Origin of the sequence: Caballeronia sp. SEWSISQ10-4 2 (assembly GCF_030464885.1) — a bacterium.
GTDB lineage: Bacteria > Pseudomonadota > Gammaproteobacteria > Burkholderiales > Burkholderiaceae > Caballeronia.
The window spans coordinates 1-41,160 of record NZ_JALPRJ010000073.1 but is presented as its reverse complement, the minus strand read 5'-3'; the positions used below and the strand labels follow the sequence as shown (position 1 = coordinate 41,160).

The window sequence follows — 41,160 nt, the reverse complement described above, 5'->3', positions numbered from 1 at the left end:
TGGAAAAAGAAATGAAGTGCCGCCACGCACAGTGGCTAATAGTGATAAATAGAATGACCACAGGCCTGAGCAGCACCACCCGGCGCCCCCCCGACCACCAACCCCATTCACCGGCGCGCAGCAGCCGCCCCACCGGCTATTGTTGTCACGCCGATGATCAACGCCCCGTAGATGATCGCGCGCACGCCCGCGCCAGTGCCGCTCGCGTTCAGCAGCGCGTTGATCAGAAACAGGAAACAGGCTGCGCCCCACACGCCGGTCGGACTCGCGCGGCCGCCTGACACCTGGGTTCCGCCTATCACCACCACCGCCACCGACAGCAGCATGTAGTCCGCCCCCATATCGAGCGTCGCCCCACCCGAAAATGCGGCCAGGAGCAATGCGCACAACGCCACAAGAACGGAGCAGGCGACATACGTTGCACAACGGACCCACTCGACCCGCACACCTGCGAGATTCGCTGCGCGCGCGTTCTGGCCGACTGCCGACAGGCTGCGTCCCTGTACCAGCCTGAACAGGACGCCCCCCGTCAGTATCGTGATCAGCAGCGCGACAAATGCAAGACTCGACACCCCTTCGAGACGGCTTAACGCAAAGTTCTCCAGCGCAGGCGGAGGCGCGGCCCCACCCCGGCCGAGGCTGATGGCGATCGACTGCAAAACGAAGCTGGAAGACAACGTGGCGATGATAGGAGGAATCCGCAGCAGCCGGATCAGCAGGTAGTTGAACAGGCCAATGGCAATACCCATCGCCACGACCGTAGCAATGCCAAGCACGATTGCACTGTCATGGGTGGCCATCACGCGCATCGCGACACTGCCGGACAGTGCGATGGTCGCAGGAATCGAAAGATCAATATTGCCAGGGCCGCTCGTGACCACCAGCATCTGCCCTAACCCGACCAGCACCGTAAACACCACAAACGCGGATGCAGCGGAAAACATATTGGCCGCCGTGCTCAAACCAAGCCCGGCACTGGTCACCACGCCCACCAAAAGCGCACCGGCAACCGACCAGAGCCACGGGGTATCGCGAATCGCAAGCGTGGTCCTCATCGCCGTGCTCCCCTGCCACGAAATACCAAACGCAACGAAAGCACTGCGATCAGGATCATGCCCTGAAGACCAATTTGCCATTCCGGTGCGATTTGCAGAAACGAAAGAAATGAAGAAGCCAGCGTCAGCGTAATCGCACCGAGAACGGCGCCTAGCGCAGAAACGCGACCACCGACAAACTCGCCTCCGCCCAGGATCACGCCGGCCACCGACAGCAGCGTATAGCGCAGCGCGATATTGGCATCGGCTGAAGTCGCGAGACCCAGCAAGGTTAGGCCGGAACATACGCCGAGCAAGCCCGAGCATCCGAACAGAATGGCCTTCGACCGAATTACCGACCAGCCGAACCGCCGCATCGCGCCCGGGTTGCCACCCACCCCGCGCAGCCCCACGCCGACAGACGAGCGCATCAGCAGGAAGTGGCCGCCAATCCCGATCGCGGCAGTCCAGAGCAAGGGCGCGGGAATGACCGGCGACTGAAAGCCCATCAACGTCGAGAGCCACCCCGGACTCGTACCGCCCGGAGAGGGCAACAGCAACACCGCGAGCCCATTCCACACAAATGACAGGCCGAGCGTGACCACCACCGACGATATACGCCGGTATTCGATCAGCGCACCGACCAGCGCATACAGAACGACGCAGCCAGCGAGGGCGGCCCAGCCAAGCCACGGCGAACGCACCAGCAAGGTGGCGCCGATGCATGCGACGAGACTCACGAATGGCCCGATCGAGAGATCGAGCTCGTTGGCGGTAATCACGGCGAGTTGCGCAAGCGTTGCAAACACGATCGGCACGCCAAGGTTCAGCAACATCACCGCACCGAAATAGCTGAACGTATTCGGCTGCACAGCAACCATCGGGAGCAGCACCGCGAACAGCGACGCCACCGGCAGAACTGAACGCAGATCGAGTCGGCGCGCACGCTGCCTGACCGCTTGAATCATGATGTCACCTCCTCGAAACTCGCTGCAAGCAAGGCTTCTTCCGTATATTCGCTACGATCCAGCACGCGCGTAACCTTGCCAGCGCGGAACACGTAGGTTCGATCGCAGTAGGCGAACTCGTCGTTTTCAGTCGTGTACCAGATGAAGGTGCGGCCCTTTGCGGCTTCGGCCTGCAGCAACGCATAGATTTCAAGCTTGGTGCCGATGTCGACACCGCGCATGGGATCGTCCATCAACACGAGATCCGCGTCGGACGCAAGTGCGCGAGCGAACAGCACCTTCTGCTGGTTGCCCCCGCTTAAAGACAGGATATTTTCCGTGGGCGCCGCGCCGCGAATGTTGATCTTCCTGGCCCAGGTGTCGAACAGATCGCGCAGCGCGCCGCTATCGATCCAGGTTGGACTGTCACGGTTGTATAGCCGGCGGATATCGAAATTCTGCGCAATGGTCCAGTCGATGAATACACCGTCTGCACGGCGGTCTCCCGCGACGAACGCCACGGCCTGTTGCGAGCGGCGTTTGCGCACCTCCGCATAAATCTCGTGAAGCAGCGCAGTCTGTCCCTGTCCCGCCAGTCCGGCGAAACCAACAATGGTGCCCCGCACCGCGTCAATGCTCGTGCGCTTGCCCAGACCCACCTTCCACCGCAAGGTTGCAGCGGCACCGTCTGTCTTGGCCGCTCGCTGGACAGGCGTCACGCCTCCTTCGACAAACTGGCCCATCGCCCGGATGATCTGCTCCTTGTCGAGGTTCGCAGCGGCAAGTGTCGACACCACCTTGCCGTCGCGCATCACCATGACCCGGTCAGCGCTGCGCAGCATTTCCTCCAGCATGTGTGTGATAAGGATGCAGGTCACACCGTCTGCCGCACTCTGCCGGATGTAGGCAAGCAGTTGTTCGGACGTGTATTTGTCGAGGCTCGAGGTGGGTTCATCCAGAATCACGAGACGCACGGGCGTGTCGACACGCGCAAAACCGCGGGCGATTTCCACCATCTGCTGCTGGGTCAGCGACAGATCGCCGACCACGTCTGTTCCGCGAAGCCCGTGTCCGGGAAAAATCGCATCGAGCTGTGCTTCGATAATCGCACCAGCGCGCTTGCGCCATCCGAAGTGTTTCAGTTGCGGATGAACCACCCGCATGTTTTCTTCGATCGTGAGATTCGGACACAACGACAGTTCCTGAAACACGCATCGAATCCCTAGCGCGCGCGCCTGGTTGGCATCGAATCCGCACTCGAAGCTCGCACCGTCGATCTGTACCGACCCGGCATTCGCGCGGCGTGCACCGGCCAACACCGACATCAGCGTCGACTTGCCCGCACCGTTGTGTCCCGCAATGGCCACACATTCGCCTTCGACGAAGTCAAAGTCGACCCCTTGCAAAGCGCATACGTTGCCGAACTTCACATCCACGCCCCGTAATGACAATAGTCGTTCCGGTATCGCTTCGACGCACGGCGCACCGAGCACTGTGCTTTCAGAATGGTTCATGGGGCCAACCATACAAGGATGAGTGTTCAACCGGTGAGCGCCGGCGCGTTTGACGGCACCGGCGGCGGCAACGCTATTTCTTCGACGATTCAACCGCGCCGACCACCTGCTCACGCGTGAACACGTTGCTTGCAACGGTGCCGGGCGCTGTCGTCGACAACACCGTCGAGAGCGAGGCGGGCGTGACGGTCAGTGTCGGAAGCGACATGTCGTGCGGCAGTTTGTTACCCGCCAGGATCTGCTGCGCGGCCCAGAACGCGAACGTCGACGAGCCCGGATCGGCCGCGATCGACATCGTCTGGTACGCATCGACACCCTGCGATTTCCACCACGCCAGCTCCTCCTGACGGTTACCGAGGATGATGGTCGGAGTGCTGCGGCCGGCCGCACGGAAAGCCTGCGCGACACCGTACCCATCGCCGCCCTGGGTGACAACCCCGTCGACTTGCGGCAAGGATGGCAGGATGCCTGCAACTTCCTTCTGCGCGACTGTCTGCGTCCAGGCGCCATAGACTGAGCCGACAATCTTCATGCCCGGATATTTCTTGACCTCGTCGACGATGCCCTGATGAATCTCGTCGTCGACGGATACCCCGGCCAGGCCCCGCACTTCGAGCAGGTTGCCCTTGCCGCCGAGCTTTTTCGCGAGGAAGTCGACCTGCACCGCGCCCATCTTGTGAAAGTCCGCAGCGATCCGGTAGGCGCACGGTTCGGTGACGATTCCGTCGAACGATACGACGACGACGCCCGCAGCACATGCCTGCTTGACGGCACCGTTCAGTGCGGTCGGCGATGCAGCATTGATGACGATCGCCTTGTATCCCTGCAGAACCAGGTTCTGGATCTGTTGCGCCTGTTCGGTCGCCTGATTTTCGGCCGTGGTGAACGCAGGTGCTTCTGCGATGATCCCCGCCTTCTTCGCACCCTCCGCGGTCTGTGCCCAGCTTTTGAGTTGCTGCTGACGGAAGGTGTTGCCGGCATAACTGTTCGACAACGCAATCTTGTCTTTCGATGTGTCGCCCGTCGCCACCGCCGCACTCGCGGCGCCGCTCACCGCCAGCAGCATCACACTGGCGATTCCCGATACAAACGTCCTGTTGAGTTGCACTATTGTCTCCTGAACTTGAGGTTGAACGTGCGCCGGGCACGCCGTGCGGTATGGCCGGGATCGGCTACCGGTTTTTATTGGGATGGGTGAATGGTAGAATACGCCCTACTACCATACAAGTAGGTATTTTCCATGTGGAGAGTGCGATGACGGCTACTACTCTGGTTTTCGTGGGCTGCCTGAACCAGGCTGTGCCTCACTTTGCGGCGGCTAACGGCAAAGGCATCTCGGTGTTCGCATTCGACGAAACTACTGGCAAGCTAAGCTGGCTCGCCGATACTGTCGACACACCCAACCCGACGTATCTCGCGGTGCTTCCGGAGCCCGGCATGCTGTATGCGACGAGCGAGGTATTCGGCTGGCGGGAGGGATTGATCAGCGCCTACCGGATCGACAAGGCCAGCGGTTCGCTGACTCTGGTGGGTGCCAGACAGACCACGCGGGGCAGCCTGACCGCACATTGCAATACCGATCACCAAGGCACATGCGTGTTCGTCGCGAATTATTCACACGAAACACCCGGTGAAGTGCCGGGTCGACACGTTGCGAGCTTTTCGATCATGGCTGACGGAAGCCTGACGCCTGCGATCAGCGAGTTTTCGCACCACGACGCAGGCCCGCGGGCGGACCGGCAAGCGGTGCCCCATGCGCATTGCGTCGTGCCTGGCCCGGACAATCGCTTCGTGGTTGTGCCGGATCTGGGGGGCGATCAGTTGATTACTTACGAGCTCGATGCCACAAGCGGGCGTCTCGCGCAAACGGATATCGCGCCACTGCGGATGGCGCCGGGCTCAGGTCCGCGGCATCTTGTGTTTCATCCGGATGGCGCGATCGCGTATGTCATCAACGAGCTCAGCAACACCCTATGCCGGCTCGCCTATGAAAGCGAGACCGGCACGCTGCAACTGCTTCAGTCAGTCGACGGACTTCCTCCGGATGCAGCCCCGAGCTTCGCCGCGGACCTGTGTGTATCTGCAAACGGCCGCTTCCTGTATGCGACATACCGAGGTGACAACAGCGTTCTCACCTATGCGCTCGATGAGAAAGACGGCACGATCCTCACTGGTGTCAGGCAGGATAGCGGCGGCAAAACCCCACGCAGCTTCACCCTTTCGCCCTCGGGAAAATTCATGCTGGTGTCTAATCAGGATAGTGATGTACTTGTGTCTTTGCGCCTTGATCCGGACAGTGGCAAACCGTTGGAGCAGGTTGATGCCGTGTCGATCGGTACGCCAATGTGCGTCAAGGCGGCAAGATTTGCATGACCTTCACATCCGTGCCTGCGGCTAACGTGACCAGCCTTTGATGATGGCTGGTTTCCAGGCGATCAATGCGCAGCGTTGCCTGCGGCCAACCCTTCTTCCCCGACGCCACTGTCACGGGCTGCCCCCGCCGCTTCATCGGCGAGATCCTTCGGCATCCAGCGCGAGGTATTGAAGACACTGATTGCGATGACGATCAGCGCGCCGCCGGCAATGAACGAGGCCATGCCAAACTTGAGTCCCATCGACGGCGTCACCAACGCGATTACATACGGAGCTATGACACTGATGGAGGTCATCGCATAGCTGATCCCAATCCCGGTCGCCCGCCCTTCCACAGGGAAACGACGCGCCTGGTATAAAGGCAGGATACCGAACAACCCATTCGCGAACATGCCCATGCAGAAGGCGCCCACACCCATCAGGAAGTGATTTGATACCAGCGTATAGAGCGCTGTAGTGGGCACGACGATCGTCAGGAAGATAACAATCGTACTGCGCTCTCCGATCCTGCTGGCGGCGTATCCGGACAAAGGTTTGCCAATCACCGAGCCGATCGAGTAGGCAATGATGAAAGGAAAAATAGTGCCTGAATCCAGGTGATGAACGGTCAGCAGGAACGTGGGATACAACACCTGCACAGCCCACAGCATAAAGTTCAACCCTGCCGAGAAAGCCCAGGCCTGCGCGACGGCTGGATTGAAGACGAAGGTTTTAAAGCCATGCCCTTCTTGTTTGCGCAACTGCTGTTCCTTCCAGTCCGCCGACTCCTTGACGTTGCGCCGCAGGAACAACGTCAGCAAGGCCGGCGCAATGCCGAGGAAAAACATCCAGCGCCAACCCATTACCGGAAACAGGAAGTGGAAAGCGAGCGCGGCCAGCATGTAGCCGAACTCATAACCCGCCACCATGATGCCGGATGCGAGTGGCCGGATTTTCTCCGGCACGGTTTCCATCAGTAGAGAGACAGAAGCGGTCCACTCGCCGCCGAAACCCATTCCGAACAGGATGCGCATCACCATGAACGAGGCATAACTCCACGCCAGGCCGCTCAGTCCCGACGCGCAGGAGAACCACAATACGGCAGCCATGAAGGCAAGCTTGCGGCCGTACCGGTCGGCGGCAAATCCCCAGCCGATAGTTCCGGCGATCTTCGCGAAGCCGGTGGCTGTCACGACCAGCGCCATCTGTGGCAAACCGACATTGAACACCTTGCCGAGATGCGGGATCAGGAACAGCAGGATGGTGAAATCGAATGCATCGAGCGCCCATCCCGCGGTTGCCGCGAAGATGATATGCCAATGCTTCCTGAGCAAGCTGGCGTGATCGTTCATCGTATGTCTCCTTCAACGGGTACGTACGACACGGCGTGGCGATCCTGTTTCGGCATGGCGTCGTCTCCGCTTTTCTTGTGGCGAGATTTCGAAATCGAATCGAAATTGACGGGTGCCGCTCGTCGGCTAGGTGCCTCTGCCAAAGTCCGCGGCGAGCTTGCGTGCACCATTGGCGAGAATCAGGATGTCGATGCCGGTCGCAACAAACGTGCAGCCCAGCTCGAGGTAATGCCGCGCCAGCGCCGGATCGGAAGTCAGCGTCCCGGCCGCTTTACCCGACGCGACTATTTTCTTGATCGCACCGTCGATAGCGGCCTGCACTTCAGGGTGACCCGCTTTACCGCGATAGCCCATCGAGGCGGCCAGGTCAGCCGGCCCGATAAAGACGCCATCAATGCCGTCCACCGCGCAAATCGCATCCAGGCTCGACAAGGCGGTGACGGTTTCCGCCTGCACCAGCAGGCAGATTTCTTCATCGGCGACATCGAGGTAATCCTTCCGGCTACTCCAGCGCGACGCCCGGCCGACCGCGCTCCCGACGCCGCGAATCCCGTGCGGCGGATATCGAACGGCGGACACCATCGAGCGAGCCTGCTCCTCGGTATCGACCATCGGCACCAGCAGGTTGCGTACGCCGATATCAAGCAGGCGCTTGATCAATGCCACATCGCCATTGACCGGCCGCACCACGGCTTCGCCACGGTACGGAGCGACGGCCTGCAGTTGCGACAAGGTCGTCCGTACGTCATTGGGCGCATGCTCGTTGTCGATCAGCAGCCAGTCGAAGCCGGCGGTCGCGCTGACTTCGGCCAGGTAGGGATCGGCCATCGACAACCAGAAACCAATCTGTGCTTCCTTGTTCGCGAGCGCCGCCTTGAAACGGTTAGGCGCGGGCGTTTGCGTTGTTCCGCTCATGATTCTCCAACTCCATGGGAGGGGGTTCAAATTCGATGGGGTCGACTTTACCCAGCAGGAAAAGATAGTTGATGATGGCGAGAACGATCAGCGCCGACGAGAACACCAGTGCCGCGACGAAGGATCCCGTCGCACCGACGATCGCACCGGTCACGATCGGGCCGACAACGCCCCCCATGTTCGATACCGAGTTCTGCACGCCGGCCACCATCGACACCATGTTCTTGGGCGCCACGTCTGCGGGCAAGGCCCAGACTTGCGAGGCCGCGACAGTCATGCCGGATTTGGCGATGCACAGCAGCACGACTGCCATCACGGCCGATTGCGCGAAGGCGGCAAGACCGATACTCGATGCCATCGTGAGCCCGACAATCAGGAACAGCTTGCGGGTGGCCGTCAACGACAACCTGCCCGAACCGTAGACACGGTCCGAGGCCCAGCCCGCGAGCACCTCGGTGAACATCGATATCAGCAAAGGCAGGGAGGCCATCACGCCCATTTCCATCAAACCCATGCCCCGCTCCTTGACCAGGTAGGTGGGCAACCAGGTGATGAAAAAATACGAGTTGTAGTTGATCATGAAAAAGCCGATGCACATCGCCCAGATATTGCGATGCGCGAACAGCTTGCGCCACGGTACGGTATTGCGTTTTTCTCCAACGGCACTGGGCGCGAGTCCGTCGCGGATATGCTCAAGTTCAGCAGCATTGACCCGCGGGTGTTGGCTTGGCGAATCCCTGAATATGAACTGCCAGACAAGGCACCATACGATGCCCAACGCACCCGTGATCGCAAACGTCACTTTCCAGTCGAACACGGCAAGCATGACCGCAATCAAAGGAAGCGCAACGGCGCCGCCGAGTTTCGAGCCGCTGTCGAAGATGCCGGCCACCGTCGCCCTTTCGTTACGGGGAAACCAGCGTGACGCAATACCGGCGTTGCTCGGATAGGCGCCCGCTTCGCCAATACCCAGCATCACCCGCAGGGCGACCAGCGACTTGAAGCCCGTCGCGAAGCCGGTGACGGCGGTAGCGAGCGACCACCAGAGGACCGCAAGACCTAATACCTTCTTCTGCCCGAAGCGGTCCGCGAGTATGCCGGCCGGCAGTTGCAGCAGCGCATACGACCAGAAAAAGGCGGACATCACTACCCCCATCTGCACGGCGCTCAGGTGAAAGTCCGACTGGATCCGGGGCGCGGCAGCGGACAGCACGGCTCGATCGATATAGTTGATTGCGATCGCCGCCCACATCATGCCGGCCACGATCCAGCGCACACGTGAGCGTACCTGTTCTTGCGGCGCGAGAGTCATCTCTTGTCTCCGTTATTGTTATCTGGATGCCTAACTAACAATGCCCATGTGCCAGGGCACGAACTCGTGGTCGCCAAGACCCAGCAATTCGCTTTTCGTGCGCTGCCCGGAGGCGGCTTGCAGGATATGGTCGAAGATGTCCTGCCCCATCTCCTGCACGGTGCGCTCGCCATCGATCACCAGGCCGCAATTGATATCCATGTCCTCCTGCAGACGCGTGAACATCGGCGTGTTGCTGGCGAGCTTGATCGTGGGAGCAGGTTTCGAGCCGAACATCGAGCCACGGCCCGTCGTGAAACAAATCATGTTCGCGCCGCTGGCGATCTGACCGGTGACCGCGACCGGATCATAGCCAGGCGAATCCATGAAGACGAAGCCCGACTGGTCGATTGGTTCGGCATATTCATAGACTGCTTGCAAAGGAGTAGTGCCGCCTTTCATCGCCGAGCCAAGGGACTTCTCGAAGATATTCGCCAGTCCTCCCTGCTGGTTGCCGGGCCCGACCACACCGTTAAACTGGCCGTTGTGCCCGTGTGTGTAGCGCTCCCACCAGGCGAGCCGATCGAGCAATTTCTGACCGACTTCAGGCGTCACCGCGCGGCGCGTCAGCATGTATTCGACACCGTGGATTTCCGGCGTCTCGGACAGGATCGCCGTGCCGCCATGGCGCACCAGAATATCCATCGCCGCGCCAAGCGCGGGATTGGCGCTGATGCCCGAAAACCCGTCGGACCCACCGCACTCCAGGCCGATCTTCAAATGACTGGCGCTGACCGGCTGCCGTTCAATACGGTTCGCCGCCGGCAGCATGCTCTGGATCGCCGCAATCCCGGCCTCGATCGTCGCGCGCGTACCGCCGCTGTCCTGCATCACCAGCGTGCGCATCGACGCGTCCGTCTCGAGACCTTGTGAATTCATCAAGTCGGAAACCTGGTTGCGTTCACAGCCGAGTCCCACGATCAGGACGCCTGCGAGATTGGGGTGACGCGCATAACCCGCGATAGTCCGGCGCAGTACGTCGAAATGCTCGCTGGGCGAGGACATCCCGCACCCGCTGGTCTGCGCGAAGGCGACCACGCCATCGACGTTCGGATAGTCGGCGAGCCGCTCAGGCGTGAACCACCCGGCGATATTCTTGATGACAGTAGACGAGCAGTTGACCGACGCGAGGATGCCGATGAAATTTCGGGTAGCGACTCTTCCGTCGGGACGTACGATACCCATGAAGCTTGCGCGTTCGGCTTGCGGCACATAGTCGACCGGACGGACATCGAGGCCAAAACCCGGGTCGCGCTCGAAATCGATCAGTTCAATGTTATGCGTATGCACATGGTCGCCTGCCTCGATATCCCGCGCGGCGCGGCCAATCACGGTGTCATACTTGCGGATTGCTTCGCCACGCGCGATCGCCCTGGCGGCAATCTTGTGGCCCGCCTGGACCTGCGCCCGGACGCGCACGTCGGTGTCGCCCAGCTGGACCTGCCGGCCCAGCGACAAGGCCTCGCGGGCAATCAGCACGTTGTCCGAGCCGTGCAGGCGAATCAAGGGGGCTATGGCGGCGTCGGTGGCCTGCGGCATGAGCAATTCTCCTGCAATCACGTTTTGTCTCGTGGATACTATGTTACCGGTTTATGTAACCGGTAACATTGGACGCATAGTAATATGCTTCTTGTTGCCTGAATGTTCGCGTTTTCCCTAATCAACGTTTATTCAACCTCTCATATCGTTGTCGATGATCAAACCGAAAACGGATAGCGCCACAGGGATAGCCGGAACTGTCGAAGACGCGGCCCTACCTCCCGCAATGGAGCGCTCCACCGCACGTCGCGCGCGAAAAAATACCGGGCGCGTGACGTTGAGCGATCTGGCGGCCCTGATCGGTGTCACTAAAGTCACCGTATCGCGCGCATTGAACACCCCTGAACTCGTGTCGGTGAATACGCTGGAGCGTGTGCGCGCAGCCGTGCAACAAACCGGCTATACGCCTGACCTGATCGCCGGCTCGCTGGCGTCGAACCGGAGCCGCCTGATCGTCGCGCTGATCCCTGCCATGGCGGGAACTGTTTTTCAGGAAACGGTCGAGGCGCTGACTACAGAGCTTGCCGAGGCTGGCTATCAGTTGCTGATTGGTCAAAGCGGCTACGACGAGTCTCGTGAGGACGCGTTGATCGATGCCATCCTCGGACGGCGGCCAGCGGGCATTGTGCTGACTGGCGTCGTGCACTCCCAGCACGCGCGGCAAAAACTGCGTGAGTCCGGGATTCCGGTGGTGGAGACCTGGGATATCACTCGCGAACCGATCGACATGCTGGTCGGTTTTTCGCACGAAAAGGTGGGGAAAGCGGCCGCGCAACACTTGCTCGCGCAAGGTGTAAAGCGGGCTGCGGTGATTGCGCCGGGCGACCGCCGCTCCCAGGTGCGAACACAGGCCTTCCTCAAGGCGTTCGCCAAGGGCGCCGCAACGGACCCGGCCGTCGCGATTCCCGTTGTTACGATACCGTCGCCCGCCAATATGGGTGACGGCCGCCGCGGGCTGGCGAGCCTGCTGGACGAACATGCGGATATAGAAGGGGTATTCTGCGGCGCGGATATCCTGGCGCTAGGCGCGTTGATTGAAGCACGCGCGCGCGGCATGGACATTCCCCGGGAGTTGCGGGTAGTCGGTTATGGCGATTTGAATTTCGCGAAAGACACGGACCCGCCGTTGACGACGATCCGGATTGACGGAACCCGGATTGGAAAACTGGCCGCCTCGCTGTTAGTCGACCGGATCCAGGATGGCGAAGTCGACCGGCGCGTGGTCGACGTGGGATTCAAACTGATCGAGCGCGAAACAAGTTAAGGCGGCGCGCACCAGCAAGGTGGCCGCGAATGCATTGATCGACTTGCATTACAGCGCAACCGTATAGTCGTTATCTAACGCGCTTGCGCCTGCGCCAACCGCCTATCATGCGCAGCAGCAGCAAGACCAGGACTGCGATACCGGTGCCGCCAGTAGCCGGAATGAGCATCGCGAAAAGGGGGTCGTATTTGCTGGAGACCGTTCCTAAATAGTATTTCTCGATCAACACCTCCAGCGTCGCCCCCAAAGAGAGCAGGAACAGCATGGTTGCCAGCAGAAGCAACCCCGCAAGCACTGCGCTGATAACACCGCGCGGGGCGACTACGTCGCGCCCGGATGTCGGTGATTGCCCGTTAAGCGGAATTTGAGTGGTCATGACGATTCCGATCTGTTCGTTCGTGCGGTAAGGCGTGGCAGAAGTGTACTTTCCCCGGGAAAGGCCAAAGGTGCAAAAGCCTTCTGGCAGCGGCCCGAATCACGAAAAATAGCGCTGCGCCATCGGCAGACTAACCGGAATAATAGTCGAACTCCATTCCGACCTCTTACTGCAGGAAGTTTTCGATGCAGGCCCTCGCCTTTTAGTCAGGCTCGGTTGGCCGAATTGTCTGCAGTAAAGAGACGCACGCGGCACGCTCGCCCGCGTTGGCACCCACCTTCATCAAACGCGCTCTCGGGAACGAGACAGGCGCCAGGACCGCGCCGCATCGCGGGGTTCTCGCAGTCAACGAGCGTGGTGTCGCGAAACGAAAATGACTATTTGATCGCATACAATACGTATACCGTGCACCTGAAGCGAGCGAAACAACGTGACAGCATCTCCCCTTACTACAACCCCGGAAAAACTAGGCGAACTGGCGTACCAGACTCTGCGGCGAATGATCCTCCACAAGGCATTACGCAGCGGCGGCCCCGTCGTCGAAGGGCGGCTTGCCGAGGAACTCAACATCTCCCGCACGCCCATGCGCGAAGCATTGTTGCGGCTTGAGGGCGAGGGTCTGCTGGCGCGCGCGGGCGCCCGCTCTTATTCGGTGCGCTTCGTTGGCGCGCAGGAATATTTTCAGGCAATGAAGGTGCGCGAGCTGCTTGAGGCGGAGGCTATCGGCCTGGCCATCGGCAAGATTGACAAGAAGCAGATCCAGCAACTGATCAAGAAGATCAAGGCTTTGCGCAGCGGCCAGCAAGAGCAGGAGCACTGGCAGGTCGACGACCAGGTCCACACCATGATGGCGCGTGCCAGCGGCAATGACGTGCTCGCGCGGATGATCGAAGTGGTGCGTACGAACAGCCGGCTGTTCGAACTCTCCACGCCATTCAACCGCATAGAAGAAGATCGCGCGGAGCACCTTGCGATCCTCGAAGCATACGCAGCCGACGACGCTGATGCCGCACGCAACGCCGTTCGCACGCATCTGCAAAACCTGCGCCGTTTCGTGGTCGACCGCCTGAGTGAAGGCAGCGGTGTCTGAACCGGATCTGTCCGATCAGGCTCGCGCCAGCAGATCCGCAAGTGCGAGCGCGATCGTCTTGGTGGCAAGACGCAGATCGTCCAGCGCCACGCGTTCGTCGGCTCGATGACCGTTCGCTTCCAGCAGCGTGCGAGGCCCCGCGCCATAGATGACGGTTGGAACGCCTGCTTCGCAGTACAGCCGGGCGTCGGTGTAAAGCGGCACACCTTCGGTCGGGATATCCTGCCGCAGCGTCGTCTTCGCGGCGCGTTGCAATGCCGCCGACAAGCGCTCTGCCCCGTCGATGGAACGCAGCGGCGAGGTCACCAGCACCTCACGCACCTCCACGAGAATGCCCGGCAAACCGGCCACCGCTTCTTCTATCAAGGTCTTTAGCTGCGACACCACGGCTTGCGGATTCTCTTCCGGCACCACGCGCCGGTCCAGGCGCAAGCGGACCTTGTCCGGCACCACGTTCGTATTGATCCCGCCTTCGATCAAGCCAACCACAAGCGTCGGATGATCGATGCCGGGTGTGCTCGATCGAATGGTCTTCAACACCTCGCGATGTCCATAAAGCGCGTTGAGCACCGCGGTCGAAGCTTCCAAAGCATCGTGTCCGGTGTCGGGCCGTGCTGCGTGGGCGGACTTGCCGCGCACGATCACTTCGAGGTGAATCGCGCCGTTGTGCGCGGTGGTGATCGAATAGGAGAAGCCGGCGCAGATCGCGTAGTCGGGCTTGACGATACCCTCCTTCAGCAACCACGCCGGACCGATCAGGCCACCGCTTTCCTCGTCGTAGGTCAGGTGCAACTCGACGGTCCCATGAAGTTCCGCCCGGCTTTCGATCAACGCCTTCAACGCGAACGCATAGGTCGCGAAGTCCGACTTCGATACCGCCACGCCCCGCCCGAACATCCAGCCATCGCGGATTTCGGCGCCATAGGGGTCGGTGGACCAGCCGTCGCCTGGCGGAACGACATCGCCGTGCGCATTCAGCGCGATGACCGGTCCATCGCCGAAACGATGCCGCACGACCAGATTCGTTGCGCTGATCATGCCGGCACGCGTGACATCGGCGTGTGGGACCGGATGGCGTTCGACCGTGAAGCCAAACGATTCAAGCGCAAGCGCGGTCATCTCTGCATGGCTCGCGCAGTCGCCGGGTGGATTGTCCGAGGGCTTGCGCACGAGCGCTGCCAGAAAGTCGACTTCGGTAGCGAAGTGGCGATCGACCGTTTCCAGCAGGGTCAATGTAAGCAGATCTTCATTCATGGTGACTTGGAAAACTTGAAAAGGATTAACGCAACGCTGATGGCAATGACGGCGATCGCATTCATCAGTGACGCAGGATCTTGCCGACGAATTCGCGCGTGCGAACTTCCTGCGGGGCATCGAAGAGTTGCTGCGGCGAGCCGGTCTCGATCACATGACCGCCTGCCATGAACACCACTTTCGACGAGACCTCGCGCACGAAGCTCATCTCATGCGACACGATGAACATCGTGATTCCCTCCGACGCCAGCGCGCGAACGGTATCGAGTACTTCGGTGACAAGTTCGGGGTCGAGAGCCGCCGTGACTTCATCGAGGAACAGCACGTTCGGCTTCAACGCAAGCGCGCGGGCGATTGCAACGCGTTGTTGCTGACCACCCGACAACTCGTCTGGATACGCTTTCAGCCGATGCCCAAGGCCCACGCGAGTAAGCAAGCTGATGGCGTGCTCTTGCACCTGCTCGCGTGGCCAGCCCTTGATCCTGGTGGGCGTGATCATCACGTTTTCCAGCGCCGTCATGTTCTGGAACAGGTTGTATTGCTGGAAGACGATCGCAATCTCCGAGCGCAATGCACGCACGGCCGCCTTGTCCGCATAATTCACAAGCTTGCCGTTCAATCGGACGGTGCCATGTTCGGGCGGCAACAGTCCCGTCAGAACGCGCAGCAGCGTGCTCTTGCCCGACCCGGAAGGTCCTATCAGGCTGACGATCTCGCCCTTCTCCACCGAGAGGTTGATGCGCTCAAGGACCGTGTGCGGCCCATACGATGCCCTCAGATCAACGATTTCGAGTTGCGGCAAGTTTTTTCTCCAGGCGCTTACCCAAGCGCGACAACGGGTACGACAACACGAAATAAAGCATCAAGACCGTTCCGTACACGAGCCATGAAGAAAAGCCCTTGTTGGTCAGCACCTTGCCGGCGGACGTCAATTCCATCACGCCAATCTGCGAGGCCAGCGCGGTGTCCTTGATGAACATGACGAAAAAGCCGAATGTAGGCGGCACGACCACGCGCCACGCCTGCGGCACGATCACGAAGCGCAATGTCTCGAAGGTCGAGAAATTCATCGTCTGCGCGGCTTCCCACTGGTTTCCATGCACCGATTCAAGTCCGCTTCGAATGATCTCGCCAAGGTAGGCCGACGCGATCAGGCAAACGCTCAGCGACGCAACGGCGAACGTCGAGAGATTCGCTTTCGACGACTGGCTCGCGAAGAATACGAGCATCAGCGTCACTAGGAACGGGATGCGGCGAAACAGGAAGCAATAGGCGAATGCGAGCGCACGCAGGGGCGCCATCGCACGGGAGCGCGTAACGCGGACAATAGCCACGACGAAACCCGCCAGGAATCCCGCGAAGCAGCCGAGCGCCGACAGCACGAAGGTTGCAGCGAGTCCATCCAACAGTAGCGTCAGGTTGTAAAAGGAAAATAGCTGCGCGATCTCGGCCTGTGAGGAAGCGAACATCAGAACACCTTGATTTTGGCGCGGCAGACATGACGCCCGATGATCGCCAGTGCGAAGGTCGCGATCAACGTGACCGCGATATACAGGACCGCGGCCACGCTGAACGCCTCGACGGAGAGATACGTTTGGGAACTAAGGTTGTACGTACGGCCCGTCAGTTCCTCGACGCCGAAGATCGACGCCATCGACGTGCCGAGCGTCATGACAATGAACTGGTTTGACAGCGGCGGGAACATCACTTTCAGCACGTGCGGCAGGATCACGTGCCGCACGATCTGCGGCGTGGAAAAGCCGAGCACTTCGGCGGCTTCGATTTCCAGCAGCCGGACCGAATTGAAACCGGCGCGCTGGATCTCGCACAGATACGCGCCCGCGTTGAACGTCGCCCCGATGAGCACCGCCGTGAACGGCGACAGCGTTACGCCGATCTCGGGCAGCGCAAAGAACAGGAAGAAGATCTGCACGAGTTGCGGCGTGTTGGTCGCGAAGATCACATAAGCCGTTACCGCCCTGCGCAAAAACACCGGCCCGTAGCGCAACACAGAAGCGCATACGAGGCCGATGACCATGCCGAACGCAAACGCGAGCACGGCAATTTGCAGGCTGAGCCATGCACCGCCAAGCAGATAAGGCCACTGCTGGAGAATGGGCTCGAAATGTAGGGTCATCGAATAGTGGCTCCCGCCGGATGCGCAGCGCTCGTCCGTTCGTCACGACCGCAGCGCTGCCGTCGGTTTCGCTTACTGTGCAGGGGCAGCGGTAGGATCATGCAGCATCGCACTGCCGAACCATTTCTTCCAGCTCGCGGCGACAAAGCCGCTCTTGTGCAACGCATTAACTTCCTTGTTCAAGCGCTGCGTCAACGCCGTATTGCCCTTCTGCACGCCGATACAGTCGTAGTCCACTTCGATCGGTGCGTCAACCACGCGCCATTTCGTCGGGTAGTTCTTCGTATAGCTCAGCATGAAATCGAGCACGTCGATCAATGCATCGGCGCGGCCCTGGGCAATCGCGCGCACGGCGTCCGGGTAGTTGTCGAGGATCAGGAGTTGCGCCTTGGGCAGCTTTTCCTGGATCAGCGGGATAGGCGTCGTGCCACGTACCTGAACGAGACGCACCGCCGGATCGTTCAACTGCATCCAGTCCGTGAAGGGCTTCGCCTGCGTCGTCAGGACACCGAGCACTTCCGTATTCACCGGGTCGGTGAAATCGATCACCTTCAGGCGGTCCGCGTTGCGCGTCATGCCGCCCATCACCGCGTCGATCTTGTCAGTCATCAGGAATGGCACGCGATCATTGGACCCCACCGGAACAATTTCAAGCTTGACGCCGAGCGAGTCCGCAATCTTCTTCGCGATGCTGACATCGAAACCGTCGATGTTGTTCTTCGCGTCATAGGTGCCGAGCGGCGGCAGGTTCGGGTTAATGCCGAACACGATTTTCTTCGATGCAATGATTTCGTCGAGCGTGCGGGCGCTGGCGTCGAACGAGCCGAGCAACGAGCAAGCGGCAAGACCTACGGCGAGCAGGCGGCTCATGAGAATCAGGGATTTCATGCGGTAACTCCGTAAAGGGTTCGGGAAGATGGCTCACAGTTCTGGCGTGCGGTTCGGGTACTCCCGGACTCTCTTAATTTTGACCAATTTACGTATACGAACCGTATACGATAATATAAAAACATCGACGAAATTAGTTGTCAAGGGAGGCTGTCCCATGCTGAATGCCGAGACCATGCGCATCAATAAAACAGGCCACGCCGCTACTGTCTGGTTTTTCTTCGACGGCCAGCCGGCGTCGGCCCGCGTCGGCGAAAGTGTGGCGGCCGCCCTGTTCGCGTCGGGGACGAAGACCTTGCGTACGAGTCCGCGTGAATGTGCGCCGCGCGGGATGTTTTGCCTGATGGGGTCTTGCCAGGAATGCCTGGTCATGGTCGATGGCTGCCGCGTGCTTGCGTGCCGGACCGCGGTCGCTGATGGAATGCACGTTGAGAAGGTACCGGAGGCCGGCAGCGATGCCTGACTTCGACGTCCTCGTGCTCGGCGGCGGACCGGCTGGTGTGAATGCAGCGCTGGCGGCGTCGGCGGCGGGTCTCAAGGTTGCGCTGTTCGACGAGAACGCGGCGGCCGGCGGCCAGGTCTATCGCGCGCCGGTCAGCGCCGTGGCGCCGTTGAGCGCGGACCAGCAAGCGGAGCAACCCGGCGACACCCTGCGGCGCGAACTGGCTCAAAGTGCAGTCGCTACATACTTCAATCACGTGGTATGGGCCGTCACAGCGGATTACCGCGTCGATGCCGCCGGTCCAGCCTGTCCCATGCATTGCACTGGGCGCGCGCTGATTGTCGCCACGGGAACCACGGAACGTATCGTGCCCTTCGACGGGTGGACCACACCCGGTGTTATCGGACTCGCCGCCGCGACAATCCTCCTTAAATCGCAGGGCATCCTGCCGGGCCGCTCGACGCTAGTTGCCGGCTGCGGGCCGTTGCTCGCGGCCGTCGCGGCGAAGACCATAGAAGGCGGCGGCAAGGTCGAGGCGATTGCGGATATGGCAGGCCTTGGCGACTGGGGACGCACACTGCCCGCCATGATGTCGCGCCCTGACCTGATGCGCGAAGGGTTTCACTGGTGGCAAGATATCAGCCGCGCGGGCGCGCCCATTCTTTCGCACCACACCATCGTCAAAGTCGAGCAAGCCCATGACGGGCTGCGCGCGACCCTTGCGCCCTGCGACGCGGCGGGGCGCCCCGTCTCCGGAAAACGCCGCAGCGTGGTCGCCGACTGCATCGCTGTCGGTCACGGCTTGACCCCGTCAACCGAGATCACGCGCCTCCTGCGGGCCGAACACCGGTACTCGCGGCAAGCGGGCGGCTGGATCGCCGTCGCCGACCAGGACGGCCGCACGTCACGCCCGCGGCTCTACGTGGCGGGCGACGGTGCAGGCATTGCCGGCGCGGCTGCAGCAAGCCACCACGGCACGCTCGCAGGGCTCGCGTGCGCCATCGACCTTGACGCCACTGACACCGACCAGCTCTGGTCGCATGTACTGGCCGCACGCCAGGCACATGCAAAGGCTGCGCGCTTCGGCCGTTCGATGGCGCAATTAATGGCGCTGCGGCCCGGCCACATCGACAGCATTGGGCCGCAAACGATTGTCTGCCGATGCGAGGACGTGACCCGTGCCGAGATCGACGCCGCCTGCGATGCCGGCGCACACGACGTGAATCAGCTCAAGGCCTGGACCCGATGCGGCATGGGACCGTGCCAGGGCCGCACGTGCGGAGACGTTGCGGCGGAACTGCTTGCTGCACGCGCTCACGGCGGCTCACGCGAACGCGCGGGCTGCTTTTCGGCTCGCACGCCGTTGCGGCCAATGACGGTGGAAGCGCTCACTGGCAACTTCAGCTATGACGACATTCCCATCCCGAAGGCGGCGCCCCTATGAAACGGGCAACAACAACCGCATTCGATGTCGCCGTACTCGGCGGTGGTGTGATGGGATGCACGACCGCACTATTCCTCGCGCGTGCCGGCATGCGTGTGGCGGTGATCGAACGCGATGCGCTGTGCCGTGGCGCGTCGGGCGTGAACGCCGGCACGTTGACGCTGCACATGACGCGCGCCGCCCTCGTCCCCTACGCTATCCGGGCATGGGACATGTGGATGAACACAGGCGCGTGGCTCGGCCACGGCGTGCTCGCCACCGCTGCGCCCGGCCTTTCGCTCGCCTTCACGGAGCACGAGAAGACGCTGCTACAGCAACGCGCGGCGGCAAGATGCAAGTACGGCGCGCAGATCGATCTGCTCGACCGGGATGCCGCGCTCGGCGTGGAACCCGGCCTGAATCCAGTGGTACTGCAAGCCGCGTACTGCGCAACGGACGGCTTCGCAAGCGCCTATCTCACCGGCCGCGCCTACCATGCGGCATTGCGCGAAGCGGGTGTGCATGTGTTCGAGCAGACGCCGGCAACGCGCATCGACCGGGTCGCCGGGATGTATCGCGTGAGCGGTCCCGAGGACGCAATCCGTATCGACGCGACGCGTCTCGTGATGGCGGGCGGCGTATGGCTGGAACCTCTCCTCGCCATGCTCGATATCAACATCCCCGTCAAGACGCTCGTCAACCAGTTGATCGTCACCGAGCGCATGCCGCCCGTGATGCGCTCAGTGCTTGGCATTGCAAACGGCTTGCTGTCGATGAAGCAGTTCGCCAACGGCAGCGTGCTGATAGGCGGCGGCTGGCAAGGCATTGGCAATCGCGTGCGCGGCGGCGTGGAGACTGTGCCGGACAATCTGATCGGCAATCTCCGGCTTGCGCAGCATGTGATCCCCGCGCTCGCGAAGGCACGCGTGGCCCGCATCTGGCTTGGCCTCGAATCCGAAACCGCCGACGCCATGCCAATGATCGGCGCGCTTCCCGGTCTTCCGGACGCCTGGGTAATCGGTTGCGTGCACTCCGGTTACACCAGCGGTCCCTACATGGGCAAGCTGCTATCCCAAGCCATGCTCGGTGAAGAACCCGAGCTACCCCTGTTCGATCCGGCGCGGCTCGTCGTTCCTGTCGAGGCGCCTGCTCAACCTCATCGAGAAAAGACAGAATGATTCCCACGCATGCCGATCCATTCAACGGCGTTTATGCCGCCACGCTGTGCCCTCTCGACGCGGACGGCCGACACCTAGACGAAGCCGTGCTCGCGCGGCATATCGAGACGGTGGCGAACGTCGACGGCATTGCCGGCCTGTTGGTGAATGGCCACGCCGGCGAAAACTTTGCTCTCTCGGCAGCGGACAAACGGCGGGTAGTGGAAATTGCGCATGCCGTCTGCGGCAATCGCCTGATCATCGTAGCGGGCGTGAATTCCGAGGACAGTTACGAAGCGCAAGCCCACACAAACGATGCAAAGCAGGCAGGCGCCGACGCCATGCTGCTGTTTCCGCCGTTCTCGTGGGCGCTGTCGACCGATATCGACACTGTCCTCACGCATCACCGGATCGCCAACGCCGAGGCTCGCCTGCCCATGATGCTGTATCAGGCCGGTGTCGCCACGGGCGGCATGGCCTACACGCCGCAGATGCTCACCGCGCTCGTCGGCTTGCCCGAGGTCGTGGCCATCAAGGAAGGCAGTTGGGAAACCGCCGCGTACGAAGCAAACCGCCGGCTCATCAAGTCGATCGCGCCGCATGTGGCCGTGATGGCTTCCGGCGACGAACACCTGTTCACCTGTTTCGCGCTCGGCACCGAAGGCACCCTCGTCAGCCTGGCCGCCGTCGTGCCTGAACTGATCGTAGCGCTGTATCGTGCTGTCGAACGCGGCAATCTCGCCGAGGCGCAGCAGCTTCATGCGCGCGTCTATCCGCTTGCGAAGGCCATCTATGGAACTGCGCCCGGCTCGCACGCCAACGCGCGCCTGAAAGCCTGCCTGCACTTGCTCGGACAGTTCCCGCATCCGTCGATGCGCCCGCCCATCCCGCCGCTCTCCCACGCAGAAATGGCGCGTCTTGATGACGCGCTCGCCATCGCCACCAGCGCTCAACGGAGTGACTCATGACGCCCACCCTAACCCTCATCAAGGGCGGCCGCATCATTACGGCCGTCGACGACTATGTCGCCGACATCCTCGTGCGAGGCGAGCGCATTGTCAGCATCGGGCTGGACCTCGATGCGGGTCCGGATGCCCGCGTGATCGACGCAGCCGGACTGCTCGTGTTTCCGGGCGGCGTCGATTGCCATACGCATATGGAGAACACCTTCGGGCCGTCGGTGACGGCTGACAACTTTGCGTCAGGCACGCGCTCGGCAGCCTTTGGCGGTACCACGACGATTATCGACTTCGCGCTGCAGACAACCGGCACGAGTCCGCTCGATGCAATCTCGCGGGCGCAGTCGAAGGCAGCGTCGGTGGCGAGCATCGACTATGGCTTTCACGTGATCGTGACGCAGGTGGACGAGCGCGTGCTCGGCGACATGCAATATGCGATCCGTCACGAAGGCGTATCGAGCTTCAAGATGTTCATGGCGTATCCGGGCACGGTCATGTCGGACGACGCCGCCATTTTCCAGGCGATGCGCATGGTCGGCCAGCACGGCGGGATGATCGCGTTGCATGCAGAGAACGGCACGATCATCGACCTGTTGATACGCGAGGCGCTCGCGCAAGGTCACACGTCGCCGCGTTATCACGCGTTGACGCGGCCCGCGATCATGGAAGGCGAAGCGACACATCGCGGCATCAAGCTCGCCGAACTCGCCGAAGCGCCGGTCTACTTCGTTCACCTCTCGGCAAAAGAGGCGTTGAAGCATGTGATCGAGGCGCGCGATCTCGGCATTCCCGTGTTCGCGGAGACCTGTCCGCACTATCTCTTCTTCGACGAATCTGCGTACTCCGACGACAGCTTCGATCTCGCGCGTTACGTGATGAGTCCGCCACTGCGATCGAAGGAGGCGCAGAAGGCGCTCTGGACCGCGCTCAAGACCGACGATCTGCAACTGATCTCGACGGATCACTGTCCGTATTGCATGAAGGAAGGCCATCGTGGCAACGTCAACCAGAAGCCGTTAGGACGTGACGATTTTTCGAAGATCCCGAACGGCGTTCCTGGCGTCGAAACGCGCATGACGGTGGTCTATGACGGCGGCGTACGGAGCGGCCGCATCACGCTTAATCGCTTTGTCGAGTTGATGTCGACTGCGCCGGCCAAGCTCTTCGGCCTGTTCCCGAAGAAGGGAACGATTGCAGTTGGCAGCGACGCCGATATCGTCCTGTTCGATCCGAACGAGTCGCACACGATCAGCGCAGACACGCAACACAGCGATTGCGACTTTACGTTGTTCGAAGGTCGCGAGGTCACGGGCCGGGTGAAGAAGGTGCTGCTACGGGGAGAATTGCTGATCGACGACGGCGACTGGGTCGGACGGACCGGCCAGGGAGAGTTCGTCGCGCGCGGCGAACTCGGCGGCCACTGGTAGAGCGAGAACGTCATGCCGATCTACGAGCATGCCTGCGATAGCTGCGGAGCGTTCGAATCCATGCGCCCGGTTTCCAGGCGCGATGAGCAGGTGCCCTGCCCGGAGTGCGGTGCGTTGTCGCCGCGCGTCGCCAGCGGCTCGACGGTGCGGCTGGCGACGCGCGGCGGGAAAGTGGCTACGGAAGAAGGCGCCTATGGTTACAGGCATCAAGGCGGTTGCCGTTGCTGCCGTTAGACATTCAGCTCGAACGATAGCAACAATGCTCTTGCATACGCTGCCAATACGAGCCACCTTCATCGCGCCGATCGCGTATTGGCCGTCGGCACGCTCGGAGGAGCAATGGAATCGGACACCGCGCCGGCAGGCTCGCAGATGACCCGGTTGCGGCCACCGCCTTTGGCCTCATAGAGCGCGGCATCGGCCGCATTGATGAAGGCCCGCAGTGTCGCAAAGCGCGGCTCTGACGTGCATGCGACACCGATACTGACCGTAACGATGTGATAAGGGCTGGCCACGTGACGGCGGTCAAGCTCCTGCACCGCCGCACGCATGATTTCCGCGACCCGAACTGCGCCCGCCTGCCCGGTATCGGGCAGCAGCACGGCGAATTCTTCCCCGCCATAACGTGCGGCGGTATCGCCCGGACGCCGGATATTATCGCCAATGCATTGAGCGACCGCCACGAGCGCATCGTCGCCGGCCGAGTGGCCGTACAGATCGTTGAAACCCTTGAAATGATCGATGTCGATCATCAGCAGCGACAGCGGCAGGCCGCTGCGCTGCGCACGACGCCATTCCAACTCGGCCATTTCGTCAAACGCCCGGCGGTTGCAGAGCCCCGTCAGCCCGTCGGTTCTCGCGAGCGATCGAAGCTCGGTTTCCATGGCGATACGGCGCCTGAGTTGCTGCGCGAACAACACAGCCAGCGTGAGGATGACAACGTCGACAGCACCGACCAGCGACCAGATGATCCACGCGCGACGATGCCACTCCGCATAGATGTCCCGGCTAGCCATGGCGACATCGAGAATCAACGGAAAATTTCCGATGTGCCGGAACGCATACCAGCGCTCCACGCCATCGATCGCAGCAATGCCGAAGAACTCGCCACTCGGCGCCTGGGCAAAGCGCGTGTAGTTGGCCGTGCCCATGAGGCTCCGGCCAATGATCTTCGGGTCATAGGGCCGGCGCATCAGCATGGTGCCGTCCGCCAGCATCAGCGCCATCGAGCCGCCCTCGCCCAGGTTCATGCCGGCAAACAGGTTGCGGAAATAGTTCAGGCGCATGGTTCCCACCACCACCCCGGCAAAGCTGCCGTCCGGATGTGACAGCCGCCGGCTCATGGCGATGCTGGTGCCGGTGGTCATTCGCGGTTCGAACGGATGACTAACGTACAGTCCAACGTTTGCCGCGTCGTGGTGGACCTTGAAATAGTCGCGATCGGACAAGTTGACGCGGCGCGGCGGATCGACCTTCGAGTCGATGATGATGTTGCCGCTCTCGTCGAGAACCAGCAACGAACCCATGTCCTTGGCGGTCGTGGAGCGGTCGAACAGCACCATCCGGCGAAGGGCGGGCGGCAGGTTGCGCACGGCGGGGTCCTCGAGGCCCTCAATGACCCCCTGCAGCGACAGGTCATAGAGTTCAAGGTTGCGCGCCGTGTCGCGTTCCACCAGCAGTGACACGTTGATCGCTGCTTCCTGTGCCCGTCTGAGCGCATCGTGCCGCATCTCGGTCAGCACCCAGGCAGCAATCCCGAGAATCGCGCACGCGATGAGCACGCTGACGCCGATCACCGCATTCGGCCGCCGGGTCATGTCTTTACTGCCAATGCTACGGAATCTTCAAAAACCATTGCGCCGTCCGATCGTGGCTTTCGCGAACCTTACTGCGAATTGATTTGAGACGGCGAATCGCCGCACTTTCGGGAGAATGAGTGAAGCGTATCAGGTATTAATTCCAGTTCATTGCGTGAAAACCGTCGATTTTCCTGCTTAATCCATTTTTTTGTCCGCTTCCATGGACATGGCGGGAATGCGTGATCTGCGGCACTGCATTCTTAAGTATCGAAATACAGATAAAACTCCCATGGATGCGGCCGCAGTTTAATCGTGTCGAGCTCGCGTATGCGCTTGTATTCGATCCACGTCTGGATGACGTCGTCGGTGAATACATCGCCTTTGCGCAGGAAGGCGTTGTCGGATTCGAGCGCCAACAGCGCGTCTCCGAGAGAGCCCGGCACCTGCCGTATATTCCCGGCTTCTTCAGGCGAAAGGTCGTAGATATTGCGGTCAAGCGGATCGCCGGGATCGGTCTTGTTTTCGATGCCATCGAGGCCAGCCATCAGCATCGCCGCGAAAGCGAGGTACGCATTGGCCGAAGGATCGGGGCAACGGAACTCGACCCGCCGAGCATTCGGCGAACTTGAATACATGGGAATACGCGCCGCGGCCGAACGGTTGCGCTGCGACATGGCGAGATTGACGGGCGCCTCATACCCCGGCACAAGACGCTTGTAGGAGTTCGTCGTTGGCGCGCAGAAGGCCATCAGCGCGGGCGCGTGTTGCAGTAATCCGCCGATATACCACCGGCATATCTCTGAAGTCAGCGCCCACCCATCGGCGTCGTAGAAAAGATTTTCGCCGTCTCTCCACAGGCTCTGGTGACAATGCATGCCGCTCGCGTTGTCGGCAAACAGCGGCTTCGGCATGAAGGTTGCCACTTTGCCGTGCCGGCGCGCTACGTTCTTGCAGACGTATTTGTAGATCATCACGTTGTCGGCCATGCGCGTCAGTGTCTGGAAACGCATGTCGATCTCGTTCTGTCCGGCGGTCGCCACCTCGTGGTGATGCACTTCTATCTGCACGCCCGCCTGCTGCAGCGTCAGCGCAATCTCCGAGCGAATTTCCTGCAACGTGTCGCTCGGCGGGACCGGGAAATAGCCTTCCTTGTAGCGCTGCTTGTAGCCGAGATTTCCGCCGCCGTACGCCCCTTCGTCGCGGCCAGTGTTCCAGTCGCCCTCGGCGGATTCTACGTAGTAGTAGCCGCAGTGCTGGTCCTGCCCGAAGCGGATCGAGTCGAAGATGAAGAACTCCAGTTCCGGTCCGAAATAACAGGTCGTCGCGATCCCCGTCTGACGCAGATAGTTCTCCGCTTTTTTAGCGACGTAGCGCGGATCGCGCGAGTACGGTTGCTGCAGCACGGGATCGACGACGTCGCAGATGATGGACAGTGTCGGTGTGCTGCAAACCGGATCGATAAAAGCAGTCGCCGAGTCCGGCCTCAACAGCATGTCGGACTCGTGGATCTCCTGGAAACCGCGAATCGACGAACCGTCAAAACCGATCCCCGCGCTGAACAGGTCTGGGTGGACTTCAGGGAGTGTGATCGAGAAATGCTGCCAGAGTCCGGGTAAGTCGGTGAACTTCAAATCGACGATCTGGATATTGTGTTTCTGTAGAAGGTCGATCACCTCGCTCGCACTTCCCGGTCGCGTGACGCGATAGCTGCCCGGTTCGACGGACACCCCGAAAGGCGATCCGGACACTCCTGGCGTAGTGGACATGAACGTTCTCCTGTTCCAGCCCTTCGTCTATGGACCAACCTGACTGTCCGCGTGCGAAAGCAAGGTCGCCCGGGCGCGGCTAGCGGTCTTCCTCCAGTGCTTTCAAATGGGCGTCGCCGGCGTCTTTGGCAGCAGCGCGTGTTGAGTAGGTCTCGTCTGAAACCAGCGCACGTTTGACGTTTTGTGCCGTGAAGTCGACCAGCGTGATGACCCAGACATACTCGCCAGCCTGCTCGGCCGTTTGCACGAAGGCGCGTACGGTGTCTCTGTTGCCTGCATTCATCGTGAACTCCTGAGGAAAGATCGCGCAAAGAAAACGGCTTGTGTACCCGCTGGCCGGGTTACGTCAGCCTGGCGATAATCGGGCTGAACTCGCTCTTCGTGAAAGCACGCAACGTCTGTGTGCGGACATTGCCGGCGGACCCGAGCGCGACACCGAATGCGGCGAGGCTTTCGTCATCCGGCGCCTCGATGATCGTAACAATGTCGTAGTTGCCCAGCGTCCAGTAAATTTCCTTCATCTCGCAGCCAAAGCCTTTCGCCATTTCCGCCGCCTGACCGGCCCGTTGCGGGCTGTTTTTGATGGAGCGGATCCCTTGATCTGTAAATTGTGCAAGAACCACATAAGTCGCCATGACGATTCCCCTTACGATTAAAACATGTCGGGATTCAAACGCGCTAGCGATGTCACGAACGCCACTGCACGGGTACGGTGAGAACCGTTTTGCGCGTAGCTTAATCTTAGGCAATGGAATGGAATGCGATGTGCCGTTTTCCGGCCTTCGGCAAAGTGTCCGCCGTAAGCGCTTAGTCCGCGAGAGCGTCCAGTTCGGATTCGACGCGGTTACGCCCTGCCCGTTTTGCCCTATAGAGGAACCGGTCGGCACGTTTGAGCAGTTCGTCTACCGTAGTGCGGCTTGAAGGATCCGAGGGAACCGCGACGCCAAAGCTCGCGGTCATCGTAATGTCGAGCCCGTCAGCGTTGACCGCCGTTCCTGCTATGCGCCGCCGAAGCCGATTCGCGATCTCGACCGCGCTGCGGACGTCGTTCACGTAGGTGAACAAAGCAAATTCCTCGCCTCCAATTCGCGCAAAGATATCCGCTGGCCTGCAGAGCTCCCGGCATGCTTTGGCAAGTACCTGCAGCGCGTGATCGCCGGCTGCGTGGCCATACGTATCGTTGATCTCCTTGAAGTGATCGATATCGAACATGATCAAGGCAGGGGTCGCGCCGCCGACGCGTGCCTCTCTCAACGCCAGGTGCGCCTTGCGAAGGAATGCGCGTCGATTCAGCATGCGCGTCAACGAGTCCGTATCAGCCATGATCTCAAGATCGCGAATCAAAAGGTCACGCTCCCGCTCAAGGCTCATCTTTGCGATGCTGTTCGCCTTGAGCACCGCGATGGCGCTAAAGAGCCCCAGTATTTCGTCTCGATTGCTGGCCTGCGGAACGGGTGTCGCAAACTTGCCCTCGGCGATCTCCTTGATCACGGTAGTCGCTTCGACGAACGGCTGGACGAAACGCCGCCGAAACACGGTGCCGGCCGCTAGCAATGCGCCAGTGAGAAGCATCGCCGCGAGCACCGCAACGCCCAGCAGCAAGCGCGCTTTGTCGCGGTGATCCAGCACATCGCTTTCAGCGAAACTCAGCACCTCGTCGCGGTAGGCGGTGATGGCGGCCATTGTCGGCACATAGCTCGCCGCGAGTTCCGCGGGCGATACACCGGCGCCGCCCGGCCGCAACGCGGCCTCCTGAATCCCGCCGAGATAAGCTATCCCGGTCCCGAAGTACTGCGCGTTCATATTCTCGAACGCCTGAGTGGTCAGAGCGGGGCGATTCCCGACCCGCGCCTCTATCAACTCGCGCAACGCGTCTATACGCCCTCGGGTACGCTCGAGCGCAAGCAGTTCCGCGCTGGTCAGCGGCCTGTTTGCGCTCAAGGCGGTGGTGAACCCCGATCCCAACTGGCCCGCCTGCTCCCGCAAATCGGCGCTCAGGCGGGCAAGTCCAAGGCAGTTGACTGCGTCCGGATCACCTCGAACGACAGCGCTTGCGCTGCTGATGACACTCGATCCGAACCAGGGGATTACATCGATCATATGCCTGACCGCACTGGATATTGCCGACTGATCGCGTCGCTCCTTGGGCAGATCGACGACGGCATCGACGTCTTCGCGCGCAGACGCAAGCCTTGCACGAGCTGTTTCAACACTCTGCCTCGCGGCTGCACAGTCATTGCATTCATGCGGGTCGAGTTGGGCGAGCAAATTCGCGATCCGGCGATCGCTCTCGGTGCGGGCGGACATCATCCGGCTGTGCGCGGCAACGGCGGCTTTCGCGTCCGCGCCCAACGCTCCGTTGGTGGGTCCCCGCTCCGCCGATACTTTCTCCATCGCCAGCAGAGTCGCGCGAAACTGTTCAAACGCGCGCGTGGCAGCCTCCGCTGCAGCATAGGCCTGCCATTGATGCACAACTAATCCAGCGGCCAGCAAGATCACCGGCAGCAATAAACTGGCTGCGCTCAAGTTGATTCGCCGCCTGATCGACGTTTCGCGCGCGGGTGTTTTAATCATCGCAATTGAAAAACGGGACACTGATGAATAGCTGCTTGCGGGATGGTGATTGGGGTGAGGCAGCTCAAGGAAGAGTCAAAACATCATTGGCTGCGCTAATCGGGGCTGATGTAAGGCATGAAGAATACCGGTCCACGCCTGTCCATGGAACCCTTGTATTCGTATGATGTTCGCTCGCGTGGCAGCCTGATGTTGCGATTCTCTCTATATTTTCGGCCCATTGGGCATCAAACGGGTTAACCGAGCATCTGTTAGTTGTTTAACGGCAGAATCGCAGATTTGTTTAGGTTCGGCAAAGCGTCGCCATTCGGGTGCCGAGGCGTCATGCCGCCCGGTTAGGGAAAATACCGCATTTGCACGAGCTCTCGCCTACTCCGAAGACAAGGAGGAAAAGGAAGATCGAATGAGACCGGTCAATCATCGGCTTACGTGAAAGCGTGTCCCCCGCCGCGAACAACGAGGCATGCCCTCAATTGGGAATTGTCGCTCTAGCGAGCATTTTGACTCGTCCTTCGGCCACACCCACCGAATCAGGTATTGCCGCCTATGACGGTTTGCCGCGATGAGTATTCAGGATATCGAATCTATCGAGCGGTCGCTAATCGCCATGACATGCGAAAACGAGCGAGCGTTTTCTCGCAGGTACCTCATCCATGAATACTGCGCTTAGGGTCAATGTCGTTACGGATTTGACCCCTAATTTTTATCGCGAGCAAACCAAACCTCCACCATTTCTCCTTCTTTTGTTCACCGTCAGTGCGCATTGCTCGACTACGATGTGAGTCTGCCGATCGCGACGTCCAACCCGATCCATCAGTAGTTGATTCCGGAGAGAGCGCATGCAAGGTACATCGAACGTTCAGGTCCATTCTGATACGCCACCGACACCCCGATCGTGACAACATCCCAGCCCACGCTTGCAGCGCCTGCAGTCGACCGCCTCTTATATGGCATGTTCAACCACTGGATTCGAAGTTTGTCCGCGCGCCTGTGGTTGACCAGCGTTGCTGCGCTCGCGGTCTGCATGACTCTGCTGGCCGCTCTGGTCATCTACGCGTTTAATCACTTTCCCGAGCAGACAATCGGGCGACACGAACAAATAGAAAGAGCTGAGGATGTCGCGAACGGGCTTCGCTTTGACGACGCCGGCCGTCCCGTCTCGGTACAGCCTGCCCGACAGACGGCGTGGCTGTTCGAGGCGGTGCCCACCGAACTCAAGTACCGCGTGCTCGACGAGCAGGGAAGCGTGTTGTTCGCGTCGGGCGGCGCACAGGACCTCACCCCCTGGATTGCCGGTGATCCTTTTCGAACCGCGGACAAGATCGCGCGGGTAACGATCGGCAGCAAACCATTTGACGTCGTGACGCTTCGGATTCCACACGGGCATGACGTTTTCTATGCCCAGACCGCCATGAGTGCGCGCCTGATTGACGCCATGATTGGCGCGAAGGTCAAACAGATTCCCGCTATCGTCAGGATAACGATCTTTGTCGCGACGATCATCTTCGGGTTGACGCTGACCTTGACCGTGCATCGGGTACTCAAGCCGCTCAGGGAAGCGTCGGGCGCCGCTGCGCTGATTACACCGCGCAACCTGACCGCGCGCCTTTCGCCCAAGGGCGTTCCGAGTGAGATCAAGCCGCTGCTCAACGCTTTCAACGAAGCGCTTGGCAGACTTGAGAACGGTTTCTCTGTTCAGCAACAATTTCTTGCGTCAGCCGCGCACGAACTTCAAACGCCGCTTACCTTGATCCGAGGCCAGATCGAGCTGGAACCTGAAATCAAGCATAGAGAACTGCTGTTTCGCGAGGTCGATCTGATGGCACGGCAGGTTCGGCAGTTGTTGCATCTCGCCGAGGTCAGCGAACCGCAGAACCTCAGCTTTGGCGAGGTAGACAGTGTTGACGTTGCGCAGGACGTCGTAGCGTATCTGTCACGCAAGGCCGACCGATGGCAGGTGAAGCTTCAACTTCAGGTGCCGGTTGCGCCGGCGCCCATCTTGGCAGACAGGAGCGCGTTGTTTATCCTGCTCAAGAATATTGTAGAGAACGCGATCAATGCTTCGCCGCCCGATAGCGTCGTATCGCTGATCGTCGACAAAGCCTCGATTCAGGTTCAGGACCAGGGACCTGGCATCAGCCAGGATCACCTTCCGTTCCTTTTCAAGCGGTACTGGCGTGCTCCGAATAGCAGCCACGATGGTGCGGGCCTGGGGCTGGCTATCTGCAAGGAAATCGCTACTGCTCACGAATGGCAACTGACGGTAAGCAGCGTGATTTCGGGAACCAGATTTACCGTATGGCTTTAAACCCGCGCGGGCTGCCGGTGTTCGAAGGCGCGGCGGCGTGAAGACGAGCGTCTTCAGCCGCTTCTCGTTCGCTCCGCGCCCCTTACTGCGCCGAAATGGCCGCAACCGCAGCTTTCCACCCGGTCCGTTGCTCGACCCACTCCGCCAGATCGAGCAACGCGACGTCGCCATTCGCGGCACCGACAAGCTGCGCGCCCAGTGGCAAGCCTGCCGGCCCGAAACCGGCCGGCACCGTAACGGCCGGCACGCCCAGGAACGTCCACGGGGCGCAGAACGACGCATCGCCCGTAAAGTCGAGCCCACGCGGCGGCTCGCCGCTCGCCGGCGCAACCAGCAGCGCGTCGAGTGCCATTGTCTCCCTGAACCACCGGTCGAACCGATGCGCCATGCGTCCCTGCAGAACCCTGGTCATTGCATAGTCGGTCGCGGGCAGCGCGCGCCCTTGCGCGACCAGTTCGCGCATCGGAGCGCTGACGAGTTCCGGCGAACGGTCGACGAGTTCGCCATGCGTGATGGCGGCTTCAACACCCATTAGCGTCAGTGCGTGGCGCGGTGTGTCGAAGATCTCTGCAGGGAGATCGACCATGACGATCTCGGCGCCGTCACGCGACAGGCGTTCGGCGAGCGCGTCGAGCGCGGCTTGCTGTGCGGGCTCGAGCGCGCCGCCCGCCTGTTTCGTCAGCATGCCGATACGGCGTCCCGTCGCCCTCGCGACGGCGACCGTGCCCGTGCCCGGGACATGCGATGCATGCGGATCGCCGGCGTCGGCGCCGGCGACGAGCCTCAGCACGTAGGCGGCATCCGCGACGGTCCTGGTGAACAAACCGACATGGTCGAGCGACCATGCGAGCGGCAATACACCGGTCCTCGCGATGGTGCCGTAGGTCGGCTTGAAGCCAACGACACCGCAATAGGCGGCAGGACGAATCACCGATCCCTGCGTCTGCGTACCGAGCGCCAGCGGAACAATGCCTGCGCTGACCGCGGCCGCCGAGCCGCTCGACGATCCGCCCGGCGTGAACGCGCTGTTCCACGGGTTGACGGTCGGCCCGGGATGGCGAAAAGCAAACTCAGTCGTTACCGACTTGCCGAGTATTGTCGCGCCCGCTGCGCGCAGGCGCGCGACCACGCACGCATCCTGTCCGGGACGCCGTCCTGCATACGCAGGCGAGTTGAACTCGGTGGGCATGTCGGCGGTATCGATGATGTCCTTCACCGCAACCGCTACCCCTGCCAGCGGCAAGGCCGTTTCGGCGCGGTTGACCGGCGGCGTATCCGGCAAATACTGGAATGCGTGCAGCTCTGCTTGCGACGCTTGCGCTGCATCGAAACTTTGGATAACGAACTGTTCAACGCTGGTCTCGTCTGAAGCAACAGCGTTGCGAACCTCGGCAATGGTCGGGCAAACGTAGGTCATGAATTTATTTGGCAGCAAGTGCGGGTTGGATATAGTTGCGCGCAATAAATGTATCGTACTTCGGCTGTTGCTTCAGGTTGCCGAGCGCGATCTGCGTGTCCATTGCGACCGTGAGCGCCTTCGGCGTGATGTCGACGTTCTTCGGATAGACGCCATCGGCAAGCATACGCTTGACGGCGGCGTCGACCACCGGCGCGTCGAGCGTCGGAAATTCCTTGCGAGCGATTGCGGCCGTTTCTGCCGGGTTGGTCTGCATGTAAAGAAGCGCGTTTTGCAGTCCCTTCACGAAACGTGCGGCGGAATCGGGATCGATGCTGCGCTTCGCCGTGATCGTCGAGAACGCGTATTCGCCATAGAGTTTGGGAAAGCTCAACACGACCTTCATCCCCTTGGCGACGGCTTGATCGAGACCCGGTTCGTACATGACCGCGATCTTCGATTGCCCCGCCACCAGCGGCCCGATCTCGGAACCGAGCGGAACCTGCACCAGCTTGACGTCGCTCGGCGACATGCCGTTCTCCTTCAGCGCCCTGAAGAAGAGCGAGGTGCTGGTGGTCGGCATCTGCCCCGACACCACCACCTCGCCCTTGACGTCCTTGATACTGGCAAACTTGACATCGGGAGCCGCCGCGATCCACACGGCCGCACCGTTCACCACGTTCGCGATCACGTCGACGTCAGCGCCCTTCTCGGATGCCACCGCCGTCCACTCCGGACCATGCAGCGAGAAATCCGCGCTGCCCGACAGGACCGCCGATAACGCCGCGCTCGGACTGCCCGCCGTCTGCTTGGTCACGTCGAGCCCTTCCTTTGTGAAGAAACCCCCATCGATAGCGACATAGAGCGGCAGATACAGCATCGACTGAAACGCCTGCGAGATGGTGACCTTCTTGTCTGCGGCGAGCGCCGTGGTTGAGACCGACGCCGCGGAAAACGCAAGCGCCGTCGTCAGTGCGGTCAGCATTTTTCTTACGGATGGTGCCATCGTTATTTCCCCGATCAGGTGATTGACTAGTCGTTCAGACTTTCAGCGTGTTGGCATTCGATGCCTGGCGCCACGGCAGCAACCGGCGCTCGATGAGGTCGATCAGAAAATAGAGCATGAAGCCGATCGCCATCAACACGAAGAGCCCTTCCCATACCGTGTTGAGGTCGTACAGGCTGGACGCCGTGAAGATCATGTGCCCGAGTCCGTGTTCGGACGAGATGAACTCGCCGACCACCGCCCCGACGAGACCAAAGCCGACGTTGATGCGAAACGTCGAGATCACATACGGCAGCGTGGACGGCACGACCACCTTCGTGAACACATCGTTCTTGTTCGCGCCAAGCGTGATGAGCAGTGCCTGCAGGTCGGGATCGGCGTCCTTCGCCGCTTCGTATGCCGCGATCAGCGCGACGATGGCAGTCAGCGAGATCGCCAGCGCGACTTTCGATATCAGCCCGGTGCCAAACCAGAGGATCACGATAGGCGCGAACGCGATCTTCGGCACGCTGTTGATCGCGACAATAAACGGCTCGATCAGTCGCGCGACGAACGGCGAATACCAGAGCGCGAGACCACATACGGAGCCCACCGCCGTGCCGAACACGAAACCGAGGATCGCTTCGAACAGGGTGTAGCCGGTATCGGTGAATAGCTGGCCGGAATGGGCGTCGCGCACGAGCGCATCGAAGATCTTCGCCGGCGAGCCGACCAGAAAGTTCGAGACCCAGCCAAGCCGCGCGGCGCCCTCCCAGATCGCGAAGAACGCGATCACGGCGGCGAGTTGCAACAGAGAGCGGCCCCACCCGCTGTCGAGCGCCCACTTTTTAGCCTGCGTCTTTTGCGCCGGCTGCGCGATGGAAACGGATTGCGTCATGCTGAACCCACCTCGGTCTGGATATCGAGTTCACCGCACAGGGCATGGAAGTAGCCGGAAAAGTTCGGATCGCTGCGGGCGCCGATCGGCGAGCGCGCGGCAATGTCGATGTCGTAGATCTTCTTTACCTGCGACGGCCTGCCGCCGAGCACGACCACGCGCTTGGACAACGCCACGGCTTCGTCGATGTCGTGCGTAACGAGCACCACGGTCTTGTGGAAAGTCTCCACGGCTTCCATCAACACGCCTTCCAGATAGAGCCGCGTCTGGTAGTCGAGCGCGGAGAACGGCTCGTCGAGCAGAATGATGTCGGGATCGTTGATCAACGTGCGGATCAACGCCACGCGTTGGCGCATGCCGCCAGAAAGCATGCGCGGATAGGCGTTTTCGAAACCCGCGAGGCCATAGGTGTTGAGGTATTCCATCGCCGTCTCCCGCGCCTGCGCAATCGGCATGCGAGATAACTCCGGACCAATCAGCACGTTCTGCAAAACCGTTCGCCATGGCAGTAACAGGTCACGCTGCATCATGTAGCCGACCTTGCCTCGCAAGCCCTCGACCGTTTGTCCTCGATACACAATGTCGCCACTGTCGGCTTCCAGCAAGCCGGCAATCACGTTAAAGACTGTTGTCTTTCCACAGCCTGACGGACCGATGATGCTCACGAAATCGCGTTCGTTGATATCGAACGTGAGGCCCCCCAATACATCCACCGTGCCGTGTTTATTCGAAAACGATTTACGGATGTTGCGCAATGCAAGCTGAACTGACATGCGAATTCCTGAGCGTTGATCCAGATCACACGCGCTGCGCGGCGAGGAAGCGGCTGCGCATCGGCTTGAGAACGGCGATCGCGAGTACGGCGGTGGTTATATCCAACGTTATAGCTGTGCCGAACACCGGGACCCAACTGGCCGCATGCTGGTGCATCAGCGCCGCAAGCGGTCCACCGAAGATCGAGCCGATGCCTTGCGAGATGTAAAGCCAGCCGTAGTTTTCGGTGGCGTGGCGCGTGCCGAAAGTATCGGTGAGCGTGGACGGAAACAGCGAGAAAATTTCGCCCCAGCCAAAGAACACCACGCCGGACAGCAAGACGAACAGGACCGCGTTATCGCGCGTGATCAGCCATAGCGCCATCGCGATGCCTTCGAGTCCGAAGGCAAAGCACATGGTGTTCTCGCGGCCAAGCCGGTCTGAGACCCAGCCGAACAACGGCCGCGTCAGCCCATTCGTAAACCGGTCGATGGTCAACGCGAGCGGGAGCGCAGCCATGCCTAACACGAGCACGTTGGTCACGCCGAAATCGGCGGCGAACGTCGCCATCTGCGAGGTCACCATCAGCCCCGAGGTCGACATCATGGTCATCATCAGGAACATGAGCCAGAAGATCGGGCTCTTCAACGTCTGCGACGGCCGCAGGCCGGCCACCGCGGCTTGCGTGGCGCTCGCCGCAACCGCGTCGTGCGAAGGCGGCACGCGCAAGCCTTGCGACGCGAGCAGCCCGACCACCGCAAAGGCCATGCCGAAGGTCAACATGGTTGCATCCACTCCGCGAACCGCCAGCGACGAGGCTATCGGAAAGGTCGTGACGATCGCGCCCATGCCGTAACCGGCTGCGACCGCACCCGCAGCGAAGCCACGCCGGTCAGGAAACCAGCGCACCATCAAGCCGACTACGCCGACGTAAACAATGCCGGTTCCCAGTCCGCCGACCACGCCATAGGTCACGTAGAGCATGGGCACGCTCTGCACCATCGACGCCAGCACCCAGCTCATGCCCGACAGCACGGTTCCGATCGAGATCAGGAGGCGCGGCCCGAAGCGGTCGATCAGCTTGCCCTGGAACGGCGAAAAGAACGTCTGCAGGATGATCAGTAGCGAGAACGTCACTTGCAACTCAGGCAACGCGATGCCCAGTTTCGCCGCAAGCGGCTTGGTCATCAGCGTCCAGACATATTGCGGACTCGAGATCGCCATCATGCAGACCAGGCCGAGGCCGAGCTGAAGCCAGCGGTTATGCGTCGTGGCGGTCGACAGGTTCTCGATACCCGGCGTATCGATGGCTTGCGAGCGAGTGGTCATGGTAATTCTCCGTATCTGAAACATTCGTCAGTCGATGCGCGGAACAGCGGAAAAGCCGCGCCATCCGGCCACCCCGGCCGGACTCGTTTGCGTTTTCTGGAAAAGGTGGGCGCTACCAGCCGGCCGCCGCACCGTCGCTGCGCGGGTCGTAGCCTGCCTCGAACGATCCATCTGGATACCGCACTATTGCGCCGGCATGCCCCATCGCCTCGTCGTAGGCCTGCATGATTTCGACTTCGTGACCAAGCGTTGCCAGTGCCGCCACCGTGGCGGGCGCGAAGCGCGTCTCGAGCTTGAGCGTGTCCGTCGTCTGTCCCCACGTGCGGCCAAGCAACCAGCGCGGCGCGTCGATGGCCGCCTGCGGATTCCAGCCAAAATGGGCTATCCGCGAGAACACCGCGCTCTGCGATTGCGGCTGCCCGTCGCCGCCCATATTCCCGTAGACCATCGTGCGTCCATCGGAAAAACGCGCGAGCGCCGGGTTGAGCGTGTGGAACGGGCGGCGTCCCGGCATCAGCGAGTTCAGCGCTTGCTCATCGAGCGAAAAACTACAACCGCGGTTCTGCCAGTTGATCCCCGACCTCGCCAGCACCACACCGCTGCCGAACTCGTGATAGATGCTCTGGATAAAACTCACCGCCACGCCGTCTGCGTCCATCGTGCCGAGCCAGACGGTGTCCCCAGGTCCCGCACCGCGTCCCCACGGCGCGGCTCGCGTCATTGAAACGCGCGCGGCCATCTCGTCGAGCGCAACGGGATCGAGCAGCGTGAGCGGGTCGATCTGCATGTGATCGGGATCGGTGATATGCCGATCGCGGACGTGAAATGCGAGCTTGGTCGCCTCCACGCACGCGTGCACGAACTCGGGGCCAAGCGGGTCCATGTCTTTCGCCGACACCCGGTCGAGGATGCCGAGGATCAGCAGCGAAACAAGGCCCTGTGTAGGCGGCGGCATGTTGTAGACCGTACCGAGCGAATGCACGAGCGCGAGCGGCGTGCGCAGGCGGGCTTGATGCCGCTCGAGATCCGCGAGCGTCAGCAGGGACCCCACCGACCGCAGATCGCTCGCTATGCTGCGCGCCAGATCGCCACGATAAAAATCGTCGAAACCGGCGTCGGCAAGTTGTTGCAGCGATGCTCCCAGACGGGGCATGGAGAAGCGCTCGCCTGTCACGGGCGCGTGTTCGCCCGGCAGAAAGGTATCGGCAAATCCGGGGATCGACTGCAACTCGGCGCGCGTGCTCGCCACGCATTGCGCCTGGCTGCGCGTGACCGGCATGCCGCGCTTTGCGTAGTGGATGGCGTCTTCCAGCAGGCGCGCAGCCGGCAGCTTGCCACCGAGCGTCTCGTTCGACCAGCGGTGAGCGAGCTGCCAGCCGGACACCGTTCCCGCAACCGTATTCGCGGCCAGCGGACCGCGCGTTGGAATGGACGTGAGCCCGCGCGAGCGATATTCGTCGATGGTCGCAGCCATCGCAGCCCCACCGCACGCCTCGATGCCAACCGGTTTCTTGCCAGGGCACGAGATCAGCCAGAAGCCATCGCCGCCGATGCTGTTCATGTGCGGATAGACAACCGCAATCGTCGCAGCGGCGGCAATCATCGCCTCGACGGCGTTGCCGCCCTCGCGCAATACAGCGAGCGCGCTTTGCGAAGCCAGCGCATGGGGTGCGACGGCCATGCCTCGCACTCCGCGTACACAATTGGGGAAGTCAGGCGACATGCTTGGTCAGAGGAATTTGCTTGTATACATACTTGTCGACCTCGCGAAAAGCATGCCAGGCAGCCCGCTGACCTTAGTCGCTTGCTAGATGGGGATTCGAGAACGGTCGCGCGCAACCGGCATGCTGCTAGGTGGTGCGACGTATCCGGGGTGGTGCATACGGCGCACTGGCCGGCTTCATTGCGGTGCGTGCGCTTTGCAGGCGATGGACCGTCAGGCTGCGCACTTCAGCCTGGCTGCCCTCGATATGACGCGCTATAAGCGCGGCGCTTCGCTCGGCCTCGCAGCGCCGGATGGCGTCGAGGATGGCGACGTGTTCGTCGTACGTAACGTCGATGCAGTTGCCGTACACGAAGTCGAGCCGCCGCACCACGCGGATACGATCGGTGACGCGCTGCATGGAGTTGGTCAGTTCTTCGTTGCCGGCGGCGCAGACGAGTGCGTGATGGAACGCTTCGTCGAGCGCGGCAACCTCGCGGCCGTCGCGGACACGTCGGGACAATGGCACGTTCCACACGCGCTCAAGCTCGTCGAGCATCTGCAGGACGACACCGGACAGCGGCGTTGCTTCGCTGACGAGCTTGCTGATTGCGAAGGTTTCAATCAGCTTTCGCATCTCGTAAAGATCGTCGAAACGTTTGAAATCGATGGGTACGACCTCCCACCCGCCCCGGACATAACCTTGCATCAGACCATCGCTTTGCAGGCGTTGCAGGGCTTCGCGGGCGGGTGTGCGCGAGACGTCGAAACGCTCCGCTATGCTGCCCTCGGTCACGCGGTCACCGGGAAGCAAGCGCATTTCGAAGATGTCGTCACGCAAGCTGAAATAGACGTGCTCGGCACGCGACGCCGAGCGACTGGGCAATGGTAGCGAGAACGGATCGATAAGGGTGTCGGACATGATGGCGGAAGCTTAGCAATAAAAGCTCGCCACGAAAATGGGCGTTTCTCACGCACCAAACCGTCGGACCCGGGTAAATCGACATTCGATAAGCGGGGTAAAAAACGGCCTTGCCACCTGAAGCCTTGGCAGCATCCAAGGCGAGTTTGTTATTCGGCCAGAGGCGAGAGACCGGTACTACCGGCGCCACAGACTCTTTTGGACGCTTGCTAATTCGCTAGCGCGCTAGCGAATTAGCAACGCTCACAAAAAATAAGCTTCATTTATTTAGCGCGTCTGTCACTGACTTATACCGAGCATACGTCGAGCCGCTGCCTCAGCAAGCTCCAATGCAGCTTCAGGGCTATTCATCGGCCGGCCACAGCCGCGTCCTGTGATTTGCTCCAGGGTCTTTTTGTCGCGTAACGTTGTCACGCGGACCGCGCCTTTGAACATCTGGCCCGGGGATGGCTGGACAATAGCCTCAACGGTCGTGTTTCCCTTCGTTTGTTTGAATGCCATAACATCTTCCATAGGTTATTGCGGAGCGGTTGACGACGGTACGCTCCGTAGAATTCATCACCCGCACTTGATGAGCACGCTTGCCGTTTTGAAGCTAGCAGCGCTCAGTGTGCTTTGCCGTTGATTGCCAGTCCTGCAGGCCGCGCTTCAAAACGGCATTGAAGATGTGCCGGGTATTCCGAGTCTATCTCTCGCACCAGGCGGTCGATCTCATGCCTGAGCGCATCGGCGCGTTCGACGCCCAGCAAGTATCCCGCTTTTACCAGACCCTCGCCGAATTTCTCGACCATGAGCGCCGCAAGCGCCGGCGTTTCTGCACCGCGCGTCACGTCATGCATGCGTTTTCCTGCATATCGTTGAATTTCTTCGATCAAGGCCCCGATCTCATTGGTCATAGTACTGTCCGCTTTTCGGCTATTTAATAACGCTAAGACGTGAATGCGTTGCCTTAGCGGCGATGGCGACTGTCTTTTATTCGTGGCGTCCGCCAGACCTATTTTGTTCGTCTTCTATTGTTCGCCTTCTTCGATAATTGCCGTGTCGAAAGAATGCTGGCGGACGTATATATGTTGTATAAAAAGTTGTGCTAAAACGAAGGGGCGGTCGGGGGCGGGTGGTTCCGGGCTAGCGGTCGGGGTCGGTGCTGGGTTGCCGCTTTCTGCGTCCGTGGCCGGTCTATTCTGACTGTTCTCTTTATCACTATTAGCCACTGTGCGTGGCGGCACTTCATTTCTTTTCCACACCGCAACGACGAAAAAGAAACAGAAGCAAAGAAAACGCCTCCCAACAATCGGCAAGTTAGTGTC

38 protein-coding genes are annotated in these 41,160 nt (G+C 60.9%); 10 read left to right on the top strand and 28 right to left on the bottom strand.

Annotation, left to right across the window (positions count from 1 at the left end):
• Nucleotides 1-107: 107 nt before the first annotated feature.
• The 4 genes from M0D69_RS34310 to M0D69_RS34295 all read right to left on the bottom strand — a co-directional run bounded on the left by M0D69_RS34310 (nucleotide 108) and on the right by M0D69_RS34295 (nucleotide 4,561).
• Entirely contained in the window at nucleotides 108-1,055 is a 948-nt protein-coding gene (locus M0D69_RS34310) for an ABC transporter permease (RefSeq protein ID WP_301786274.1), read from the bottom strand.
• Nucleotides 1,052-2,002, bottom strand: coding sequence for an ABC transporter permease (locus M0D69_RS34305; RefSeq protein ID WP_301786273.1), 951 nt, complete (start codon nucleotides 2,000-2,002; stop codon nucleotides 1,052-1,054). The genes M0D69_RS34310 and M0D69_RS34305 overlap by 4 nt, the downstream gene beginning before the upstream one ends.
• Nucleotides 1,999-3,495 (bottom strand): ATP-binding cassette domain-containing protein, encoded by a 1,497-nt coding sequence (locus tag M0D69_RS34300; protein WP_301786272.1) that lies wholly within the window; start codon nucleotides 3,493-3,495, stop codon nucleotides 1,999-2,001. The genes M0D69_RS34305 and M0D69_RS34300 overlap by 4 nt, the downstream gene beginning before the upstream one ends.
• A gap of 73 nt (nucleotides 3,496-3,568) precedes the next feature.
• On the bottom strand, nucleotides 3,569-4,561 hold the full coding sequence (locus M0D69_RS34295; RefSeq protein ID WP_301786276.1) for an ABC transporter substrate-binding protein: 993 nt from the start codon (nucleotides 4,559-4,561) through the stop codon (nucleotides 3,569-3,571).
• A gap of 188 nt (nucleotides 4,562-4,749) precedes the next feature.
• Between M0D69_RS34295 and M0D69_RS34290 the strand changes: the two genes are divergently transcribed.
• Nucleotides 4,750-5,868 (top strand): lactonase family protein, encoded by a 1,119-nt coding sequence (locus M0D69_RS34290; protein ID WP_301786271.1) that lies wholly within the window; start codon nucleotides 4,750-4,752, stop codon nucleotides 5,866-5,868.
• 62 nt (nucleotides 5,869-5,930) lie between these two features.
• Here the strand turns inward: M0D69_RS34290 and M0D69_RS34285 are convergent, their stop codons facing one another.
• From M0D69_RS34285 to M0D69_RS34270, 4 genes are all read right to left on the bottom strand, one after another.
• Nucleotides 5,931-7,199: an MFS transporter gene (locus tag M0D69_RS34285; RefSeq protein ID WP_301786270.1), complete on the bottom strand. Its 1,269-nt coding sequence runs from the start codon at nucleotides 7,197-7,199 to the stop codon at nucleotides 5,931-5,933.
• A gap of 126 nt (nucleotides 7,200-7,325) precedes the next feature.
• Entirely contained in the window at nucleotides 7,326-8,114 is a 789-nt protein-coding gene (hpaI, locus tag M0D69_RS34280) for a 4-hydroxy-2-oxoheptanedioate aldolase (protein WP_301786269.1), read from the bottom strand.
• A complete protein-coding gene (locus M0D69_RS34275) occupies nucleotides 8,083-9,426 on the bottom strand; it encodes an MFS transporter (protein WP_301786268.1) in 1,344 nt (447 codons plus the stop codon). Before M0D69_RS34275 ends, hpaI begins: the two co-directional genes overlap by 32 nt.
• Before the next feature lie 30 nt (nucleotides 9,427-9,456).
• A complete protein-coding gene (locus M0D69_RS34270; protein ID WP_301786267.1) occupies nucleotides 9,457-11,004 on the bottom strand; it encodes a UxaA family hydrolase in 1,548 nt (515 codons plus the stop codon).
• Between the two features lie 226 nt (nucleotides 11,005-11,230).
• Here M0D69_RS34270 and M0D69_RS34265 point away from each other — a divergent pair, with 226 nt between their 5' ends.
• A complete protein-coding gene (locus M0D69_RS34265) occupies nucleotides 11,231-12,268 on the top strand; it encodes a LacI family DNA-binding transcriptional regulator (protein WP_301786266.1) in 1,038 nt (345 codons plus the stop codon).
• A 70-nt stretch (nucleotides 12,269-12,338) separates the two neighbouring features.
• Here the strand turns inward: M0D69_RS34265 and M0D69_RS34260 are convergent, their stop codons facing one another.
• Nucleotides 12,339-12,644: a hypothetical protein gene (locus tag M0D69_RS34260; RefSeq protein ID WP_301786265.1), complete on the bottom strand. Its 306-nt coding sequence runs from the start codon at nucleotides 12,642-12,644 to the stop codon at nucleotides 12,339-12,341.
• Nucleotides 12,645-13,074: 430 nt separating this feature from the next.
• Here M0D69_RS34260 and M0D69_RS34255 point away from each other — a divergent pair, with 430 nt between their 5' ends.
• Nucleotides 13,075-13,734 carry a GntR family transcriptional regulator gene (locus M0D69_RS34255; RefSeq protein WP_047845574.1) on the top strand — a complete coding sequence of 220 codons (660 nt, stop codon included), beginning with the start codon at nucleotides 13,075-13,077 and terminating at the stop codon, nucleotides 13,732-13,734.
• A 15-nt stretch (nucleotides 13,735-13,749) separates the two neighbouring features.
• Here M0D69_RS34255 and M0D69_RS34250 read toward each other — a convergent pair whose 3' ends face one another.
• The 5 genes from M0D69_RS34250 to M0D69_RS34230 all read right to left on the bottom strand — a co-directional run bounded on the left by M0D69_RS34250 (nucleotide 13,750) and on the right by M0D69_RS34230 (nucleotide 18,013).
• The gene (locus tag M0D69_RS34250) at nucleotides 13,750-14,988 is read right to left on the bottom strand and encodes an ArgE/DapE family deacylase (RefSeq protein WP_301786264.1); all 1,239 of its coding nucleotides are present in this window, start codon (nucleotides 14,986-14,988) and stop codon (nucleotides 13,750-13,752) included.
• 64 nt (nucleotides 14,989-15,052) lie between these two features.
• Complete coding sequence (locus M0D69_RS34245) at nucleotides 15,053-15,790, bottom strand: amino acid ABC transporter ATP-binding protein (RefSeq protein ID WP_301786263.1); 738 nt, start codon at nucleotides 15,788-15,790, stop codon at nucleotides 15,053-15,055.
• The gene (locus M0D69_RS34240; RefSeq protein WP_301786262.1) at nucleotides 15,768-16,457 is read right to left on the bottom strand and encodes an amino acid ABC transporter permease; all 690 of its coding nucleotides are present in this window, start codon (nucleotides 16,455-16,457) and stop codon (nucleotides 15,768-15,770) included. Before M0D69_RS34240 ends, M0D69_RS34245 begins: the two co-directional genes overlap by 23 nt.
• On the bottom strand, nucleotides 16,457-17,125 hold the full coding sequence (locus M0D69_RS34235) for an amino acid ABC transporter permease (protein ID WP_301786261.1): 669 nt from the start codon (nucleotides 17,123-17,125) through the stop codon (nucleotides 16,457-16,459). The genes M0D69_RS34240 and M0D69_RS34235 overlap by 1 nt, the downstream gene beginning before the upstream one ends.
• A gap of 72 nt (nucleotides 17,126-17,197) precedes the next feature.
• Entirely contained in the window at nucleotides 17,198-18,013 is an 816-nt protein-coding gene (locus M0D69_RS34230) for a transporter substrate-binding domain-containing protein (RefSeq protein WP_301786260.1), read from the bottom strand.
• A 157-nt stretch (nucleotides 18,014-18,170) separates the two neighbouring features.
• Between M0D69_RS34230 and M0D69_RS34225 the strand changes: the two genes are divergently transcribed.
• The 6 genes from M0D69_RS34225 to M0D69_RS34200 are packed head-to-tail and all read left to right on the top strand — an operon-like array spanning nucleotide 18,171 to nucleotide 23,655.
• On the top strand, nucleotides 18,171-18,476 hold the full coding sequence (locus M0D69_RS34225) for a (2Fe-2S)-binding protein (protein WP_301786259.1): 306 nt from the start codon (nucleotides 18,171-18,173) through the stop codon (nucleotides 18,474-18,476).
• Entirely contained in the window at nucleotides 18,469-19,899 is a 1,431-nt protein-coding gene (locus M0D69_RS34220; RefSeq protein ID WP_301786258.1) for an NAD(P)/FAD-dependent oxidoreductase, read from the top strand. Before M0D69_RS34225 ends, M0D69_RS34220 begins: the two co-directional genes overlap by 8 nt.
• On the top strand, nucleotides 19,896-21,056 hold the full coding sequence (locus M0D69_RS34215) for an FAD-binding oxidoreductase (RefSeq protein WP_301786257.1): 1,161 nt from the start codon (nucleotides 19,896-19,898) through the stop codon (nucleotides 21,054-21,056). Before M0D69_RS34220 ends, M0D69_RS34215 begins: the two co-directional genes overlap by 4 nt.
• On the top strand, nucleotides 21,053-22,003 hold the full coding sequence (locus tag M0D69_RS34210; RefSeq protein WP_301786256.1) for a dihydrodipicolinate synthase family protein: 951 nt from the start codon (nucleotides 21,053-21,055) through the stop codon (nucleotides 22,001-22,003). Before M0D69_RS34215 ends, M0D69_RS34210 begins: the two co-directional genes overlap by 4 nt.
• Nucleotides 22,000-23,421: a dihydropyrimidinase gene (gene hydA, locus M0D69_RS34205; protein ID WP_301786255.1), complete on the top strand. Its 1,422-nt coding sequence runs from the start codon at nucleotides 22,000-22,002 to the stop codon at nucleotides 23,419-23,421. The genes M0D69_RS34210 and hydA overlap by 4 nt, the downstream gene beginning before the upstream one ends.
• A 12-nt stretch (nucleotides 23,422-23,433) precedes the next feature.
• The gene (locus M0D69_RS34200; RefSeq protein ID WP_301786254.1) at nucleotides 23,434-23,655 is read left to right on the top strand and encodes an FmdB family zinc ribbon protein; all 222 of its coding nucleotides are present in this window, start codon (nucleotides 23,434-23,436) and stop codon (nucleotides 23,653-23,655) included.
• A 59-nt stretch (nucleotides 23,656-23,714) separates the two neighbouring features.
• On the opposite strand, the gene M0D69_RS34195 is transcribed toward M0D69_RS34200, so the two are convergent.
• The 5 genes from M0D69_RS34195 to M0D69_RS34175 form a co-directional block, all read right to left on the bottom strand.
• Entirely contained in the window at nucleotides 23,715-25,238 is a 1,524-nt protein-coding gene (locus tag M0D69_RS34195) for a sensor domain-containing diguanylate cyclase (protein WP_301786253.1), read from the bottom strand.
• Nucleotides 25,239-25,480: 242 nt separating this feature from the next.
• Nucleotides 25,481-26,986, bottom strand: coding sequence for a type I glutamate--ammonia ligase (gene glnA / locus M0D69_RS34190; RefSeq protein WP_301786252.1), 1,506 nt, complete (start codon nucleotides 26,984-26,986; stop codon nucleotides 25,481-25,483).
• A 79-nt stretch (nucleotides 26,987-27,065) separates the two neighbouring features.
• Nucleotides 27,066-27,269 (bottom strand): hypothetical protein, encoded by a 204-nt coding sequence (locus M0D69_RS34185; protein ID WP_301786251.1) that lies wholly within the window; start codon nucleotides 27,267-27,269, stop codon nucleotides 27,066-27,068.
• 58 nt (nucleotides 27,270-27,327) lie between these two features.
• On the bottom strand, nucleotides 27,328-27,621 hold the full coding sequence (locus M0D69_RS34180; RefSeq protein ID WP_301786250.1) for a GYD domain-containing protein: 294 nt from the start codon (nucleotides 27,619-27,621) through the stop codon (nucleotides 27,328-27,330).
• A gap of 172 nt (nucleotides 27,622-27,793) precedes the next feature.
• The gene (locus M0D69_RS34175; protein ID WP_301786249.1) at nucleotides 27,794-29,512 is read right to left on the bottom strand and encodes a GGDEF domain-containing protein; all 1,719 of its coding nucleotides are present in this window, start codon (nucleotides 29,510-29,512) and stop codon (nucleotides 27,794-27,796) included.
• A gap of 943 nt (nucleotides 29,513-30,455) precedes the next feature.
• On the opposite strand from M0D69_RS34175, the gene M0D69_RS34170 reads away from it, so the two are divergent.
• The gene (locus M0D69_RS34170) at nucleotides 30,456-31,868 is read left to right on the top strand and encodes a sensor histidine kinase (protein WP_367619799.1); all 1,413 of its coding nucleotides are present in this window, start codon (nucleotides 30,456-30,458) and stop codon (nucleotides 31,866-31,868) included.
• A gap of 82 nt (nucleotides 31,869-31,950) precedes the next feature.
• On the opposite strand, the gene M0D69_RS34165 is transcribed toward M0D69_RS34170, so the two are convergent.
• From M0D69_RS34165 to M0D69_RS34125, 9 genes are all read right to left on the bottom strand, one after another.
• Nucleotides 31,951-33,285 carry an amidase gene (locus M0D69_RS34165; protein ID WP_301786248.1) on the bottom strand — a complete coding sequence of 445 codons (1,335 nt, stop codon included), beginning with the start codon at nucleotides 33,283-33,285 and terminating at the stop codon, nucleotides 31,951-31,953.
• Between the two features lie 4 nt (nucleotides 33,286-33,289).
• A complete protein-coding gene (locus M0D69_RS34160; protein WP_301786247.1) occupies nucleotides 33,290-34,270 on the bottom strand; it encodes an ABC transporter substrate-binding protein in 981 nt (326 codons plus the stop codon).
• A gap of 34 nt (nucleotides 34,271-34,304) precedes the next feature.
• Nucleotides 34,305-35,147, bottom strand: a complete 843-nt coding sequence (locus tag M0D69_RS34155) for an ABC transporter permease (protein ID WP_301786246.1) — start codon at nucleotides 35,145-35,147, stop codon at nucleotides 34,305-34,307.
• Nucleotides 35,144-35,920, bottom strand: coding sequence for an ABC transporter ATP-binding protein (locus M0D69_RS34150; protein ID WP_301786245.1), 777 nt, complete (start codon nucleotides 35,918-35,920; stop codon nucleotides 35,144-35,146). Before M0D69_RS34150 ends, M0D69_RS34155 begins: the two co-directional genes overlap by 4 nt.
• Before the next feature lie 25 nt (nucleotides 35,921-35,945).
• Nucleotides 35,946-37,229 carry an oxalate/formate MFS antiporter gene (gene oxlT / locus M0D69_RS34145; protein WP_301786244.1) on the bottom strand — a complete coding sequence of 428 codons (1,284 nt, stop codon included), beginning with the start codon at nucleotides 37,227-37,229 and terminating at the stop codon, nucleotides 35,946-35,948.
• 112 nt (nucleotides 37,230-37,341) lie between these two features.
• Entirely contained in the window at nucleotides 37,342-38,910 is a 1,569-nt protein-coding gene (locus M0D69_RS34140) for a gamma-glutamyltransferase family protein (protein ID WP_301786243.1), read from the bottom strand.
• A 169-nt stretch (nucleotides 38,911-39,079) separates the two neighbouring features.
• Nucleotides 39,080-39,853, bottom strand: a complete 774-nt coding sequence (locus tag M0D69_RS34135) for a GntR family transcriptional regulator (protein WP_301786242.1) — start codon at nucleotides 39,851-39,853, stop codon at nucleotides 39,080-39,082.
• A gap of 605 nt (nucleotides 39,854-40,458) precedes the next feature.
• Nucleotides 40,459-40,749, bottom strand: a complete 291-nt coding sequence (locus tag M0D69_RS34130) for a hypothetical protein (protein ID WP_301786241.1) — start codon at nucleotides 40,747-40,749, stop codon at nucleotides 40,459-40,461.
• Between the two features lie 114 nt (nucleotides 40,750-40,863).
• A partial coding sequence (locus M0D69_RS34125; protein ID WP_301786240.1) for a hypothetical protein occupies nucleotides 40,864-41,160 on the bottom strand: 297 nt, incomplete at its 5' end.

Coding starts and splice junctions, on each gene's coding strand:
- M0D69_RS34160 (WP_301786247.1), bottom strand. CDS start 34,270: ATGGCACCATCCGTAAGAAAAATGCTGACCGCACTGACGACGGCGCTT.
- M0D69_RS34235 (WP_301786261.1), bottom strand. CDS start 17,125: ATGACCCTACATTTCGAGCCCATTCTCCAGCAGTGGCCTTATCTGCTT.
- M0D69_RS34225 (WP_301786259.1), top strand. CDS start 18,171: ATGCTGAATGCCGAGACCATGCGCATCAATAAAACAGGCCACGCCGCT.
- M0D69_RS34210 (WP_301786256.1), top strand. CDS start 21,053: ATGATTCCCACGCATGCCGATCCATTCAACGGCGTTTATGCCGCCACG.
- M0D69_RS34270 (WP_301786267.1), bottom strand. CDS start 11,004: ATGCCGCAGGCCACCGACGCCGCCATAGCCCCCTTGATTCGCCTGCAC.
- hydA (WP_301786255.1), top strand. CDS start 22,000: ATGACGCCCACCCTAACCCTCATCAAGGGCGGCCGCATCATTACGGCC.
- M0D69_RS34165 (WP_301786248.1), bottom strand. CDS start 33,285: ATGACCTACGTTTGCCCGACCATTGCCGAGGTTCGCAACGCTGTTGCT.
- M0D69_RS34180 (WP_301786250.1), bottom strand. CDS start 27,621: ATGGCGACTTATGTGGTTCTTGCACAATTTACAGATCAAGGGATCCGC.
- M0D69_RS34215 (WP_301786257.1), top strand. CDS start 19,896: ATGAAACGGGCAACAACAACCGCATTCGATGTCGCCGTACTCGGCGGT.
- oxlT (WP_301786244.1), bottom strand. CDS start 37,229: ATGACCACTCGCTCGCAAGCCATCGATACGCCGGGTATCGAGAACCTG.
- M0D69_RS34220 (WP_301786258.1), top strand. CDS start 18,469: ATGCCTGACTTCGACGTCCTCGTGCTCGGCGGCGGACCGGCTGGTGTG.
- M0D69_RS34195 (WP_301786253.1), bottom strand. CDS start 25,238: ATGACCCGGCGGCCGAATGCGGTGATCGGCGTCAGCGTGCTCATCGCG.
- M0D69_RS34295 (WP_301786276.1), bottom strand. CDS start 4,561: ATGCTGCTGGCGGTGAGCGGCGCCGCGAGTGCGGCGGTGGCGACGGGC.
- M0D69_RS34285 (WP_301786270.1), bottom strand. CDS start 7,199: ATGAACGATCACGCCAGCTTGCTCAGGAAGCATTGGCATATCATCTTC.
- M0D69_RS34250 (WP_301786264.1), bottom strand. CDS start 14,988: ATGAATGAAGATCTGCTTACATTGACCCTGCTGGAAACGGTCGATCGC.
- hpaI (WP_301786269.1), bottom strand. CDS start 8,114: ATGAGCGGAACAACGCAAACGCCCGCGCCTAACCGTTTCAAGGCGGCG.
- M0D69_RS34260 (WP_301786265.1), bottom strand. CDS start 12,644: ATGACCACTCAAATTCCGCTTAACGGGCAATCACCGACATCCGGGCGC.
- M0D69_RS34150 (WP_301786245.1), bottom strand. CDS start 35,920: ATGTCAGTTCAGCTTGCATTGCGCAACATCCGTAAATCGTTTTCGAAT.
- M0D69_RS34275 (WP_301786268.1), bottom strand. CDS start 9,426: ATGACTCTCGCGCCGCAAGAACAGGTACGCTCACGTGTGCGCTGGATC.
- M0D69_RS34140 (WP_301786243.1), bottom strand. CDS start 38,910: ATGGCCGTCGCACCCCATGCGCTGGCTTCGCAAAGCGCGCTCGCTGTA.
- M0D69_RS34290 (WP_301786271.1), top strand. CDS start 4,750: ATGACGGCTACTACTCTGGTTTTCGTGGGCTGCCTGAACCAGGCTGTG.
- M0D69_RS34310 (WP_301786274.1), bottom strand. CDS start 1,055: ATGAGGACCACGCTTGCGATTCGCGATACCCCGTGGCTCTGGTCGGTT.
- M0D69_RS34135 (WP_301786242.1), bottom strand. CDS start 39,853: ATGTCCGACACCCTTATCGATCCGTTCTCGCTACCATTGCCCAGTCGC.
- M0D69_RS34305 (WP_301786273.1), bottom strand. CDS start 2,002: ATGATTCAAGCGGTCAGGCAGCGTGCGCGCCGACTCGATCTGCGTTCA.
- M0D69_RS34230 (WP_301786260.1), bottom strand. CDS start 18,013: ATGAAATCCCTGATTCTCATGAGCCGCCTGCTCGCCGTAGGTCTTGCC.
- M0D69_RS34155 (WP_301786246.1), bottom strand. CDS start 35,147: ATGACGCAATCCGTTTCCATCGCGCAGCCGGCGCAAAAGACGCAGGCT.
- M0D69_RS34185 (WP_301786251.1), bottom strand. CDS start 27,269: ATGAATGCAGGCAACAGAGACACCGTACGCGCCTTCGTGCAAACGGCC.
- M0D69_RS34200 (WP_301786254.1), top strand. CDS start 23,434: ATGCCGATCTACGAGCATGCCTGCGATAGCTGCGGAGCGTTCGAATCC.
- M0D69_RS34300 (WP_301786272.1), bottom strand. CDS start 3,495: ATGAACCATTCTGAAAGCACAGTGCTCGGTGCGCCGTGCGTCGAAGCG.
- M0D69_RS34130 (WP_301786241.1), bottom strand. CDS start 40,749: ATGACCAATGAGATCGGGGCCTTGATCGAAGAAATTCAACGATATGCA.
- M0D69_RS34265 (WP_301786266.1), top strand. CDS start 11,231: ATGGAGCGCTCCACCGCACGTCGCGCGCGAAAAAATACCGGGCGCGTG.
- glnA (WP_301786252.1), bottom strand. CDS start 26,986: ATGTCCACTACGCCAGGAGTGTCCGGATCGCCTTTCGGGGTGTCCGTC.
- M0D69_RS34240 (WP_301786262.1), bottom strand. CDS start 16,457: ATGTTCGCTTCCTCACAGGCCGAGATCGCGCAGCTATTTTCCTTTTAC.